The following is a 43,499-nucleotide window of genomic DNA, read 5'->3' on the forward strand; positions in this document are numbered from 1 at the left end:
TTAAACAGCGTGTGGTGCATTTGTTCGGTAATAATTACAACGAACGTTTAATTCCAGTTGAAGAGGAAACAACCATCATTAACCTAAAAGGATATATTGGCAAGCCGGAGTTTGCAAAGAAAACCCGTGGCGAACAGTTCTTTTTTGTGAACGATAGATTTATTAAGGATAATTATTTGAACCATGCCGTAAATAAAGCTTACGCTGAGTTATTGCCCGATGATAATTTTCCGCTGTACGTGTTGTTTATTGACATTGATCCTGCAAAGATTGATGTGAACGTACATCCAACCAAAACAGAAATCAAATACTTGGATGAAAAATCTATTTACGCCATTATCCATTCGGCGGTGAAGAGAAGCCTGGGTAGGTTCAATATTAGTCCAACCTTAGATTTTAACCAAGAAACGGCTTTTAGCAATATGATTACACCAAAAGCACATGAAGATATTGTGCCGCCAAGTATTGCCTTCAATCCAGATTTCAATCCTTTTGGTGCGCCTAAAACGGCAACTGCGCCTAGAGCGACGGCAGAAAGATCCACTTATTTCAAGGATAGTTATCAGCCCAAGGAAGTGACGCAGAATTGGGGTTCGCTTTATGAAATTGCAAACTATCAGCAGCCAGAGCAAACAACTATTGCCCTTGGTGATGAGAAGGAAGAAGAAGCACCTGCGGTAATGAACAAGCAGTACATGCAAATTCATAACCGCTATATTGTTTCGCAGATCAAATCGGGCGTAATGGTGATTGACCAACAAGCGGCTCACGAACGTATTTTGTACGAGCGTTTCCTCCTGCATTTGGAAGATAGAAAAGGTGCATCGCAGCAAAGTCTGTTCCCGCAAACGGTAAGTTTAAGTCCGGGTGATTTTGAGTTGGCCAAAAGTTTGTTGGATGATATTAAAAGCTTAGGATTTGATGTACGTGAGTTTGGCAAAAATACTTTGGTGATAGAGGGCATCCCGGTTGATCTGGGCAGTACGAATATCAACGAAACACAACTTTTTGAGCATTTAATAGAGGGTTTCAAAAACTCTCAACAAGAATTGAAGTTAACTAAGCGTGATGCGCTAGCACGAAGTATGGCACGTAACAGTGCAATAAAAGCAGGTACGGCGTTAAGTCAACACGAAATGAACACCCTTATTGACGAGCTATTTGCCTGCAAAACACCTAATTTTAGTATTAACGGAAAGCCAGCTATACAAACCATTACTTTGGCAGAGTTGGCGCAAAAATTTGAAAAATAATGATGAACGGAATCAACATACCTCCAGTAGTTAAGAATCTGTTAATTATCAATGCAATATTCTTTTTCGCAACTTGGATGTTCGAACAACAGGGTTTAAGGTTGTCAGAATATTTAGGGGCTCATTATTTCGATTCCCCTAAGTTTCGCATTTGGCAGCCTATTACCTACATGTTTATGCATGGCAGTTTCATGCATTTGTTCTTCAATATGTTTGGGTTGTTTATGTTTGGCGGTATTTTAGAGCACAAATGGGGACCGAAGAGATTTATCAATTTCTACTTAATTACTGGCTTGGGTGCGTTAGCTTTGCAATGGTTGGTTCAGGGCATCGAGATTTATCAAATTACGGGGTCGTTTTTAAATAAAAATTCCTCTTTAATGGATATGCTTGTCGATGGTCAGTACGATACTAGACTTTATTCTTCAAGTCAGGCAGCAACATTGTACGGAAATTACATGGCTCCAATGGTTGGTGCATCTGGTGCTGTTTTCGGTATTATGACTGCATTTGCAGTGCTCTATCCAAATATGGAATTGATGTTGATGTTTATTCCTTTTCCGGTGAAAGCGAAATATTTTATTCCTATTTACATCGTTATAGAATTGTTTTTAGGTGTTGCCCGCATACCGGGAGATTCTATTGCACACTTTGCACATTTGGGTGGAGCATTAATAGGTTTTATTTTGGTGAAGATTTGGAAAGATAAAGACAGATTTTACGATTACTATGAATAACAGCAGTTTCAAAGATATCATCCATAGGGTTTTCAAGTCTGGAAATCCGGCAATGCTTTACTTGGGCATTAATATCATTGTATTTTTGGTGGTGTTAATTGCTGGCGTTGTTGTTAATGGAAGCTTGGGTAATTTTATCAATGGTTATGTTAGGCCATACCTTGGCTTTCCTGCCGATGTGATGCAATGGCCAACACGTTTCTATACCTTGGTAACTTATGCTTTTTTGCATCAGGATGTTTTTCATATCCTTTTTAATATGCTTTGGTTGTATTGGATGGGGAACTTATTTTTAGATTTCCTGAAACCAAGACAGTTCCAAGTAGTTTATTGGGGTGGAGCAATTATTGGAGCTTTAGCTTTCGCGCTGATTTTTAACCTAAGCCCCAATTTAAATGCTGGTGGCGCAACAGTAATAGGTGCAAGTGCCGCTGTTATGGCTGTATTTAGTGCTGTTGCTACTTTAATTCCAGATTACAGTATTAGATTGTTACTTTTTGGCAATGTTAGGCTCAAGTACCTCGTCTTGGTTTACATCGTAATTGATATCATTGGCGTTTCTAACGGAACTGGCAATATTGGCGGTAATTTTGCCCATTTAGGTGGTGCGCTATTTGGTTTTGCCTACATTAAACTGTTGCAAAATGGCACAGACTTAAGTAGCTTCTTAATCAAGAAGTCGAAACTTAAAGTGGTTAGAAATGAAGCTCCCAAAAAGAGAACAGTTCAAGCAAACCAAGCAGAAATTGATGCCATTTTAGATAAGATTTCTAAAAGTGGTTACGAGAAACTCACTACAAAAGAAAAGCAGATTTTATTCGACGCAAGTAAGAACTAATGAGCAAAAAAAAGAAGCTTCCTTTTTTAGATATATTCCTGCTTTTTTTTGCGGCCTTATTAGCCCTTGCTTTAGGTTTGGGCATGTTGGCTGGGCAATCAGATCCAAAGGCTAATATCTGGATAGCTTTTGCTGGTTTGGCTTATCCGTTTCTTTTAATTGGTAACATTGCTTTTGTAGTGTTTTGGTTGTTTCGTAAAAGGTTTGCATTTGCTTTAGTTACCTTGGTATTTGTTGCCTTAGGTTGGAAACCCTTGAATGCTACTTATCAGTTTTTTGGCGACGAAGGGACAGCGGTAAAAGATAGCGAGCACTATGTAAGGATGATGACTTATAATGTTCATCAATTTAAAAAATACGGTGAAAACAACGATGTTTCTACCAAAGACCAAATCATTAAGGTAATTGAAGATCAAAACCCAGATGTGATCTGCTTTCAAGAGTTTTTTACAAGACGTAAAGGCGAGTACGATCTTATCGATAGTATCAAGAAGCGTTTGAAGTTGAAACATTATTACTTTGTGCCATCTATAGACAACAATTACGAAGCTGCAGGTTTAGCAATTTTTTCTCGTTATCCGATTAAAGATAAAGGAACTGTTTCTTTTGGTGAACAGGCTGGGAACGGTAGTATTTATGCAGATCTTGACATGAAAGGACAGGTTTTTAGGGTGTACAATGTGCATCTGCAATCTATTTCGTTTCAAAAAGAAGACTATGATTACATAGACAAAGTGGCTAAAAAGATGGGGCCGGAAATGAAATCATCGAGAAGAATTGCAGGAATGTTGAAGGCTGCTTTTCAGCGAAGGAGCGAGCAAGTAAAAATAATGAGGAGCGAAATGGAATTCTGTAAATTGCCGTTTATTATTGCTGGAGATTTTAACGATACACCCGCCTCTTACTGTGTTACGCAAATCACAAGTTCGTTAAAAAATACGTTTAGAGAAAAAGGTAGCGGTTTCGGTAAAACTTACAATGGTGCTTTCCCGAATTTTCAGATTGATTATATTGCTACCACTAAGAATTTTGATGTGATCAATTACCATATATCCGAAGATAAATTATCAGACCACTTTCCTGTTAGGAGTGATTTGAGATTGAATTTTGCAGGAGAAAGTGATGAGGATTATTAGCTTTTCGCAGGTAGTTGAGGGAGAAACAAAAATACCCAAGTACTATTGAACCTCTTCACTTAACACATCATCGACTAAACCTCTGTCAGATGCTTTCTAGTTGCCTTTTTAGTTGTAATAAATACTTTTTCGCATCAATATTAGCTTTCCAAGAAATAATAAAACTTGGCAAGTTGAAACCTGTAGCTAGCTTTACAATACCTTTGTCAAATTCTAGTTTGTAGCTTATTTCTGTAGTGTTTTCGGATAGGACTTTCACTATTCGCTGACTTTTTAGATAAAACCTGCTGCTGTTAGTAGTTTCAAAAGTCGCAATCTTGTTTTTGTCGAATTGTACGCATTTCATTTCAATTAAATTGTTTGATGCTTTTTTCGATAAGTAGGAATATTCAGAAGCAGTTACACCTAGCTCCAATGCTCCATCTAAAATGCTTTTATTTATTTCTGCTCGCCACAGGTGGTCGTAACTTGGGTTAGCAAAAAAAACAAATACATTTTCCACATCTCTGCTTATCAGAATTGTTCTTGATATTTTTATGAGCTTTCTATTTTTCATTTAATTATCTTCTTTGCGTTGCTCTTTAGACTTTCTTTTTAGATTGATGTTACGTTATCTAGATAATAGTTCTATTCCGGAAACGTATTAGATTATGTAGTATACTTTTCAAAAAAGAAAAATCTCCATCTGTAGAACATTAAATTTAGACAGTATGTTAACATTTATTACAGTGTAAATATTTTACATTTGCAACATGATACAAAAGTTACAGTTATACAATACGCTTACCCGTAAAAAGGAAGTTTTTGAGCCACTAAATGCGCCAAATGTTGGTATGTATGTGTGCGGTCCAACCGTTTACAGTGATGTGCATTTGGGTAACTGTCGTACTTTTATATCTTTCGACTTAATTTTTCGTTACTTAAAATACAGCGATTACAAAGTGCGTTATGTGCGCAATATTACCGATGCAGGGCATTTGGAAGGCGATAGGGATGAGGGTGATGATAAGTTTGCAAAACGTGCCAAGTTGGAGCAATTAGAGCCGATGGAAATTGTGCAGAAATACACTTTGGGTTTCCATGATATGATGCGCATGTTTAACACTTTGCCGCCTAGTATTGAACCAACGGCTACTGGGCATATTATTGAGCAGATTGAAATGGTGAAGCAGATAATTGCCAACGGTTACGCTTATGAGATAGATGGCACGATTTATTTTGATGTAGAAAAGTACAGTAAGGAATATAATTACACGATTTTAACCAATCGTAAATTGGAAGATTTGTTGGAAAACACTCGTGAATTGAGTGGTCAGGATGATAAAAAAGGCCGGTTAGATTTCGCACTTTGGATTAAGGCTAAGCCAGAGACCTTGATGCAATGGCAATCGCCGTGGGGCATGGGTTTTCCGGGTTGGCACATTGAGTGTTCTGCAATGAGCGCTAAATATTTGGGCAACGAGTTTGATATTCACGGTGGTGGAATGGATTTGGCGGCAACGCACCACACCAACGAAATTGCACAATCGGAAGCTTGTTCAAGCCATCAACCGGCAAAGTATTGGATGCATACCAATATGCTAACGGTTAATGGTACACGTATGTCTAAATCTGCTGGTAATGGCTTTTTGCCGGGCGAATTGTTTACTGGAGATCATCCGCTGTTGCGTAAAGGTTATAGTCCAATGACAGTGAAGTTCTTTATGTTGCAGGCGCATTACCGTAGTACTCTAGATTTTAGTAACGATGCTTTAGATGCTTCGGAAAAAGGTTTTAGAAGGTTGATGAATGCCGTGGCCTTGTTGCCAAAGTTGGTGGCTTCTGCTGATGGAAATATTTTTATAGAACCTATCAGAGAGAACTGTGTAAACGCAATGAACGACGATTTTAACAGTCCGGTAACTATTGCAGAACTATTTGAAGCAGCTAGAATAATCAATACGGTTTACAATGGTTCGGCTAAAATTACAGCAGAAGAACTGGAGAAGCTTAAAACTTTAATCAACGATTTTGTATTCGATATTTTTGGTTTGAAGGATGAAGAAAGTTCTAACCTAGAGCTAAACGAGATTTTAGAAATGGTGATCGATCTTCGTAAAGAAGCAAAAGAAAATAAAGATTATGCTACTTCGGATTCTATCCGTTTAGGTTTGCAGAAAATAGGTATTCAGTTAAAAGATAGTAAAGAGGGTACAACTTGGAGTAAGGTGTAGGAGCATTTTCGTCATTGCGAGGAGTTACGACGAAGCAATCTTACAATGAAGGGGACACAAATAGCCGAAAATTATGAACAAGAAATATTTAATAGCTGTATTAATTGCATTGGCAGCTCTACAATCTTGCCAACAAAACAAACCGGCAGAAACAGAAACTACTTTAGAAAGTAAGCTGCAATCGCCAGATTTTAATGCAGACAGCGCTTATGCCTACACCAAGGCTCAGGTAGATTTTGGTCCGCGTATTCCATCAACGCCTGCGCATGCAAAAACTGCAGATTATCTGGTAGCAAAGCTTAAATCGTTTGGCGGAGAAGTGTCTGTACAGCAAACACCGATGAAAACCTACGATGGTAAAACTCACCAGCTGAAGAACATTATTGCTGCTTTTTATCCAGAGAAGAAACAGCGAGTTCTAATTACTGCACATTGGGATGCCCGTCCGTTTTCTGATGAAGACCCTAACATGGGAATGAGAAATAAGCCTTTTGATGCAGCTAACGACGGTGCTAGTGGTGTAGCGGTAATTTTAGAAATAGCTCGCCAAATTCAGCAAAAGGCGCCAGAGGTTGGTGTAGATTTCATTTTATGGGATTTAGAAGATTATGGCAGTGCAAATGACGAAACCACGCATGAGACTACTTGGTGCTTAGGATCGCAGTATTGGGCTAAAAATCCAACAATAAAAAATAGCAAGCCATTGTATGCTATTAATTTAGATATGGTAGGTGGTGCAAATGCACAATTTACCCAAGACGCGGTATCTAGACAATATGCACCGAGTGTGGTCAGCAAAGTTTGGAGCATTGCCAGCGAAATTGGCTATGGCAATTATTTTATCAATGTAACTTCTGGTGAGCTTATTGATGATCATTATTGGATTAACCAAGCAGGTATTCCGGCAATTGATGTAATTCATTATTCGGACGCTGCGGGCTTCTATAGCAACTGGCATACGCAGCTAGATAACCTCAATAATATCGACAGAAATACACTTAAAGCTGTTGGCCAAACCGTATTGGAAACGATATACAGAGAAAAGCCAACGCAGTAATATTGCGTGGATAATAGGTTAGTCGATGGACGAATAGTTTGCACCCATCAAAATCAACGAAATACAAAGCAAATGTGCAATTGTTGAATACTTTTTTGTGGCGAAAGCAGTTCAAGCATTAAATTCGCAACTTACACCTAGAAAAACGAAACGGGTTTGTAGCCCATTAAAAACAAATTTTACAAATGAAAAAGATATATCTTTCAATATTAGCTTTAGCAATTGGTGCCAATGTACATGCTCAAAAATCGGATGGCACTGTAAAATCATTAGTTGGTGCAGAAAAAGCATTTTCTCAAAAAGCTGCAAAAGATGGCGTTAATGCTGCATTTACGGAGTTTTCAGCGCCAGATGGTATTGTTTTTAGACCTAACCCTATTAATGCTAAAAAATTCTTTTCTACAGCAAACGACACTAAAGAGTTGAGCTGGGAGCCGAACTATGCACGTCTTTCTAAAAGCAGAGATTGGGGATTTACATCAGGGAGCTATGTTGCTGGTAGCGATAAAAAGACGTTCGGTCATTACCTTTCTATTTGGAGAGCTAAAGATGGCGAATGGCAGTATATCATTGATTTAGGTGCTGAGGCCATTAAACCAATTAAAGGCAAGGAACCTAAAGCAACTTTTGTTGAGCCTAACGGAACTTACAGTCCAAAATTTGCCTCTGCAAAGGATTTAAAAGCAGCTACTGAAATTATTTACAGTACCGAAAAAACCTTGAATACTATGCTCAAAACTCATGGCGTACAGGCTTTTGCGGGTTTCATTAATCCAGATGCTCGCTTGTTGTTTCCCGGAACGGAGGCAATTATAGGTAAAGATGGAATTTTAGCATTTAACAATAGAGTGATCGATAAAATCAACCTTAAAACTACACAAGCAGATAAAGCTTTGGGAGGAGATTTCGCCTACACTTACGGTTTAGCTACCATAGATTACAAAGCTGATTTGCGTGAGAGCTTTAATTATGTATTTGTTTGGGAACGCCAAGCAGATGCGAATTGGAATATCATAGCTCAAGTGTTTACTGTTGCCGAAAGATAAGCGGCAAAGCCATTTACTAGAAACCAATTATCAAATATAAATTAAGGATTTCGACAGCTGTTGAAGTCCTTTTTTAGTTTTTAACGATATCAATCTTAATAATTTTTGATGAAAACCGTTATACTTGCAAATAAGCTTAATCCTTCAAGAAATTAAATGATAACTAAAAATATTCTTTACTTCTTCTTGCTAACTATTATTTGTTCGCAGTCGTTTGCTCAAAAAAAAACTGCTGTTACTTTCGAAGTGCAGGGAAACCGGGGTGCAAGAGGTTTAATGCCGGAAAACACGATCCCTGGAATGATTAAAGCTTTGGAAAATGGTGCAACTACGTTAAAAATGGAGGTAGTGATTTCTAAAGATAAAAAGGTGGTGGTTTCTCAGGAGCCTTATTTTAATCATACAATCAGCTTATCGCCCAATGGCGATGAAATTACCTTGAAGAACGAAAAGAAGTTCAATATCTACAAAATGAACTACGAGGAGATTAAACAATTCGATGTGGGTTCCAAGCCTAATCCTCGTTTTCCTTACCAAGAAAAATTTAGAATTGAAAAGCCATTATTGGAGAATTTGATAGATAAAGTTGAGTTTTTTGTTTCGAAGAAGAAGAAAATGGCTAAGCCACATTACAATATAGAAACTAAATTGATCCGAAAGGGCGATGGCGAATTTCAACCTAGTCCGGCAGAATATGTAGAGCTAATTATGGAAATTGTGAGGGCGAAGAAGATAGAAGATCGGGTAACCATTCATTCATTCGATATCCGCAGTTTACAATACCTGCATGATAAATATCCTAATATTCAAACTTCTTTGGGAATTGATGAAAAGGAAGATTTTGAAAATAACATTAAAGCCTTAGGATTTAAACCTACGATATACAGCCCTTACTTTCCTTTGGTTGGTAAAGGTTTGGTAGATAAATGCCACGCTGCGGGTATCAAGATTATTCCTTGGACAGTTAATACCGCAAAAGATATCATCTACGCTAAAAATTTAGGCGTTGATGGTATTGTAACCGATTACCCTAATTTAATGGCGGAGATAAAGTAAACTGATTTGTCATTCCGAGTTTACGAGGAATCTCTATATTCGTTAGATTCTTCGCTATGCTCAGAATGACAAAGATGTTCCTAAATTCTCTCAGCTTTGTAGCCAATTTTCGATAAAGATTTTACTAAATCCGCTTCGTCAATATTTTCTCCTTCTACAGTTAACACCTTATCGGGATTTTCTGTATCTACCGACCAACTATTTACGTTTTCTTGCTCGTTAAGTACTGGCGTAACTTTGGCAACACATGCGCCACAGTTTATTGTTGTTTTAAATCTTAATGTATCCATTTTAAATAATTATTGAATTTTGATCCGATAGTTATCGGATGAGTAAATATTTTCTAGCAATTAGCCTATAATCAATTAACCGATTTATACAATTAACCACTTAACCTTTTAAGCCTTCCATTTCAATCTCAAGCTATTGCTCACTACGCTTACTGAGCTTAATGCCATTGCTGCGCCTGCCCACATTGGGTCTAGTAGAAATCCGTTGATTGGGTAAAGTAGCCCGGCTGCAATTGGGATGCCGATAACGTTATAGATAAACGCCCAAAATAAGTTTTGTTTAATGGCTTGTACAGTGTTTTTTGACAAATGTATAGCCTCTTGAATTTTAGCTAAATCGGATGAAATGATGGTCATCTTAGCCACATCCATTGCGATATCACTTCCTTTTCCCATTGCAATACTTACGTCAGCTTGCGCAAGTGCTGTACTGTCATTAATGCCATCGCCCACCATTGCCACCACCTTACCTTTTTCTTGCAATTGTTTAACGAAAGCCGCTTTGTCAGCAGGTAATACATTTGCGCTGTAGCTGTCAATTTCAAGTTGATCGGCAACGGCTTTGGCAGTTTGTTCATTGTCGCCAGTAAGCATATAAACTGTGATGCCATCTTTTTGAAGTTGTTGTACAGCTTGCTTTGATGTGGGTTTAATTTGATCGGCAATCGCAATAGCTGCTAAAATTCTTTTTTCGTTGCAGAAAAGAACCACCGTTTCTGCTGCTGCTAGTTGTTGGTCAACCCAGTTTTTAGCTGCTGCCGAAATTTCAATGTTTCGTTCTTTGGCCAACAGTTCGTTTCCAATAATGTAAGTGTGTTGCTCAAACTTGCCTTCAATGCCTTGCCCGCTGATGTTTTCTATAGTGATACCATTTAGAAATTGTGAACTATCTTTTAAGTGTGCCGTAATCGCATCTGCCAAAGGATGCTCCGAAGATTTTTCGATGCTGTAAAGGATGTTTTGATTTTGCTCGTTAGATTCTTCGAACCATTCAATAGCAGTCACTTTCGGCTTGCCTTCGGTAATCGTTCCCGTTTTGTCTAGAATAATTGCGTTTACTTTCTTTGCTAGCTCTAAACTTTCAGCATCCTTAATTAAAATACCTTTTTCGGCACCTTTGCCTACGCCAACCATAATTGCAGTAGGCGTTGCTAAGCCTAAAGCACAAGGGCAGGCAATTACCAATACCGTTACAAAAGCTACAATGCCTTGGCTTAAGCCATTTTCTCCACCTAAAACTACCCAAAGTATCAAGCTTAAAATCGCAATACCCATTACCACAGGGACAAAAACAGCCGCAATTTTGTCCACTAATTTCTGCACGGGAGCTTTACTGCCTTGCGCATCTTCCACCATTTTAATAATATGTGCTAGAATAGTGTCGCTGCCTACTTTTTCCGCTTTAAGCTGGAAACTTCCTTTTTGATTAATGGTTCCCGCAAATACTTTAGCACCTTCAGTTTTCGAAACAGGAATTGGCTCGCCGCTAATCATACTTTCGTCGATGTAAGAGCTGCCGCTAGTTACCGATCCGTCGACAGCAACGCGTTCGCCAGGTTTTACTAAAACGATATCGCCAACCTTAACCGAACTAATGGCAGCCTGCATTTGGTGGCCATTTTCATACACAATGGTAACGTGCTTTGGTTGTAGGCCAATCAATTTTTTAATGGCTGAAGAAGTGTTTCCTTTTGCTTTTTCTTCCAAAAGCTTTCCTAAAAGGATAAACGCGATGACAATTCCAGCAGCCTCAAAATACACATGAGAATGAATGCCCATTCGATGCATAAAGTCTGGAAAGAGCGTGATGAATACACTGTAGACGTAAGCTGTCCCCGTACTAATTGCAACCAAGGTGTCCATATTCGCAGAGCGATGTTTGGCCTGTTTCCAAGCACCTATAAAAAACTGCCTGCCATAAACGAAAACCATAGGCGTAGATAAAACCCACATGATGTAATTTCCGTAGGGCATATCCATGAAGAACATCCCGATTATAAAAAGCGGAACTGCTAAGGCTAGGGCGCCAATAGCTCGTTTTCTTAATGCTTGGTATTGATTTGCTTTAATGTCAGCTAATGATTGCTTGGCTTCGTTGCTGTCGTTAATCAACAAATCGTAACCGGCCGCTTGTACAGCTTCTTTCAATTGCTGTGCCGTAACCAGACTTGGAATGTACTCTACTTTCGCTGAAGTATTGGCATAATTTACTTCAGCTTTTACTACACCAACCTGATTATTCAATGTAGCTTCTGTGTTTGCCGCACAAGAAGCACAAGACATATTGGTTACTGGAAATGTTTGCTTAACAGTAGTAACGTTGTAACCTAAATCTCTAATCTGCTTCACGGCCGCTTGTACTGCTTCTTCCGGATATTTTTTTGCTGTAACAATGGCTCTTTGGTTATTCAATTCCACTTTGTGAGAACTGATTTCCTTGATTTCTGCCAAACCTTCGTCAACGATAAGCGCACAATGTTCGCTATCTACATTTTCTAAAGGAATATATATTGGATTTTCAGCTTTCATGGTTGTTATTTGATAACACAAAATTAGCGCTAGATGTTACTAGATTTGTTATATCATTCCTCAGAACATTTACATGTTTTTAGCCACAGATGCACAGATAATTTTTTATAGAAGTATAAAATTCAAGAAAATCTGTGCATCTGTGGCTAAAATATAATTAACATAAAAGTAACATTATACCGATTTGGTTTTTGGTTCAAATTCATTAAATTTGTAATAATAGCATTATAATTATGAGTCAAGAAGTGTTAGAAATTTCTGTAAGGATAGATGAACAGTTTGACGTAAATTTTAATCTTGCTGATGGTGTTTTGGGATTAATTCTAAGCATTTTTGAAGGTTAATTTATATAGCTGATTTCCCGTTTAAGTTTCAGGTTTCTTGCCTGCCTGTTACTCCTTTGCCTAAACTTTTCATTTTGCTCATAGCTATTTACTCATTTAATCATCCGATAGCTATCGGATCAAAACTCAATCATTAAATAAACGTCGTATATTTGCGGCAATGAGTAGAAGAAGAAAAAATACTGAGCCCATTAGAATTTCTGGCTTGAGTATTATCGACATAGCCGAAGAGGGCAAAGGAGTAGGCAAAGCCGATGAATTAGTGATTTTCGTTGATAAAGCCGTTCCTGGTGATGTAGTTGATGTGCGTTTAGTAAAGAAAAAGAAAAACTTTGCAGAAGCGGTGATAGAAACTTTGCATACACCATCCGCTTTGCGACAAGATGCTTTTTGTAGTCATTTTGGTACTTGCGGAGGTTGCAAGTGGCAGCACATGAAGTACAGCGCACAATTAACTTACAAGCAAAAAAGTGTTGAGTCTGCTTTGCAACGTTTAGGCAAAGTAGATGTGAGCAATATAGAGCCGATTTTAGGTTCAGATCAAAATAGATACTACCGTAATAAGTTAGAATATACTTTTTCGAATAAGCGTTGGTTAGATGCTGCGGATATGGCTGAAGAAGCTGAAGGCAGAGAAATGAATGCTTTGGGCTTTCACGTACCTGGCAGATTTGACAAAATTTTAGGAGTGGCGCATTGTTATTTGCAGGCCGATCCAAGTAATCAAATACGTTTAAAGGTTAGAGATTACGCATTGCAGCACAATCTTAGTTTTTATGATTTGCGTAACCACGAAGGTGAAATGCGTAACCTGATCATCCGTACTTCGAGTACTGGAGAAATTATGGTGGGCGTTGTTTTTGCTTATGCGCAACAAGAGCAGATAGATGGCTTAATGGAGTTCTTGAAAACTACTTTCCCTGAAATCACTTCGTTGCAGTATATCGTAAACCACAAAAAGAACGATACCATTTTTGACCAAGAGGTGATTACCTATGCTGGTCGTGATCATATTTTTGAGGAAATGCCTTTGGGTAATGGCAAAACGGTGAAGTATAAAATCGGCATCAAGTCGTTTTATCAAACTAATTCTGAGCAGGCTTACGAGTTATATCGCATCACCAAAGAGTTTGCTGATTTAAAAGGAGATGAATTGGTGTACGATCTATATACTGGAGCCGGTACTATTGCCAATTTCGTGGCTCATAGTGCCAAACAGGTTGTTGGAGTAGAGTATGTGCCATCTGCTATTGAAGATGCGAAATTCAATTCAAAGTTAAACGGAATTGATAACACTATTTTTTATGCTGGTGATATGAAAGATATCCTGACCAGAGAATTTATTGCCGAGCACGGGAAACCAGATGTGGTAATTACCGACCCGCCAAGAGCTGGAATGCACCAAGACGTAGTAGATAGATTGCTTGAAATGGAAGCGGAGAAAATTGTTTACGTAAGTTGTAATGCAGCTACGCAGGCAAGAGATTTAGCTTTGTTAACAGATAAATATGAAGTTGCTCGCATTAAGCCAGTAGACATGTTCCCGCATACACAGCACGTAGAAAATGTGGTTTTGCTAAAACTTAAATAATTTGACGCTGTTAGAAATTGAATATCAATAGCTTTAATATGCAGATGAAGAAATATTGTTTTTTACTGTTATTGGCAAGCGTCATCTTCGCCTGTAGAAACAAGCAAACGAAAGAAGTAGAGGTAAACACTAAAACTTTTATGGTTGATGCTGATACAACCGTGGTGGACACGATATTGCTTAGTAAGAAAGATACTGCGTTTGTGATTAAGCCAAAAGTAGTTGAAGATCCCACGGTTCAGCAGAAAAAAGTATTCGAAATCAATATTCTATTTAGCAATAAAAAATGGCCTACACTAAACTTTAAGCAGGCTATTGGTGCAGATTTGTTTCTATTGGAGGATTTAAATAGTGATAGTAAGCCAGAATTGTTGCTTCGGCCCGAATGGTTTAGCAGTTGCTGGGCAAGTATTAACCTTTTTAGCATTAAAGAAAATGCTTGGCAGTTGGTTAAAAATGGAAGTATGTATTTCTGCGCTGATGAATATCCGTTGTCTAAGCGTGTAGAAAAAAAAGACGATAGATTTTATCTGCTCACAGATAGTTTATCAGACGATAAGTTTGTAATTAATAAGAAAGAAATTAAGTTTTAAGATATGGAATCGGAAGAGTTGTTGGGCGGAGTAAATCCTAACGGAGGCGAGCAAAAGGAAGAAAAAAAGAAAAGTCCCTTACTTAGTTTAGAGAAAGATTTAGAATTCTATGCCGAGTCGATTAAAGAAGTTGCTGTAGAGATTATGGTAGAAGGAATTTCTGCCACGCCAATTTTTATAGCACACCAACATGAGGTGAAGTTGGGAGAAATGATTTTAAACAGAGAAGAACTAAACACGAACTGGACAATTCAAGCCTCTACGTTAGAAGAATTTATAGAGAAAGGCATTATCAAGCCAGAAAAAAGGGAACATTTCTTAAAGAACTATAAAAAGCCTGAAGAGTTTATGTGCGTTTTTGTAATTGTTCCTGAGGGGGCAAACTTCATTTATTATCCTTACTCTAAAAAGTAAAAACGTAATAGTTTAAAATGAAAAGCCAATATCGCATCCACGGTATTGGCTTTAACTATTAACTAAACTAAATTCTACGTATTAATTTACATGGGTAATATCAGCACTTTTTGAATTGGAAACTTTCTTCAATGCTGCATTTCCTTTGTAATGTATGTCGCTCCCGCCTGTTGCACTTGCTGTCAATCCTTTGTTTACATAAACATTCGCATCAGAACCACCGCTGGTGTTAACCTGTGCGTAATTTACCTTAAATTCGAAAGCATCTACGTCGCTACCACCACTGGTGTTTAAAACCATGTTTTCGGCCGAACCTCTTAAGTTCACGTCGCTACCACCGCTAGAAGAAATTGTAATGTCTTTACAAACAATGTTTAAGTCCAAATCTGCACCTCCAGAAGATCTAATACTCATTTTATCAGTATTGATGGTATTCTTAGTTTCTACATCACTTCCGCCAGAAGCAGAAATCCCGTTTAATTTTTTAACCGTAACATGAACATGTATTTCGGTGTTTCTAAATATGCGACTCCAATTAACTCCATCTTTATATTTAATGGTAAGGTTGTTGCCTTGTTGCTCAACTACTACATCTTTAATTACATCTTCTCTTCCTTGGATAGTTACACTTTCGGCATTTCCTTGAGTTAAGAACAAGTCTATACCACTACTAACGGCAATATTTGTAAAGTTTTTGGCGCTTACAGTTCTAGAGCTTTGCGCTGCCACGTTTAAAGTGATTAGGCAAGCTACCACTATACCGCTGATTTGTAGAAGGAATGAATTTCTCATGATATTTCGAATATTGGTTTAATCATTAGACGCTTGCCACTAGCAAAACGTTGCATCGTCAACTAAAAAAAAATCGATGTTTGATTTTGAGGCTTAAAGTCGTTCTTTTGTATAATAAATCTCAGAAAGATGCCGCAAAATCAAGTACTTATTTTAAACAAGAAACAGATCCAGCAAAAGATAAACAGAATTGCCTATCAAATACTGGAAGATAATATCGATGAGAAAGAGATTGTAATTGCTGGTATTTGGGATAGAGGCTACAAATTAGCTGTGCGTTTAGAAAAAACATTACAGGAAATTTCGGGGCTTAAAATTACAATGCTGCGTGTAGATATTGAAAAGCAAAGCAGCAAACTTGTAGCTAAAACCGACTTGCCAGAAAACAACTGGAAAAATAAGGTAATCATCTTAGTAGATGATGTTTTAAATAGTGGTAAGACACTTGCTTATGGCTTAGGTGTTTTCTTAAATACGCCTCATAAGAAAATTAGAACAGTTGTTTTGGTAGATAGAAGTCATAAAATTTTCCCAATCGCTACAGATTTTGTTGGCCTAGAGTTAGCCACAGTCCTTAAAGAGCACGTAGATGTGATAATGGATGTAGAAGGAGAGGAAGACCGAGTTTATTTGAGCTAGTAAAAAAGTCATACAGAAAAGGTAGGTTTGTTAAGTCTACCTTTTTCTTTTCCTGTTAACAACGTATTCTTCTACTGCCTCTTTGGTAGTAAGCCAGTTTTTGCCTTCTTTGTAAGCATCAATTTTGCCCTGCCTAGCTAACAAACTAATGTATTCTTGCCCATAGGGGAAATCTGGCTCTGCAACTATACTAGATATTGGCTCGTAATCATCGTAACTATTGCCCGGCATTGCATTAATATACATGTTTAACGAACGTTCGGTAGCCTGTAACATCAATAAACAAAGCTTTTGGTAATTGCCATTGTTAGCTTGGTTAAGTGCATCGTAGTATTTCTTCCTATCATTTTTAAGGATAATCGCTGGCGGAAAACCTTTTCGCATTAACAATAAATTCATTGCCAAACGAACCGTACGACCATTGCCATCAAAAAATGGGTGTATCCAAACGAGCTTATGATGAAATAACGTAGCCAATACCAAATCATTTGCATTTATTGGGTTTTCATTAACAAAAGAAACAAGTTCATCTACAAGATCAGGCACTTTTTTAGCGCTTGGCGGCGTAAAGTTAGCACCAACAATACGAACACCACCGCTCCTTAACCTGCCAGCGTACTCATCTTCAATATTTTTTAAGATATAACTATGCAAATTTAAAATATCAATGCTTCTCAGAGTATAATCAGTATTTACCAAGCTGTACAAATAATCTATCGCTTTTTCATGGTTTACCACTTCGAAATGTTCTCTTAAAGATTTTCCTCCAACGGTAATGCCTTCTTCTAAAATAAGCTGTGTTTCTCTAAGGTTAAGTGTGTTTCCTTCAATACTATTAGAGTTATAAGTCCATTCTAAATTTAGCTGTTCCTTAATTTTATGCAATACAGAATTAGGCAAAGGTCTTGATTGGTCAATCTTTGCTTTTTTTTCGTACAGTCTGTCTATGTGCGACTGTAACTCTGCTAAGTCTTCTAAATTAAAATCCCACATCTTCTTTAATATCGTTATCAAATTTAATGATATTATCCGATATTAAAAATTTTTCTCAAATTAAACTCTTTCTGTGTACCTTTGTTGTGTATTCATCATGAGCTATAATTTAAAGGTTACTATAGATAAATCATCTGGTTTTTGTTTCGGGGTAGTTTACGCCATCGATATGGCCGAAGACATCTTAGATCAGGACGACTATTTGTATTGTCTTGGTGATATTGTGCATAACGATGAAGAAGTAGAACGCTTAAGAGTGAAAGGCCTAAGGATTATCGATCATGAAAAACTTAAGGAGCTGCACAATGAAAAGGTGCTAATAAGGGCACATGGCGAGGCGCCTTCTACTTACGAATTAGCAATGGCTAATAACTTAACGCTCATAGACGCTTCTTGTCCTGTAGTGTTGAAATTGCAAAATCGCATTAAAAATACTCATGACGATGGCGAACATATCCTAATTTTTGGTAAACATGGACACGCCGAAGTAATTGGCTTGCAGGGCCAAACTGATGGTAAAGCGACGGTTTTTATGGACATCACCGAGCTAGATAATGTAGAACTTCCCAATAAGTTCACGCTGTATAGCCAAACTACCAAAAGCGTAGATAAGTTCTATCAAATTAAAGAAGGATTAATTAATAGAGGTTATGAAGTAAAAGCAAACGACACCATTTGCAGGCAAGTATCTAACCGTTATGAAGATTTAGAGAAGTTTGTGAAAGATTTTGATAAAATTGTCTTTGTATCTGGAAAGAAATCGTCTAATGGTAAAGTGCTTTACGATGTATGTAAAAAATACAACGATAACTCTTACTTCATTTCTAACGTAGAAGAACTAGACCAAAACTGGTTTCATCCTAATGACAAAATCGGTATTTGCGGTGCAACATCTACACCTATGTGGTTAATGGAACAAGTGAAAACTCAATTAGAGAGTTTTTAATTGTTTTTTTAGTTGTGATTGAAAACTGCCAACTGAAAACCGATTAATGTCTCTTCTTTGTCTAAAATTCTAAAATCGTACCTCTAAAATCGTAAATCGAGTATATTTGCGGCAAACAAAATTTAATGGCTAAAAAAGGTATACTGCTAGTTAATCTGGGTACTCCAGATAGTCCCGAAGTTAAAGACGTAAGAAAATATCTAGATCAGTTTTTGATGGATGAACGTGTAATCGACATCCCGAAGCTAAACAGAACCTTATTGGTAAAAGGTGTTATCGTTCCATTCCGTAGTCCAAAAACCTCAAAGCTTTACAAAGAAATTTGGGATGAAAAAGGCTCGCCATTATTGTATTATAGCGAATTACAGGCGCAAATGCTACAAGACAAACTGGGCAAAGAATATCAGGTAGAATTAGCAATGCGTTACCAAAATCCGTCAGTAGAAAATGCCTTAGAAAAACTGAAAAAAGGATTGGTAAGCAGTATAAAAGTTATACCACTTTTTCCTCAATACGCATCTGCAAGTACTGGTTCGGTTTTGCAGTTGGTAATGGAATTAATTAGTAAATGGCCAACAATACCACCAGTGTCGTTCGTTAATTCTTTTCATGATAACGATTTGATGTTGGAGATTTTTGCAGATAATGCCAGAAAACACGGATTGGAAAATTTTGACCATGTGCTCTTCAGCTTCCACGGATTGCCGCAAAGACAGATGACAAAATCTGATCATACAGGAAAATACTGCCTAAAAGTAAAGAACTGCTGTGATAATTATAACGACGCTAACAAATTTTGCTACTCGGCACAATGCCATAATACCGCAAAACTACTGGCTGCAAAACTTGGCATTACCAGAGAAAATTACTCGGTTTGCTATCAATCTCGTTTAGGTAAAGAACCTTGGATACAACCATATACTACAGATACACTAAAAAAATTAGCTTCAGAAGGTAAAAAACGTTTACTGGTTTTTAGTCCAGCTTTTGTTGCCGACTGCCTTGAAACTTTGTACGAAATTACAGTAGAGTACCACGAAGAATTTAAAGAGCTAGGAGGGGAACACGTACAGTTGGTAGAAAGTTTAAATGACGACCCTAGATTTATAGATGCACTAGCCGAAATGTCTGTATAAACATGGAAAATCACTTAGAAAAATTAGAGCTTTTAACAAAAAGGACTGCCGGCGACTATGAGGCCTTTTTATACGATTGCGATGGCACACTAGCCGATAACATGATGGCGCACAAGCTAGCTTATGAAGAAGTTGCTGCCAATTACGGAGTTGGTTTAGATTTAAATATGATTGATGAATTTGCGGGTATGCCAACTGCAATTTTCGCAAAGGAGATCACTAAAAGATACGGCGTTCCACTACCTGATACGTTCGCTAGTGAAAAATCTCAAATCTTCATCGATAAGTATATTGAGAAAACGCAACCTATAGCTTACGTTGCTGATCATTTAAAAAATCACGTTGGCAAGATTAAAATAGCAGTTGTTTCTGGCGGAAGTAGAAAAACCGTAACTAAAACTTTAACTGTTTTAGGTTTAATAGATTTAATTGATGTAATGGTTTGTGCTGGCGAAACCCCGAAAGGAAAACCTGCTCCAGATCCTTTTTTAGCTGCCGCTGCAGCTTTAGGCGTGAACCCGGCAAAGTGCATCGTGTTTGAAGATGCAGATTTAGGTGTACAAGGCGCTATTGCTGCGGGTATGGATTGGGTGAGGATAGATAAGATTTAAGCCAGAAAAATTAGTCTTTATTAGTTTCGTCAATGTCATTAAGGTCGAGCCAGTTAAAATAACCCATATCGCGTTGTTCTAAAGCTCTAGCACGGCCACGTGCACGTTTTTGTAAGAATTCTTCATAAGATTTTACCGCATAATGGTTAATTCGAATAATGTCATGCTGTGGTTCTCTATCGCGAAAATGTTTCTCCACAATATTACCATGCGAATCAGCAGTTTTTCCACTCAATCTAGCCACTTCATGACACCCAATGAATGAAAATACTCTACGAGGGTTAATAATGCTTTTTACATGTCTATTTGCACCGTGATTTGCCAAGGAATGTTTTCTAAAACGTTCCATTACTCCGCCATTTTCTTTTGTTTTAGCACCACCACTTCCATAAACTAGCCAATTTATTTCTACTGCAGAGAAATTTTCAAATCGTTTTAGAAAGTCAGGGATTGACTTATCTCTTACTGGTTTAATAAATTCGTCAAGGTCAATTACCGAAATCCAATGAGCGTCTAATCGATGCTTTTCTAAACAATTGTCATATGCCGGGAGCTGTTGTTTCATTCCTGGCCAAAATGTATATTCAACAATGCCATTTTCTATATACGGCGTTAAAATTTCTTTAGTGTTGTCAGTGCTTTCATTGTCGTAGATATAGAATTTTTCTACTCCAACGCTGCGGTGCCATTCTATCCACTCTTTAAAATACGGTCCTTCGTTTTTTGCTATCGCACAAACCGCTAAGTAGTGCTGCGGAGCAACATCTTTATTGCGACGCATTTTGGTTTTTAGGCTCACAGCATTAATAGGACCATAGCGCAAAATTCCACGCCATCTATTCCTAGTCATTTTATGCGGAATAAGTCCTGCAACTACCTCGGCTAAACCTTTTTTGGTAACATCGGCTAAATTGATTTTTGTTAAAATCTGCTGCCACTTTTCCTTTTTGGCTTTATTGGGAATGAATGATGTTAGGAGGCTTACAATTGTCTTATTCATTTATTTGCACTTTCAGTTGTAGATGTTTACGCTAATTTTAATGATTATCATTTGCATACACTTCCTAGAACTCGTTACAAAGATAGGAAAACAGCTCAAGAATTTGTTCCATTTAGCTGATAGTAAGTAACAGTTTGCTGAGGTTACCTTCAATAAATTAATAGCGGAAGACGTGTTTACAAGCCATTATTAATGAATTTATCTATCTTTACACGCTATAAATTTGACTAATCAAGGCAAGGTATATATGGAAATAGATTTTGTAGTTACTTGGGTAGATATGAATGATCCAAAATGGCAACAGGATTTCGCTAAATATTCGGGTAAAATAGATAATACTAAGAATGAGGTCTCACAGGCCCGTTTCCGTGATCATGGTTTGCTTAAATATTGGTTTAGGGGAATTGAAAAGTTTGCGCCTTGGGTAAGAAACATCCATTTCGTAACTTGCGGTCAGCATCCCGAATGGATGAATGTCAACCATCCGAAGTTGCGTTTAGTAAACCATGAAGACTACATTCCAAAAGAGTATTTACCTGTTTTCAATTCTAGTCTAATTGAAATTTACCTTCATAAAATTCCAAATCTTTCCGAGCACTTTGTTTATTTTAACGATGACTTTTTCATTACTAATCACATTACGCCAGAACGATTTTTTAAAAATGGATTGCCAAATGATATTGCCGCTTTTAGGTTGAATTTTGGTTTGTCTTTGTGGAGTAAATGCTTGAAGAACAACATTCGCATTATCAACAAACATTTTGATAAAAAGGAAGTGTTGAAACGTGATAGAGATAAATGGTATGATGAAAGCTATGGCAGCAGGGGTAGGTTAACCAAACAGCTATCATTTTATGATAAGTTTATTACTTTGAGAACTCCGCATAATGCGCAGCCGTATCTGAAAGCTACATTTGAAGAAGTTTGGGAAAAGGAAGGTGAGGAACTAAGAAAGATGTCGCATAACAGATTTCGTAGCCCCAATGATTATACGCAAGAGCTTTTTAGAACTTGGCAAATTTGTAAGTCTAATTTCAACTCTTACAATACTTATCAAAATACTAAAATGTTTCCACTGTTGTTTAAAGCAGAAAAAGCGATGAAAGCCATAAGGGAGCAAAGTTATTCGTTAGTGTGTATTAACGATAACGAACATATGAGGAATTACGAGCAAACAATGTCGAAGGTAGAGCAGGCGTTTGATAGCATTTTGCCAGAAAAGTCTAATTTTGAGCTTTAAAAAACGTCTTTAAAATGAAAGAAGGGCCTTTGGTTTCTGTAATAATTCCAGTGTATAACGGTGAGCAATATGTAAAGCCTTGTCTGGATATGATGATGAAGCAGTCTTACAAAAATCTGGAAATAATTGTTGTTAACGATGGTTCTGCAGATAATTCTGCTGCCATGACACAAGGTTATCAGGTACAATTGATTAATCATGAACAAAACCACGGTTTATCCGCTGCACGAAATACCGGAATAGATGCTGCAAAAGGTGAGTTTATTCATTTTATGGATGTGGATGATGAAATCAATTTAGACTATTACAAAGCGTTGGTTGAAGCAATTTCCGAGACTGGATCGGACATCGCCTGCGGCGGAATGATAAACGAGAAGAAAAGTTATAAAACTTGGTTGTTTAAAAAGCGTGAGGTATTCACCTCTACTAATGATAAATTGAAAGCAACTTTTGTAGGTAAATGGGGTTACGTTTGGCGTTATTTGTTCAAATTGGATTTTCTAAAACAGCATAACCTTCGGTTTGAGGAAGGTCGTTTTATTGAGGATTTGATGTTTTCTTTACCTGCTGTTTTTTATGCTGAAAAAGTAGTGGTGGTTCCAGGTGCAGAATACTTGTATTACCAACGTGAGAACTCTATCATGACTAGAAAAGACGAAGCGCACCGTAAAAAACGTCGTGAAGATCATAATCATGCAAAAGCTTATCGAAAAGCATTTGCTGAAAAACATCATATTCAAATACCAGGTTTGGATACTGGTCGTACAGCCTATGTTTTACGGAAAATCGTAAAATTGATATGGAAGTAAGTGACGAACCTTTAGTATCAGTTATTGTTCCTGTATACAACGGGGAGCAATATGTGAAATCTTGTTTAGAGATGCTATTGGGCCAGTCTTACAAGAAACTCGAAATTATAGTAGTGGATGATGGGTCTAACGATCAATCAGGAGCTATTGCCGAAAAATATCCGATTAAACTTATCCATTTAGAGCAAAATAGAGGTCTTTCTGCAGCTCGAAATGTAGGCATTAGAGCGGCTACGGGAAAGTATATCCATTTTATGGATGTAGATGACACAATAAATACCGATTACTATAAGAATATGTCCGAGGCATTGGTGCTAACTGGTGCCGACCTAGCTTGCGGAGGTATGGTTAATCAAAAGTTTCGTCATAAAACTATTCGATTTAAACAACATAAAGTCTATTCTGATACAGAAGAAAAACTAAAGGTTACTTACGTTGGAAGGTGGGGTTATGTTTGGCGGTATCTGTTTCGTGTTGAATTTTTGCAAAAGCATAATTTGCATTTCGAAGAGGGGCGTTTTATAGAAGATTTAGTGTTTTCTTTACCAGCGGTTTACTTTGCAGAAAAAATGGTAGTAGTACCAAATGCTGATTACACTTATTACGAGCGTGAAAATTCCATTATGACTAAAGCTAATAGGGCGCATCGCGAAAAGGTACATCAAGATTGGCTCCATGCAAAGGCAAGTATGCTAGATTTTGCTCGTAAGCACAATTTCACCATACCGGGAGTAAATTCAGGTATGTTAGTTTATAAGTTGTGGAAAGTTAAAAATATTTGGACTAATCGTTAACATTTTGCATATATAGTAGCTCACCCAACCAAGAGTACTTTTTGTAAAACTTCCGTTCAATATAGTAATCTAAGCGTCGTCTGTCAAAACGGATCAATTTGATAAGATTTGGAAGAAGCTCGGCTTTTTTATTGAATAATAGCACGTCTGCCATAGCAACCTCATCCCACTTTTTCTTAAAGCCTAATCCATAACTAAAGGCATCGTCTTCTGCTCTGAGCAAACTAAGTCTATATTGTTGGCTTTTGCGCATTACAATTTGTCCCGCCATGTACGATGCATAATATGTAGCATCTAAAGGGAAATTGGTTAGTGGTAATATGTCGTTGTTCTCGTAGTACGTGTCTGAATTAGCACTTAGCATACAGTTCTGATATTCTTCCCGCCATGCCTTAATAAATGCTGATTGCGGCAATGCGGCAATAAACCAAGTTTCTACCATAGGAAATTTTTCATCGAGAGTATTCTCATCTGCATAATATAACACCGCTTCAGAACAGTCCTTTTGTTGAAGTTGTAAAGCCCAGTTAAGCGGTTTGGAAAGTAGTACAGTAGCATCAAGGTAGATTCCGCCGTGTTGTTCCAGGAGCATCAATCGAACCATGTCTGAGACGAAATTCGACGGTTTTTTTAATAGTTCTGTTGGAAAGTTGGGAAGGTATGCTGCAAGGGTAGGCCTATGAATAAAATGAACTTCATAGTCTGCATGTAGGTTTTTGATAATATCTAAACACAATTGAACAGTTGCCGAGTTTATGATCTCATCATTCCAATAAAGCCAAATGACTTTAGGTATGCGATCAATTACATTAGATTTTTCTCCAGATCCCCAAACAAAATTCTTTACCTTTCCATCAAAACGTGGAGTGCTTTGTCTTAAGAAGTCAAAGTAAAGCCTTAGTCGATGGTTAAGTTTAAATTTCATTATTTAAAATGTCTTTGATATCAGTTTTATAGCTGTTCAGGGAAGTTTATAGGTATGTAAGGTTTAACATCCATCACATATTTTAACCAGTTTGTAAAACTGTATTTCTCGTAAATCTCTTCTGGTAAATCTTTGTACGGCGTGGATATAAATTGTTCTAAGCCATTCAGGTTATTATCTTCTATAATAAAGATGTTCTCTGATCTATAAAAATCGTATTTTTTAATCAAGGCATTATTGGTAATAAGCTTTTTCTTGTAGCCCAAGGCCTCAAAAGGTCTCATCGAAAGTCCAGAATGTACATTATTTGCGAAATCGATAACTATTTTAGATTGAGAAACATTCTGCACATTTTCCGAAAAGGTGAGTTCATTACTCAATATATTTATCGGCTCATTTCTCACTTGACTAGCTTGCTCTTGGGAATAGACATATAGATTAATGGATGTTTTGAATCCTAAATCTTTTAGTTTCCTAGATATACTTAGTAGCAGTTCTATTCTATCTGCTTTATAATTTCCTACAAAATAAGCGTCATTTTTATTTTCTTTCGGATTAATGTCGTCGAAATAAAAATTTGTAAGAGGTAACAACTTTTCATTTTTCAAATCGTTAAAATCGAACACAAAAAATCTCTCGAAAAACTGTATCTTTTTGTAGGCCTCAGGATAAACATTCATGCCGTCCCACTGATAGGCAACTAACTTAGAAGAATGTCCTCTCACAGTTTCTATTAGCTTATCAGAAAAATTATCGGGACGGATGAAAAGCGTAAAATCAAATTGGTTGATATTTTGCTGTTTTAGTTTTTCTAATTGGTTAAAAAAATCTAATAATTGTTTTCTTTCTCTTTTGTAAGTTTTTATTCCAAAAACTATTTTTTTATAAAGATGAATCAGGTTGTTTTTTAAGCCGATTTTTAAATTTACATCACTTGAAATATTGAAAACGTCAAAGCCCAATGCCTCTAGGTTTTTTCTAAATCTATCAGGAAGTCCAATGTAGTCTGGAACCGCGACGAGAATAGTTTTGCCCTTAAATTCGTTTCTTAACATGAAGTAGTATCTCTCTTATTTCTGCTTTTTACAGCGATAAAACTACATAAATACCTACTGTTTCGGTACAAATAAAAGAAAATTATCTACGTTTGTGACAACATGACCGTCGTTTAGATGGTATGGCGCAGTTGGCGCAATGTTAGTAACAAAGGAAAACATGAGTAAACAGCAACGCTATTTCGATCTTAAATCAATACCTAATAAAGTTTGGGGGTTGGTTCGCAATCAAATAGTAGCCCGTAAGCATGGTCGGGTTGTTAAGTTTTGGCAACCCATTATATCTGATTACTTTGAAGGTAAAATAGAAAAGAATTCCTTAAAAGCTAAGCAACAAATTAGTGAAAAAGTCATTTGGCAATATTGGGGGCAATTAAACGACGGTTCTCCGCTACCAGCTGTTGTGCAGCGGTGCTTTGATTCTGTAGATAAATATAAAGGCGATTATCAGGTTATTCGCTTGAACGACGATAACATTAGAGAGTATCTAGATTTTCCTGACTTTGTTTGGGAAACAGAAAATAAAACCAAGTTTTCGAAAGTGTTTTTTTCAGATTTACTTAGGCTGTCACTGCTTCACGTTTATGGAGGTGTATGGCTAGATGCAACTATTTTGCTCACTGCTCCACTTTCGAAAGAATTTAGCAATCAAGACTATTTCGTTTTTCAGCGTAGTGATGACGAGCCGAATAAATCGTTCTGGGCTGGGCCTCATACCAGTTACTGGAGTTGGGATCCGAGATACAGAGTTAAAATGTTAAATAGTATCATTTTTGCAAAAAAGGGCAGTGTGGTAATCGCTACAATGGTCGATCTAATTCTGCATTATTGGAAAACACAAGATAAAATCATCAATTACTTCTTCTTTCAAATTCTATATGATGAATTGGTGAACGGTAAATTGAAAGGCTTAAAATGTTCGATTGTATCAGATACTTTGCCCCATGTTTTACGAGTATTGGTAGATGGCAACGATTACATGTCTTTAACAGCACTTTTGGAGATGGTTAATATGCACAAGCTTACTTATTTCGAAGACAAGCGTATTGCCGAATTAGATAAATTGTTAGCGCAAATAGACCTAACGGTTCAATATTAAATTTACAGAAGTAGGTTCTCAACAGCCACATCTTATTACTAAGTTTTAGTATATTCGCTGCTATTAAATCTAGAATTAATTTATGAAGATAGCAGTAATTGGTACTGGTTACGTAGGTTTGGTAACAGGTACTTGTTTAGCCGAAACAGGAAACAATGTAATTTGCGTAGATATTGTTGAAGAAAAAGTAAATAAAATGAAAGCAGGGCAATTGCCAATTTACGAGCCCGGCTTAGATGTACTTTTCCATCGCAATATTGCACAAGGTCGTTTGTCGTTTACAACTAATTTGGCAGAGGGCATAAAAGAAGCGCAAATTATTTTTATGGCATTACCTACTCCTCCAGGTGGTGACGGTGCTGCTGATCTATCTTATATTCTTGGAGCGGCAAAAGATATTTCAAAACTAATTACAGAATATAAAGTAATCGTAAATAAATCTACAGTTCCAGTTGGTACAGCCGATAAAGTTGCTGCCGTTTTTGCAGCGCATACCAGTATTGAGGTTGATGTTGTTTCCAATCCAGAGTTTTTACGCGAAGGTGTGGCGGTTGATGATTTCATGAAGCCAGACCGTGTAGTTATTGGCACAAGAAGCGAAAAAGCAAAGAAATTGATGGGTGAACTTTATGCGCCTTATGTGCGTCAGGGAAATCCAATCTACTATATGGACGAGCGTTCTTCGGAGCTCACAAAATATGCGGCCAATTCTTTCTTGGCTACCAAAATAACTTTCATGAACGAAATAGCCAACCTTTGTGAAATTGTTAGCGCTGATGTTGATGCAGTGCGTAAGGGGATTGGTTCTGATGACAGGATTGGCAAGAGATTTTTGTTTCCAGGCATTGGCTACGGCGGAAGCTGTTTCCCGAAAGATGTACAGGCACTAGAAAAAGCTGCGGTAGAGCATAAATACGATTTCAAGATTTTGAAAGCTGTAATGGATGTGAACGAAAAACAAAAAGTTGTTTTAACCGACAAAGTTTTGAAGTATTACAAAGATGACATTAAAGGCAAGAAATTTGCGCTTTGGGGTTTGGCCTTTAAACCAGAAACCGATGACATCAGAGAGGCGCCAGCATTGTACATCATTAAAGATTTGTTAGCTGCGGGGGCTCAGGTTACGGTGTTCGATCCAGAGGCGATGGAAAATGTTAAAGCATTGCTGGGAGATAAAATCAGCTATGCTAAAGACCAATATGAAGCTTTGGAAGGAGCAGATGCCTTGTTAATTGCAACAGAATGGCCGGTTTTCCGTAACCCTGATTTTGAGAAAATGGAAGAGGTGCTAAAAAACAAAGTTGTTTTTGATGGTCGTAATCTTTTCGATCTACAGAAAATGATTGACTTGGGTTATTATTACAACAGTATCGGTCGTAAAATTGTAAGCTAGATGGAACGTAAAAGAGTATTAATAACAGGTGCAGCCGGATTTTTAGGTTCGCACCTTTGCGATAGATTTATCAAGGAAGGATACCATGTTATTGGTATGGATAACCTGATTACAGGTGATTTGGCAAATATTGAACATCTTTTTAGGTTGGAGAACTTCGAGTTTTACAATCATGATGTTTCTAAGTTTGTTCACGTTCCAGGAAAATTGGATTATATCCTACACTTCGCTTCACCTGCAAGTCCAATTGATTATCTGAAAATTCCTATCCAAACCTTAAAAGTAGGTTCTTTGGGTACACATAATTTATTGGGCTTGGCAAAAGCTAAAGGAGCTAGAATGCTCATTGCGTCAACTTCCGAGGTATATGGCGATCCAAATATCAATCCACAGCCTGAAGAATATTGGGGCAATGTAAATCCAGTTGGGCCGCGTGGAGTTTATGATGAAGCAAAACGTTTTCAGGAAGCAATAACAATGGCTTATCATACTTTCCACGGAGTGGAAACCCGAATTGTGCGTATTTTCAATACTTACGGTCCGCGTATGCGACTAAATGATGGAAGAGTGTTGCCCGCATTTATTGGGCAGGCGTTAAGAGGCGAAGACCTAACTGTTTTTGGTGATGGCAGCCAAACGCGTTCGTTCTGCTATGTAGATGATTTGATTGAAGGTATTTATCGTTTGCTACACTCAGATTATGCTAGTCCAGTGAACATCGGTAATCCGGATGAAATTACGATTAAGCAGTTCTGTGAGGAGATCATCAAGTTGACGGGCACAGACCAAAAAATTGTGTACAAACCACTACCTCAAGATGATCCGAAGCAAAGAAGACCAGATATCACCAAAGCGAAAGAACTTTTGAGCTGGGAACCAAAAGTAAATAGAGCAGAGGGATTGAAGATCACCTACGAATATTTTAAGTCGCTATCGGCAGAAGCCTTAGCGAAAATAGACCATAAAGATTTTACTACCTACAATAAATAAAATGTCAAAAATTTTAGTTACAGGCGGAACCGGGTATATTGGTTCGCACACCGTTGTAGAATTGCATAACGCAGGCTACGAAGTGATTATTGTTGATAACCTTTCAAATTCCAACATCAAGGTTTTAGATCAACTGGAAAAAATTACTGGAAAGCGCTTTCAGTTTTTAGAACTTGATTTACAAGACACCAATGCTGTAGACAAATTTGCTGCGGATAACAAAGATATCACCGGTATTATTCATTTTGCAGCGTACAAAGCCGTAGGCGAATCGGTAGAACAACCGTTAAAATACTACAAAAATAACTTTTATACGCTCATTAACCTGTTGGCGGCCTATCCGAAAACCAACTTCGTGTTTTCTTCTTCTTGTACCGTTTATGGTCAGCCAGATCAATTGCCGGTAACGGAAGATAGCCCAGTGAAAAAAGCGGAATCTCCTTACGGCAACACTAAACAAATTGCTGAAGAAATTTTAGTGGAAACTGCTAAAGCTACTCCAGGTTTAAATGTGATCGCCTTGCGTTATTTTAATCCAGTAGGTGCGCACAAAACAGCTTTAATTGGCGAATTGCCAAATGGTGTTCCTCAAAATTTAGTGCCATTTATAACTCAATCGGCTATTGGTAAAAGAGGCGCAATTCAGGTTTTTGGTGATGATTACGATACAACAGATGGCTCTGCTATTCGAGATTATATACACGTAGTGGATTTGGCAAAGGCCCATGTTGCTGCGGTAAAGAGATTGGAAGATGGTAAGGTTGATGGTTATGATGTTTTCAACTTAGGAACTGGAAAAGGTTCTTCGGTTTTAGAAATTATCAATGCTTTTGAGCAGTCTACTGGTGAAAAATTAGATTACAAAATTGCACCAAGAAGAGAAGGTGATATCGAAAAAATTTATGGTGATGTTACAAAGTCTAAAAATGTATTGGGCTGGCAGACAGAACTAGATTTAAACGAGATGATGCGTTCTGCTTGGGAATGGGAAAAATATATCAAAGACAATCCTTTGTAGATGAAGTTAAGTGAGCACAAAGACCTGAAAAAGGAAATTTTGGCGCTGCCGATAAAAGAAAAGGATAAACTGCTTTTGCGCTTGGTAGCTAAAGATAAAGTGCTTACCGAACATTTACATTTCTTATTACTTGAAGATGAAAGCAACCTTAGAGATAGGGTTGCTTTTATTAAAAATGAGATAGAGACGGTTTTGGAAGATTTGCATGCCACTCCAAAAACCAGTGCGAAAGATACATTGTTGGTGCTTAGGAAGCTTACGAAGCAAATTAATCACTTTTATAAAGTGACAAAGGCAGATTTTGAAGAGATAGAATTAAAACTCTTGTTGTTCAATGCCTCACCTATGAAATTTAGATACAAAGTATATTCTCTTTCAAAAAATCACGAACAATTATTGGCAAATTATGTGGTTAAATCCATACAAATTGTGCTACGTAAATTTCAAAAACTTCATGAAGATTTACAGTTCGATTTAAAAGATCTAGTGAACGAATTGCTGAGTAAAGTTCATGAAAGTTATATCGGTAAAACTGCTGTAGATTTAGGTTTGGCGAAAAAATATTGATTGATTTCGGTTCTACATTTATATAACTTTTGATTTTAAACTTTTAACTTCACCAAGTGTTCGGTCTATTCAAAAAACGCAGTAAAGAACCTAATATCGATTTTTCTTCGATAGGTACTGACATGCATTCGCATATTATTCCTGGTATTGATGACGGTGCACCGAATTTGGAAGCCTCTTTAGCAATGGCAAGAAAATTTGTGTCGCTTGGCTTTAAAAAACTGATTGCTACACCACACGTGATGGCAGATTTTTATAGAAACACGCCAGATACTATCCATAATGGTTTAGATATTTTACGAGAAGGCTTGCTAAAAAATGAGATTAACCTAGAAGTTGAAGCAGCAGCTGAATATTATTTCGACGAAACTTTCATTAATAAATTGGATAGGAAGGAAGTGCTTGGTTTTGGCAATAAATACCTGCTATTTGAACTTTCCTATATAAACCAGCCACCAAATTTATTGGATGTGTTATTTAAAATACAAGATGCGGGCTTTTATCCAGTGCTGGCACATCCAGAACGTTATCCATATTATCATGGTAGTATCGAAAACTATCTGCAAATTAAAGAATACGGGTGCTTCTTGCAGTTGAACACGATATCGCTTACTGGCTATTATGGCAAAGGCGTTAAAAGTGCTGCTGAAAGCTTGGTAGATCACAATTGCATTTCTTTTTTAGGTAGTGATATGCACCACTTGCGCCATGCACAGGCGCTAAAAGACAGTTTAAATACATCGAGGGTAGAAAAACTGATCACACAAGGACAGTTGAATAATTTGTTGTTGTAACGTTTAGCCATAGGCACTAAACTTATAACCATTAAACCTTATTATAGCGGAAATACTTTTTGATGCGTCATTTCGAACGTAGAGAGAAATCTGTTGCATAAGGATTTCAAACTTTGAGATTTCTCTCTACGTTCGAAATGACGGTGGGCCTGGCGCAAAAAGATTTTAGCGGAAAGAAGGGCTACACAAGCCAAGCATTACTAACGCCTGTTTTCCAAAAAAGAAAAACTTCTACTTCGTTTACTCGTAACGCAATGCCTCTACCGGGTCTAATTTCGATGCTTTTTGTGCTGGATAATAACCAGAAAGAATGCCTACGATAATACAAAGTGCCAAACCGCCGGCAATAAATGCCCACGGAATTAGAAATCCACCACCCATCATCATAGATACAACATTGCCTAACGCTATCCCGAGTAAAATACCCATGATACCACCTAAAAGACAAATTACAATAGCTTCGATAAGGAATTGTTTCCTGATGACCACTGGATTTGCCCCGATGGCTTTTCTAATACCTATTTCGCGGGTACGCTCGGTTACTGATACCAGCATAATATTCATCAAAGCAATAGATGCACCCAACAAAGTGATGATACCAATAGCGATACCGCCCCACCTTACTAATTTTAAATTCTCGAAAAGTGTTTGGGCTACCGCATCACTTTTGGTGATTTCGAAGTTGTTGGCCTCACCAATTTTCAACTTGCGTATAGCTCTAAACGTAGAAGTAGATTCGCCGATAATATTCTCTACCAGATCTTGACTTGGTACAATTACAGTGATGGTATAAGATGGATTTGCGTTTGAGTTTATAAGTTTCGCCTTGAATAAAGGTACATAAACTGCACGGTCTATACTTGCTCCCATGCTAGAGCCTTTGGCCACCAGCACACCTATTACTCTTAAGCGGTTATTACCGGCAGTGATCACTTTATCGAGCGGGTCTGCGCCTTTAAATAGCGTTTTAGCGATCTCAGAGCCGATAATGCAAATATTTGGCCCGCCTAAGGACTCCGAATTATTGAAACTTCTGCCTTGGGCTAGCTCTAAACCCTGCGCAGCCAAGCCATTTTCGTCTATACCGCGTATATTAATGTTAGGGTTAGTTTTTTCTTGAGCATATTTAACTGTAGAACCACCGCTAGCAAAAACACTTATAGACACACCTGCCGGTGAATTTAATCTCTCTTTAAATTTAAGCGCATCTTCATATCTAATGGGCTTAAAGCTTTTAGGGCGTTCGCCAGATCCACCAATTCTAATACCAGTGCCTCTGTTTCTAATGGTAAAAGAGTTGGCGCCCATACTAGAGAAAGCATCGGTCATTTTATACTCGATGGCATCTATGGTTGTCAAAATTCCCACTAGTGCAGAAATACCGATAGCAATAATGAGGGCTGTAAGAAAAGTACGCAAACGGTTACTTTTAATAGATTGCATCGCTAATCGTACGTTTTCTCTATAGTTCATTGCTGGTAATTGGATGTTAAATAGGCAGGAAAGCTACACTTTCTTTTTAAAATACACCTATGTAAAAATAAAAAGTCTCGCTGTTAAGACAACGAGACATCGGGAAATGTTACAAAGTATTAGCTTTTAAACCGAGAAACTTGTGCCACAACCGCATGTGCTAGCCGCATTTGGGTTGCTAAAGGTAAAGCCTCTCGAGTTTAGGCCGTTTTGCCAGTCAATTTGCATACCCATCAAATACATCTGATGAGCTTTGTGCATAAACACCTTTATGCCATCAATTACAAATTCTTGATCGCCTTCTTTCTTTTGATCAAAACCTAAAACGTAGTTCATGCCAGAACAGCCACCACCTTCAACGCCAACACGTAGACCAAAGTCTTCAGCAATTTCTTGTTGGTCTTTAAGCTTATTTAATTCGGCAACTGCACCTAAAGTAAAGGTTACAGGTGCAAAAGTTGTTTCAACAGGATTACTCATCTTTATTTTAAAATTATGATAAACAAATATAAATATTTATGTACATTTTTGCCTGTCGTTATGGCTAATATTACGATGTATAAACAAAACTAAAATGGATTTAAGTAAATTTCTTTGGAACTCGGCAACACTAGCATTGGGTGGTACTATCATTGTGGTTGTAGCATACTACATGGTGAGAAACGATATAATGTCGTTTTTGCAGCGTAGAAAAGAACCAGCACAGCCTGATAGCAAAGCAGATTTTTTAAGTCTTCGTTTGCAGGCGCATGAGCGGATGATCATTTTTGTAGATCGGATAAATCCATCGAACTTGCTGTTGCGTTTGCATCAATCTGGAATAGAAACTGCAGCGTTGCAAATCGTAGCGGTAAACGAAATTAAAACCGAATTTCAGCATAATATTACACAACAACTTTATTTGGAGGCGGGTACGTGGACGGTTATCCAAAAGTTGAAAGATGATACCATTGCAATGATTAATAATGCAGTAAAGAACCTGCCTGCAGACAGTTCGGGGGTTGAGTTAAGTAAGAAAGTGCTGAACCATATGAGCGAAATTGCCGAAAATCCATACGAACTTACCATCGGCTTAATTAAACAAGATATACATAAACTATTTTGAGGTTAATCGTTTTCATTGCGGTTAATCGTTTAAACCGTTTAATCGAACCAGCTTTTAATTAACAGTTGGTGGGTTGTCAGTTAACCGATTAATCAATTTCAACTCCCGATAGCTATCGGGATAACCAAATCAATAAACCAAGTATACCATGGACAAAAAACATACAACCACTTCCGGGATTGAGATCAAGCCTGTTTATCCGGCCAATTCCAAACAAAAGGAGTTGCCAGGAGAGTTTCCTTTTACCAGAGGCATACAAAAAGATATGTATCGTGGTAGATTGTGGACCATGCGCCAGTATGCAGGTTTTTCTACCGCTGAAGAATCTAATAAGCGTTACCATTATTTATTAGCTCAAGGTACTATGGGTTTATCGGTAGCTTTCGATTTACCTACACAAATTGGCTACGATTCTGATGATGATATGGCCGAAGGGGAAGTTGGGAAAGTTGGTGTAGCGATAGATTCTTTGAAGGATATCGAAATTTTGTTTGACGGCATAGAGTTGCAGAAAATTACTACATCTATGACCATCAATGCTACTGCTTCTATTTTATTAGCGATGTATATTGCGTTGGCAAAGAAACAAGGTGCAGATTTGTCACAAATTTCGGGAACAATTCAGAACGACATTTTAAAGGAGTATGCAGCTAGGGGTACTTACATTTATCCGCCGAAACCTTCCATGCGTATCATTACCGATATTTTCGAATATTGCAGTAAAGAATTACCAAAGTGGAATACGATTTCCATTTCTGGTTATCATATTCGCGAAGCCGGTTCTACTGCAGTGCAGGAATTGGCCTTTACACTATCCAACGGGAAAGCTTATTTAAATGCGGCGCTACAAAAAGGCTTGGATATTAACGTATTTGCCAAAAGACTATCGTTTTTCTTCAATTGCCATAATAATTTTTTTGAAGAAATTGCCAAATTTAGGGCTGCAAGGCGGATGTGGGCAAACATCGTTAAAAATTTGGGTGCAACGGATGAAAAGGCGATGATTCTTCGTTTCCATACACAAACAGGTGGCTCTACTTTAACTGCACAACAACCCTTAAATAACGTGATGCGGGTATCGAACCAGGCCCTTGCTGCGGTATTGGGCGGTACACAGTCGTTACATACCAATGGTTACGACGAGGCCTTATCGTTACCCACAGAGGCTGCGGCCAAAATCGCTCTGCGTACACAACAGATTATTGCGTTTGAAAGCGGTGTTACTGATACGGTTGACCCGTTGGCTGGTTCGTATTTTATTGAAGCATTAACGGATGAGATTGAAGCTGCTGCTATTATATATATAGATAAGATAGAAGCAATGGGTGGTTCGGTGAATGCGATAGAGAATGGTTACATCCAACAGGAGATTGCTGATGCCGCATACCAATATCAAAAGGAAGTAGAGAGTGGTGATCGAATTATTGTAGGGGTGAACAAATTCACTCAAAATGAAGGTAGTTTTGATGAGGTGTTTAATATAGATGAGTCTATTAGAACGATACAAATTAACAAGCTTAAGAAGTTAAAAGCCGAAAGAAATAACCAAGCTGTTGAAGCTGCGCTTTTAAATTTGAAAAACGCAGCAAATGGAACTGAAAATTTAATGCCATTTATATTGCTTGCTGTAGAAGAATATGCTACCTTAGGAGAAATAGCAAACTGCTTACGTGAGGTGTTCGGCGAGTACTAAAAATACTCCTAAAAGTGATGTGGAAAAATAGTTATTAACATCAATTATTTAGGTGGGCTCATTTATGCTGTTGCTGATTAAGTAGTTACAAAATAATTCAAAAAAATATTCGGAATGTTGATAATTTTTTGAATATTCGAAGTCCCAAATGTGCGGTATCTAATCGCACCTTTTAGAACTGAAAACCAATAGATTATAGAAAACGATATGGAAAAAACTTGTACCGAAGTGTGGAATAGCTGTCTTCAAATCATTAAGGATAATATTCCGAATCAAAGTTTCAAAACTTGGTTCGAACCAATATCTGCCCTTAAGCTAGAAGGCAAAGTTTTAACCATACAGGTGCCTAGTTTATTTTTTTACGAATGGCTTGAAGAACACTATGTTGGTTTGCTTAGAAAAACGGTAAAAAAGCAGTTAGGAGACGAAGGTAGATTGGAATATAATATAGTGGTAGATAAGTCGTCTAGCACAGGGTCTCCATATACTACAAATATGCCATCTAACGGTAATGGTGCAGAGGCTAAAACGCAGTCTATGCCTATACCTGTTGCTATTAATAAAGACATTAAAAATCCGTTCATTATTCCGGGTTTAAAAAAGCTAAATGTAGACCCTCAATTAAATCCTAATTATACTTTTGATAATTATATAGAAGGAGATTGTAACCGTTTAGCTCGCTCTGCAGGTTATGCAGTAGCTGCAAAGCCGGGAGGAACTTCTTTTAATCCGTTAATGATATATGGTGGAGTAGGTTTAGGTAAGACTCACTTAGCCCAAGCTATTGGTAACGAAATTAAACGCAATATGCCAGACAAACTGGTGATTTATGTGTCTTGCGAAAAATTCTGCCAACAATTTGTAGACTCGTTAAAGAACAATACCATTAACGATTTCGTGAACTTCTACCAAGCAATGGATGTAATCATCATGGATGATGTGCACAACTTTGCCGGTAAAGAAAAAACTCAGGATATCTTCTTCCACATTTTTAACCACCTACATCAATCAGGTAAGCAAGTGATTTTAACATCAGATAAAGCACCTAAAGATTTAGCAGGTTTAGAAGAAAGATTGTTAAGCCGTTTCAAATGGGGCTTATCTGCAGATTTGCAGGTGCCAGATTTAGAGACTCGTGTAGCTATCCTTAAAAAGAAAATGTATGCTGATGGTATTGAGTTGCCAGGTGAGGTAGTTGAGTATGTAGCACACAACATTGATAATAACGTTCGTGAGCTGGAAGGAGCAATGGTTTCATTACTTGCGCAATCTACTTTGAATAAGAAAGACATCGATTTAGCGTTAGCTAAACAGATGTTAAAGAACTTTATCAAAAATACTTCGAAAGAAATTTCGATGGAATATATACAGAAATTGGTTTGTGAATATTTCGAGGTGCCAGTAGACATGGTAAAATCACAAACACGTAAACGTGAAATTGTGCAAGCTCGTCAAATCTCAATGTATTTGTCTAAGAGCCATACCAAATCTTCATTAAAAACCATTGGTGCATTCTTTGGCGGTAGAGATCACTCGACCGTAATTTATGCTTGCCAAACAGTAGAAGATTTGATTGAGACGGACAAGAAGTTTAAAGCTTACGTAAACGATATTCAGAAAAAGCTGAAAATGAGTTAATACTCGTATAACGCATAAAAAAGGCTGAGCAAATTTGCTCAGCCTTTTTTATGTTAACCAATTCGTCATTGCGAGGCACGAAGCAATGACATAACTTAATATCTACAAATTTGCCAACCCATAAAACAGACCAGCTACATGCAAAGCCTGATCAATCTTGTTATCCTTTAACAACTGCTTCACTTCATCAATACTGTATAGCTCTACGTTTAAAATTTCATGTTCATCTAAATGTTGCTCGTGAGTTTTCACACCACCTTTCAGTAAATAAGTAAAGGTTTGGTTAGTTGCCGTTGCGGGATTTGGGTATAAAGTCGCAATCAGCTCGCAGCTATCAAAGCTGTATCCGGTTTCTTCCAATAATTCTCTTTTAACAGCAACTTCAGGAGCTTCATCGCCATCAATTACACCTCCCGGAATTTCTAATGAAATGATATCTCCCGCAAAGCGATATTGACGCACCATAATAATTTGATTGTCTTTAGTTAAGGCAACTGCGTTTACCCAATTTGGATATTCCAGTACGTAATAATCATCCTTAACGGTTCCATTTTGTAGTTTGCAAGTATCAACTCTTAAAGTTGCCCATTTTTCTTGTACTAAATATTTAGAGGCAAGTTTCTGCCATTTTTTTATTTCCATGTAGATTGTTGTAAAGTTGTATGCTTTCGAGTATTTTGCTGATACTCCCTTTACGGAGCAGGGGGTAAATATTGCTGTATAATTTCCTGTCTGTGAAAGTTTGTCAAATGCACAATTTTATGCTTCTCTGCTAAAACTTTGTAGATAAGATTCAGTCTTGGAGCAATCAAAGTATTTCGTTCTGGACTAATACCTAGCTCGTAATACAAAAACTCACTTAACGTGTCCAGTTTTTCAGCTGGAATATCAGTTTCGTTCAGCCAACTCTCAAAAACTGATAAGTCAGTGTTTTCCAAAACAGAAGGTGGTAAATTGAAAGAAGTCTGTAAAGTTTCGTTTAAGAGTAAATTAGCTTGTGCTAAATCTCCTTCTAATTTTAATCCCATAATTCTAGCTAACACCTGGGCCAGCCGTTCAATTTCTGCTGTAAGTAAGTCTCTTCTGTACATTTTTATGGTTTTGCGTTTAGCGTCGGGCGTTTGTTTCTAAATCGTAATTCAAGTTACCAACTTCCACTACTTCCACCACCGCCAAAGCTACCGCCGCCAAATCCACCGAAACCACCGCCACCGCTTCCTCCACCGAAGCCGCCACCAAAACCACCGCCAGAATTACGGCCGCTACCAAATAGCATTCCCCAGAAAATAGCATCAGAAACACCACGGCCGCCAATAATTTCGCCACCGTTGCCGCCACCACCACGTTTCATCAGAATGATAATCACAATAATGATAACCAATATAATGATACCAGAACCAGCACCACCAACACTCTTCTTTGTTCTAGGTTTATCATTTTTGTATTCGCCTTTTACTAACGAAATGATAGAATTAGTTCCAGCATCAATGCCAGCATAATAATTTCCTTCCTTAAAAAATGGCTTAATGTCGTTTTCGATAATTCTTTTAGTGTAGATATCAGGTAATGCACCTTCTAAACCATATCCAGTTTGTATCGATAGTTTGCGGTCGCCAAGTGCCACCAACAAAACTACGCCATTGTTCTTTTCCTTACCGCCAACTCCCCAATTTCTTCCCAGCTTGTAGGCATATTCATTAATATCGTAATCTTCAACAGATTTAATGATCACTACAGCAATCTGGTTCGACGTCGAATCATCAAAAGCTACAAGCTTACGTTCTAAGTTGGCTACTTGATCGGCAGATAAAGTATTGGTAAAATCATTTACGAGCCTATTAGATTTCTTCGGAAAATCTTGAGAAAATCCGAAAGTGAAAGTAAGTAGCAAGGTAAATAGCAGAAATATTTTTTTCATCCGTATATATGTAATAAGTGATGATTAGTAAATAGCAATAATTGAATTAGCTTTTGTGTTGATCTATAAAATAGATGTCATTCGGAAGTTCGTTCACATCATCATTTTTATTTGGGAAAAATGTCGATAGTTTTTCTCCAGCTAAAGCGATGCCGGCAATAACCCCTTCGCATAAATTTCCAGCCATAAAATGAGCTCTCATTGCCGTTTTGGTTGTTTCCCAAAAATCAGACGGAACCAATTTGTTAATGCCTCTATCACCAATAATTGCAAACTTATGGTCTTCGGTTGCTAAATAAATCAATACGCCGTTATGTTGTGAAGTCTGGTCCATCCCTAATTCATGGAAATAAACCGCTGCTCTTTCATAAGCATCTCCCTTGCAATATTTCTCAACAGCAATCCTAATTTCTCCAGAAGTCGCTTTTTCAGCTTCAGTAATAGTATGGGCAATTTGCTCCTGTTCTTGGGTAGTGAAAATAGACATAAGTATAAATTAAAAAGTAAAGGGTAATGTATAATTCAAAAGCGAACTTATACATTACCCTGTAAAAAAGGTTTTTTATAACTAAAATTCTACCTTAGGAGCATTTTGAGAACCAGCGTCCGCTTTAAATGCCGCCTTTTGTGAAAAGCCGAACATTCCAGCAGTAAGGTTGTTAGGGAACGATCTGACCTTAGTGTTGTAAGTTTGTACAGAGCTGTTATAATCAGTACGAGCAACAGTAATTCTGTTTTCGGTTCCTTCTAACTGTGCCGATAAATCTCTGAACTGATCTGTAGCCTTTAACTGCGGATAGTTTTCTGTCAATACCATCAAACGACCCAAAGCTTGTGTAATCTGTCCCTGAGCTTGTTGGTACTTCTGCATATTTTCTTCAGTAAGCTTATCTGGATCTACAGTAATCTGGCTTGCTTTGCTACGAGCTTCAATCACAGCGGTCAATGTCGACTCCTCAAATTTTGCAGCACCTTTTACTGTACTTACTAAATTTGGTATTAAATCCGCTCTACGTTGGTATTGTGCTTCAACAGCACCCCATTTTGTTTTAACATCTTCATCTAGCTTTACTAAACTGTTATATCCACAGCCACTAAACAAAGCTACTATTGCAACAATCGCAACAATTCCAATTAAAACTTTTTTCATGTTATTTCTTTTTAGGTTTTTTATTTTGATGATTAGATATCAATATCCGTTCCTTGTTACTAAAACAGATAAAAAACTGACAACTTGCCATATTTAACCACAAGATAAGTAAATAAAATAAGAGCATCTAATATCTGTTTGTACAACAATCAGACAATTTAACAATAAAACAATCCAACAATAATCCTAATTTTGCAATGTTCGAGATAAAAACTCGACTATTGATATGCAAAAAGACATCGAAATTACCATTGTTCCTCACAATGTAGATAATCAGGCCGCAATTACAGAAAGCCTTGCCAAAGCATTAAATGTAAGCGCCCAAAAAATCACAAGTTTCAAGATATTAAAACGTTCTATCGATGCTCGTTCGAGAAAGGTTGTTTATCGGATGCAGGTTCGAGCCTTTATAGACGAAGATTACATCTCCGAAGAACAAATATTTAAGTATCCCAAAGTAAGCGATGACAAAAAAGTAATCATTGTAGGCGCTGGCCCCGCTGGATTATTTGCCGCATTGCAATGTTTAGAAAATGGTTTAAAGCCAATAGTGGTAGAACGAGGAAAAGATGTAAAGCAACGTCGTAGAGATTTAGCTGCTATCAATAAGCAAGGTATCGTAAATACAGAATCTAACTATTGCTATGGCGAAGGCGGCGCCGGAACTTACTCTGATGGTAAATTGTATACCCGTTCTAACAAACGCGGCGATATTAATAAGGTACTGCAAATTTTTGTGCAACACGGTGCCGATGAAGACATCACAATCGATGCTCGACCCCACATCGGAACCAATAAACTACCGCATATCATTACTGCCATTCGCGAAACCATTCTCGAAGCGGGGGGAGAGGTACTTTTCGACTCAAAACTCACAGATCTGATTATCAAAGATGGAAGCGTTCAGGGGATTATCATAAACCACGAGCAGGAAATCCCTGCTAAATCAGTTATCTTAGCAACCGGTCATTCTGCTAGAGATATCTACGAACTTTTACATCGCAAAAATATTTTAATCGAGGCTAAACCTTTCGCCCTAGGAGTAAGAATAGAACATCCTCAAGACATCATCGACCAAGCACAATACCACTGCGATATCAGGAGCGAATATCTTCCGCCCGCATATTATAGTTTGGTAGAGCAAGTTAAAAGTCGCGGTGTGTTTTCATTTTGTATGTGTCCGGGAGGTATCATTGCTCCCTGTGCTACAGGTTTAGACGAAATTGTGGTCAACGGATGGTCACCATCAAAGCGAAACAATCCCTACGCAAATTCAGGTACTGTAGTTCAAGTCACTTTAGATGATGTTCAAGGTTACGATCCGCTGCGGATGTTACATTTTCAAGCCGAAATAGAGCAAAAGGCATTTGAAGCAGGTGGCGGCAACCTGGTTGCGCCCGCACAACGTATGATTGACTTTGCAGAAAACCGTCTATCGCTCGATTTGCCAAAGAACTCTTACCTGCCGGGTACAAAAAGTGCAATGCTAGATAATATACTTCCCGAGTTTGTTTCGGAGAGTTTACGTGGCGCACTTCCAGTCTTTGGAAGAAAAATGAAAGGTTACTACACTAACGAAGCAATTTTAGTCGGTGTCGAAAGTAGAACATCTTCTCCTGTGCGCATACCGAGAGATAAGGAAACTTTCCAGCACCCGCAAATCAAAGGGCTTTATCCTTGCGCCGAAGGTGCCGGTTACGCTGGCGGAATTGTATCTGCGGCAATAGATGGTATCAACTGTGCAAACGCAATTCTAAATCAGCATAAACATTAACCTCGTAAATTCGTTTTACTTAGTAAGTAACCAAACTGTGCAATCAAGAAAGTTGAAATGAAAAAGACATTAATCATAGGCGCAAGTCCAGATGCAAGTAGGTATTCCTATAAAGCGGCTCACATGTTAACCGGTCGTGGCCACCAAATTGTCAACGTAGGTATTAAAAAAGGAGAAGTTGCAGGTGCGCCTATAGAAAAACCGCAAACCATCCATCAAGATATAGATACCATAACACTTTATATTGGTCCCGCAACACAGCCAGAATACTTCGATTATATCATTGCCACCAAGCCACAACGCGTCATCTTTAATCCTGGTACCGAAAATAGAGAACTGCAACGAGTATTAGATGCAAACAATATAGAATATACGGAAGCTTGCACCTTGGTTATGTTGGCAACAGGCCAATATTAGTTTTAAAAGTTTTAGAAAATCAAAATTACAGCTGCTATGAAAAGATAGTCCCGCTGTACATTACAAGTCCGCACTCGTACCTCGCTTGCGGGCTTTTCATTTCCATCGGGTTTACTCTTCAAAGGCATTGCCATTGGTATTCCGCTTACCTGCATGTTGCCTATAGGTCAATCTTTGCGTCCTTTGCGGAGCTCTTGCTTTCTTTGCGATAATATAATGTAATGCGGAATGTCCCGGATTTTATAATAAACATAGTATTAAAGCTCATTTGCGGTGGACATATCTGTACATGTATCAGCATTTCGATAATAGCATATCATTTTTTCTCATTGTATTCCAGCTGGTTGTGCCTTGTGTCAAATAAAAAACGCTTCTTGTGTTGTGTGTGGATATATTTTTTCTACCTTTGCACTCCGCTTCGGAGGAAGAGGGG

The 43,499-nt window shown here is 37.7% G+C and carries 45 protein-coding genes (1 of these 45 cut by a window edge); 30 read left to right on the forward strand and 15 right to left on the reverse strand.

Annotated features, from left to right (window positions below; genetic code table 11):
• The 4 genes in view from mutL to AC23ME_RS19275 are tightly spaced (at most 2 nt apart) and all read left to right on the forward strand, a layout consistent with a single transcriptional unit that may run on beyond the window.
• Nucleotides 1-1,253, forward strand: partial view of a DNA mismatch repair endonuclease MutL gene (mutL, locus tag AC23ME_RS19260; protein ID WP_487729376.1) — the 3' portion only. Its footprint begins 613 nt before the window's first position; the window shows 1,253 of its 1,866 coding nt (coding positions 614-1,866); the start codon falls outside the window, past its left edge; its stop codon occupies nucleotides 1,251-1,253.
• A gap of 2 nt (nucleotides 1,254-1,255) precedes the next feature.
• Nucleotides 1,256-1,990: a rhomboid family intramembrane serine protease gene (locus AC23ME_RS19265; RefSeq protein WP_487729422.1), complete on the forward strand. Its 735-nt coding sequence runs from the start codon at nucleotides 1,256-1,258 to the stop codon at nucleotides 1,988-1,990.
• Complete coding sequence (locus tag AC23ME_RS19270) at nucleotides 1,983-2,828, forward strand: rhomboid family intramembrane serine protease (protein WP_487729377.1); 846 nt, start codon at nucleotides 1,983-1,985, stop codon at nucleotides 2,826-2,828. The genes AC23ME_RS19265 and AC23ME_RS19270 overlap by 8 nt, the downstream gene beginning before the upstream one ends.
• Nucleotides 2,828-3,964, forward strand: a complete 1,137-nt coding sequence (locus AC23ME_RS19275) for an endonuclease/exonuclease/phosphatase family protein (protein WP_487729378.1) — start codon at nucleotides 2,828-2,830, stop codon at nucleotides 3,962-3,964. Before AC23ME_RS19270 ends, AC23ME_RS19275 begins: the two co-directional genes overlap by 1 nt.
• Nucleotides 3,965-4,049: 85 nt before the next feature.
• On the opposite strand, the gene AC23ME_RS19280 is transcribed toward AC23ME_RS19275, so the two are convergent.
• Nucleotides 4,050-4,520 carry an SRPBCC family protein gene (locus AC23ME_RS19280; protein WP_487729379.1) on the reverse strand — a complete coding sequence of 157 codons (471 nt, stop codon included), beginning with the start codon at nucleotides 4,518-4,520 and terminating at the stop codon, nucleotides 4,050-4,052.
• Nucleotides 4,521-4,716: 196 nt separating this feature from the next.
• Between AC23ME_RS19280 and cysS the strand changes: the two genes are divergently transcribed.
• The 4 genes from cysS to AC23ME_RS19300 all read left to right on the forward strand — a co-directional run bounded on the left by cysS (nucleotide 4,717) and on the right by AC23ME_RS19300 (nucleotide 9,336).
• Nucleotides 4,717-6,177: a cysteine--tRNA ligase gene (gene cysS, locus AC23ME_RS19285; RefSeq protein WP_487729380.1), complete on the forward strand. Its 1,461-nt coding sequence runs from the start codon at nucleotides 4,717-4,719 to the stop codon at nucleotides 6,175-6,177.
• A 73-nt stretch (nucleotides 6,178-6,250) separates the two neighbouring features.
• A complete protein-coding gene (locus AC23ME_RS19290) occupies nucleotides 6,251-7,234 on the forward strand; it encodes a M28 family peptidase (RefSeq protein ID WP_487729381.1) in 984 nt (327 codons plus the stop codon).
• A gap of 185 nt (nucleotides 7,235-7,419) precedes the next feature.
• Nucleotides 7,420-8,280 carry a DUF4440 domain-containing protein gene (locus AC23ME_RS19295; RefSeq protein WP_487729382.1) on the forward strand — a complete coding sequence of 287 codons (861 nt, stop codon included), beginning with the start codon at nucleotides 7,420-7,422 and terminating at the stop codon, nucleotides 8,278-8,280.
• A gap of 156 nt (nucleotides 8,281-8,436) precedes the next feature.
• The gene (locus AC23ME_RS19300; RefSeq protein ID WP_487729383.1) at nucleotides 8,437-9,336 is read left to right on the forward strand and encodes a glycerophosphodiester phosphodiesterase family protein; all 900 of its coding nucleotides are present in this window, start codon (nucleotides 8,437-8,439) and stop codon (nucleotides 9,334-9,336) included.
• A gap of 80 nt (nucleotides 9,337-9,416) precedes the next feature.
• On the opposite strand, the gene AC23ME_RS19305 is transcribed toward AC23ME_RS19300, so the two are convergent.
• Both AC23ME_RS19305 and AC23ME_RS19310 read right to left on the reverse strand, forming a co-directional pair.
• Complete coding sequence (locus AC23ME_RS19305; RefSeq protein ID WP_487729384.1) at nucleotides 9,417-9,626, reverse strand: heavy-metal-associated domain-containing protein; 210 nt, start codon at nucleotides 9,624-9,626, stop codon at nucleotides 9,417-9,419.
• Between the two features lie 108 nt (nucleotides 9,627-9,734).
• On the reverse strand, nucleotides 9,735-12,155 hold the full coding sequence (locus tag AC23ME_RS19310) for a heavy metal translocating P-type ATPase (RefSeq protein ID WP_487729385.1): 2,421 nt from the start codon (nucleotides 12,153-12,155) through the stop codon (nucleotides 9,735-9,737).
• Between the two features lie 233 nt (nucleotides 12,156-12,388).
• Between AC23ME_RS19310 and AC23ME_RS19315 the strand changes: the two genes are divergently transcribed.
• The 4 genes from AC23ME_RS19315 to AC23ME_RS19330 all read left to right on the forward strand — a co-directional run bounded on the left by AC23ME_RS19315 (nucleotide 12,389) and on the right by AC23ME_RS19330 (nucleotide 15,097).
• Entirely contained in the window at nucleotides 12,389-12,499 is a 111-nt protein-coding gene (locus AC23ME_RS19315) for a phenylalanyl-tRNA synthetase subunit alpha (protein WP_487729386.1), read from the forward strand.
• A gap of 160 nt (nucleotides 12,500-12,659) precedes the next feature.
• Nucleotides 12,660-14,090: a 23S rRNA (uracil(1939)-C(5))-methyltransferase RlmD gene (rlmD, locus tag AC23ME_RS19320; protein WP_487729387.1), complete on the forward strand. Its 1,431-nt coding sequence runs from the start codon at nucleotides 12,660-12,662 to the stop codon at nucleotides 14,088-14,090.
• 44 nt (nucleotides 14,091-14,134) lie between these two features.
• Nucleotides 14,135-14,683 (forward strand): hypothetical protein, encoded by a 549-nt coding sequence (locus AC23ME_RS19325; RefSeq protein ID WP_487729388.1) that lies wholly within the window; start codon nucleotides 14,135-14,137, stop codon nucleotides 14,681-14,683.
• A gap of 3 nt (nucleotides 14,684-14,686) precedes the next feature.
• A complete protein-coding gene (locus AC23ME_RS19330; protein ID WP_487729389.1) occupies nucleotides 14,687-15,097 on the forward strand; it encodes a hypothetical protein in 411 nt (136 codons plus the stop codon).
• A gap of 81 nt (nucleotides 15,098-15,178) precedes the next feature.
• Here AC23ME_RS19330 and AC23ME_RS19335 read toward each other — a convergent pair whose 3' ends face one another.
• Nucleotides 15,179-15,889, reverse strand: a complete 711-nt coding sequence (locus AC23ME_RS19335; protein WP_487729390.1) for a head GIN domain-containing protein — start codon at nucleotides 15,887-15,889, stop codon at nucleotides 15,179-15,181.
• A 129-nt stretch (nucleotides 15,890-16,018) separates the two neighbouring features.
• On the opposite strand from AC23ME_RS19335, the gene AC23ME_RS19340 reads away from it, so the two are divergent.
• The gene (locus AC23ME_RS19340) at nucleotides 16,019-16,528 is read left to right on the forward strand and encodes a phosphoribosyltransferase family protein (protein ID WP_487729391.1); all 510 of its coding nucleotides are present in this window, start codon (nucleotides 16,019-16,021) and stop codon (nucleotides 16,526-16,528) included.
• A 36-nt stretch (nucleotides 16,529-16,564) separates the two neighbouring features.
• Here the strand turns inward: AC23ME_RS19340 and AC23ME_RS19345 are convergent, their stop codons facing one another.
• Complete coding sequence (locus AC23ME_RS19345) at nucleotides 16,565-17,542, reverse strand: Fic family protein (RefSeq protein ID WP_487729392.1); 978 nt, start codon at nucleotides 17,540-17,542, stop codon at nucleotides 16,565-16,567.
• Between the two features lie 76 nt (nucleotides 17,543-17,618).
• On the opposite strand from AC23ME_RS19345, the gene AC23ME_RS19350 reads away from it, so the two are divergent.
• From AC23ME_RS19350 to AC23ME_RS19360, 3 genes are all read left to right on the forward strand, one after another.
• A complete protein-coding gene (locus tag AC23ME_RS19350; protein ID WP_487729393.1) occupies nucleotides 17,619-18,467 on the forward strand; it encodes a 4-hydroxy-3-methylbut-2-enyl diphosphate reductase in 849 nt (282 codons plus the stop codon).
• Nucleotides 18,468-18,592: 125 nt separating this feature from the next.
• Entirely contained in the window at nucleotides 18,593-19,603 is a 1,011-nt protein-coding gene (hemH, locus tag AC23ME_RS19355) for a ferrochelatase (protein ID WP_487729394.1), read from the forward strand.
• 2 nt (nucleotides 19,604-19,605) lie between these two features.
• Entirely contained in the window at nucleotides 19,606-20,214 is a 609-nt protein-coding gene (locus AC23ME_RS19360) for an HAD family hydrolase (protein ID WP_487729395.1), read from the forward strand.
• A gap of 10 nt (nucleotides 20,215-20,224) precedes the next feature.
• On the opposite strand, the gene AC23ME_RS19365 is transcribed toward AC23ME_RS19360, so the two are convergent.
• Nucleotides 20,225-21,214, reverse strand: a complete 990-nt coding sequence (locus AC23ME_RS19365) for a glycosyltransferase family 92 protein (protein ID WP_487729396.1) — start codon at nucleotides 21,212-21,214, stop codon at nucleotides 20,225-20,227.
• Between the two features lie 247 nt (nucleotides 21,215-21,461).
• Between AC23ME_RS19365 and AC23ME_RS19370 the strand changes: the two genes are divergently transcribed.
• Genes AC23ME_RS19370 through AC23ME_RS19380 form a run of 3 tightly spaced genes read left to right on the forward strand, consistent with a single transcriptional unit; the run spans nucleotide 21,462 to nucleotide 24,057 of the window.
• Nucleotides 21,462-22,454 carry a stealth family protein gene (locus AC23ME_RS19370; protein ID WP_487729397.1) on the forward strand — a complete coding sequence of 331 codons (993 nt, stop codon included), beginning with the start codon at nucleotides 21,462-21,464 and terminating at the stop codon, nucleotides 22,452-22,454.
• A gap of 14 nt (nucleotides 22,455-22,468) precedes the next feature.
• Nucleotides 22,469-23,263, forward strand: coding sequence for a glycosyltransferase family 2 protein (locus tag AC23ME_RS19375; RefSeq protein ID WP_487729398.1), 795 nt, complete (start codon nucleotides 22,469-22,471; stop codon nucleotides 23,261-23,263).
• On the forward strand, nucleotides 23,254-24,057 hold the full coding sequence (locus tag AC23ME_RS19380) for a glycosyltransferase family 2 protein (protein ID WP_487729399.1): 804 nt from the start codon (nucleotides 23,254-23,256) through the stop codon (nucleotides 24,055-24,057). Before AC23ME_RS19375 ends, AC23ME_RS19380 begins: the two co-directional genes overlap by 10 nt.
• On the opposite strand, the gene AC23ME_RS19385 is transcribed toward AC23ME_RS19380, so the two are convergent.
• Both AC23ME_RS19385 and AC23ME_RS19390 read right to left on the reverse strand, forming a co-directional pair.
• A complete protein-coding gene (locus AC23ME_RS19385) occupies nucleotides 24,047-24,982 on the reverse strand; it encodes a glycosyltransferase family 32 protein (RefSeq protein ID WP_487729400.1) in 936 nt (311 codons plus the stop codon). The two genes, AC23ME_RS19380 and AC23ME_RS19385, sit on opposite strands and share 11 nt — an antisense overlap.
• 26 nt (nucleotides 24,983-25,008) lie before the next feature.
• Nucleotides 25,009-26,037, reverse strand: a complete 1,029-nt coding sequence (locus AC23ME_RS19390; RefSeq protein ID WP_487729401.1) for a WaaS/CpsH family glycosyltransferase — start codon at nucleotides 26,035-26,037, stop codon at nucleotides 25,009-25,011.
• Nucleotides 26,038-26,197: 160 nt separating this feature from the next.
• On the opposite strand from AC23ME_RS19390, the gene AC23ME_RS19395 reads away from it, so the two are divergent.
• From AC23ME_RS19395 to AC23ME_RS19420, 6 genes are all read left to right on the forward strand, one after another.
• A complete protein-coding gene (locus tag AC23ME_RS19395; RefSeq protein WP_487729402.1) occupies nucleotides 26,198-27,136 on the forward strand; it encodes a capsular polysaccharide synthesis protein in 939 nt (312 codons plus the stop codon).
• 82 nt (nucleotides 27,137-27,218) lie between these two features.
• Nucleotides 27,219-28,529 carry a UDP-glucose dehydrogenase family protein gene (locus AC23ME_RS19400; protein WP_487729403.1) on the forward strand — a complete coding sequence of 437 codons (1,311 nt, stop codon included), beginning with the start codon at nucleotides 27,219-27,221 and terminating at the stop codon, nucleotides 28,527-28,529.
• Nucleotides 28,530-29,519, forward strand: coding sequence for a UDP-glucuronic acid decarboxylase family protein (locus AC23ME_RS19405; protein WP_487729404.1), 990 nt, complete (start codon nucleotides 28,530-28,532; stop codon nucleotides 29,517-29,519).
• Nucleotide 29,520: 1 nt separating this feature from the next.
• The gene (gene galE / locus AC23ME_RS19410) at nucleotides 29,521-30,537 is read left to right on the forward strand and encodes a UDP-glucose 4-epimerase GalE (protein ID WP_487729405.1); all 1,017 of its coding nucleotides are present in this window, start codon (nucleotides 29,521-29,523) and stop codon (nucleotides 30,535-30,537) included.
• Nucleotides 30,538-31,104: a hypothetical protein gene (locus tag AC23ME_RS19415; protein ID WP_487729406.1), complete on the forward strand. Its 567-nt coding sequence runs from the start codon at nucleotides 30,538-30,540 to the stop codon at nucleotides 31,102-31,104.
• 56 nt (nucleotides 31,105-31,160) lie between these two features.
• A complete protein-coding gene (locus AC23ME_RS19420; protein ID WP_487729407.1) occupies nucleotides 31,161-31,898 on the forward strand; it encodes a tyrosine-protein phosphatase in 738 nt (245 codons plus the stop codon).
• 240 nt (nucleotides 31,899-32,138) lie between these two features.
• On the opposite strand, the gene AC23ME_RS19425 is transcribed toward AC23ME_RS19420, so the two are convergent.
• Together AC23ME_RS19425 and AC23ME_RS19430 are read right to left on the reverse strand one after the other, a co-directional pair.
• A complete protein-coding gene (locus AC23ME_RS19425; protein WP_487729408.1) occupies nucleotides 32,139-33,371 on the reverse strand; it encodes an ABC transporter permease in 1,233 nt (410 codons plus the stop codon).
• A gap of 126 nt (nucleotides 33,372-33,497) precedes the next feature.
• Nucleotides 33,498-33,851 carry a HesB/IscA family protein gene (locus AC23ME_RS19430; protein WP_487729409.1) on the reverse strand — a complete coding sequence of 118 codons (354 nt, stop codon included), beginning with the start codon at nucleotides 33,849-33,851 and terminating at the stop codon, nucleotides 33,498-33,500.
• Between the two features lie 94 nt (nucleotides 33,852-33,945).
• Here AC23ME_RS19430 and AC23ME_RS19435 point away from each other — a divergent pair, with 94 nt between their 5' ends.
• The 3 genes from AC23ME_RS19435 (at nucleotide 33,946) to dnaA (ending at nucleotide 37,807) form a co-directional block, all read left to right on the forward strand.
• The gene (locus tag AC23ME_RS19435; RefSeq protein ID WP_487729410.1) at nucleotides 33,946-34,476 is read left to right on the forward strand and encodes a DUF7935 family protein; all 531 of its coding nucleotides are present in this window, start codon (nucleotides 33,946-33,948) and stop codon (nucleotides 34,474-34,476) included.
• 148 nt (nucleotides 34,477-34,624) lie between these two features.
• A complete protein-coding gene (locus AC23ME_RS19440) occupies nucleotides 34,625-36,169 on the forward strand; it encodes an acyl-CoA mutase large subunit family protein (protein WP_487729411.1) in 1,545 nt (514 codons plus the stop codon).
• 207 nt (nucleotides 36,170-36,376) lie between these two features.
• Entirely contained in the window at nucleotides 36,377-37,807 is a 1,431-nt protein-coding gene (gene dnaA, locus AC23ME_RS19445; protein ID WP_487729412.1) for a chromosomal replication initiator protein DnaA, read from the forward strand.
• A gap of 102 nt (nucleotides 37,808-37,909) precedes the next feature.
• Here dnaA and AC23ME_RS19450 read toward each other — a convergent pair whose 3' ends face one another.
• The 5 genes from AC23ME_RS19450 to AC23ME_RS19470 all read right to left on the reverse strand — a co-directional run bounded on the left by AC23ME_RS19450 (nucleotide 37,910) and on the right by AC23ME_RS19470 (nucleotide 40,875).
• On the reverse strand, nucleotides 37,910-38,449 hold the full coding sequence (locus AC23ME_RS19450) for an NUDIX hydrolase (protein WP_487729413.1): 540 nt from the start codon (nucleotides 38,447-38,449) through the stop codon (nucleotides 37,910-37,912).
• Nucleotides 38,450-38,499: 50 nt separating this feature from the next.
• The gene (locus AC23ME_RS19455) at nucleotides 38,500-38,898 is read right to left on the reverse strand and encodes a hypothetical protein (RefSeq protein WP_487729414.1); all 399 of its coding nucleotides are present in this window, start codon (nucleotides 38,896-38,898) and stop codon (nucleotides 38,500-38,502) included.
• Between the two features lie 53 nt (nucleotides 38,899-38,951).
• Nucleotides 38,952-39,725 carry a TPM domain-containing protein gene (locus AC23ME_RS19460; protein ID WP_487729415.1) on the reverse strand — a complete coding sequence of 258 codons (774 nt, stop codon included), beginning with the start codon at nucleotides 39,723-39,725 and terminating at the stop codon, nucleotides 38,952-38,954.
• A gap of 46 nt (nucleotides 39,726-39,771) precedes the next feature.
• Entirely contained in the window at nucleotides 39,772-40,212 is a 441-nt protein-coding gene (locus AC23ME_RS19465) for a TPM domain-containing protein (protein ID WP_487729416.1), read from the reverse strand.
• 81 nt (nucleotides 40,213-40,293) lie between these two features.
• Complete coding sequence (locus tag AC23ME_RS19470) at nucleotides 40,294-40,875, reverse strand: LemA family protein (RefSeq protein WP_487729417.1); 582 nt, start codon at nucleotides 40,873-40,875, stop codon at nucleotides 40,294-40,296.
• Between the two features lie 226 nt (nucleotides 40,876-41,101).
• On the opposite strand from AC23ME_RS19470, the gene AC23ME_RS19475 reads away from it, so the two are divergent.
• Nucleotides 41,102-42,649, forward strand: a complete 1,548-nt coding sequence (locus AC23ME_RS19475) for an NAD(P)/FAD-dependent oxidoreductase (protein WP_487729418.1) — start codon at nucleotides 41,102-41,104, stop codon at nucleotides 42,647-42,649.
• Between the two features lie 57 nt (nucleotides 42,650-42,706).
• Nucleotides 42,707-43,066 carry a CoA-binding protein gene (locus AC23ME_RS19480; RefSeq protein ID WP_487729419.1) on the forward strand — a complete coding sequence of 120 codons (360 nt, stop codon included), beginning with the start codon at nucleotides 42,707-42,709 and terminating at the stop codon, nucleotides 43,064-43,066.
• The last annotated feature ends 433 nt before the right edge of the window (nucleotides 43,067-43,499 follow it).

This window comes from Pedobacter sp. T50_32 (assembly GCF_057652195.1).

Excerpts from the sequence above, each read along its gene's own strand:
- AC23ME_RS19265 (WP_487729422.1), top strand. The coding sequence starts at position 1,256 with ATGAACGGAATCAACATACCTCCAGTAGTTAAGAATCTGTTAATTATC.
- AC23ME_RS19270 (WP_487729377.1), top strand. The coding sequence starts at position 1,983 with ATGAATAACAGCAGTTTCAAAGATATCATCCATAGGGTTTTCAAGTCT.
- AC23ME_RS19275 (WP_487729378.1), top strand. The coding sequence starts at position 2,828 with ATGAGCAAAAAAAAGAAGCTTCCTTTTTTAGATATATTCCTGCTTTTT.
- AC23ME_RS19280 (WP_487729379.1), bottom strand. The coding sequence starts at position 4,520 with ATGAAAAATAGAAAGCTCATAAAAATATCAAGAACAATTCTGATAAGC.
- cysS (WP_487729380.1), top strand. The coding sequence starts at position 4,717 with ATGATACAAAAGTTACAGTTATACAATACGCTTACCCGTAAAAAGGAA.
- AC23ME_RS19290 (WP_487729381.1), top strand. The coding sequence starts at position 6,251 with ATGAACAAGAAATATTTAATAGCTGTATTAATTGCATTGGCAGCTCTA.
- AC23ME_RS19295 (WP_487729382.1), top strand. The coding sequence starts at position 7,420 with ATGAAAAAGATATATCTTTCAATATTAGCTTTAGCAATTGGTGCCAAT.
- AC23ME_RS19300 (WP_487729383.1), top strand. The coding sequence starts at position 8,437 with ATGATAACTAAAAATATTCTTTACTTCTTCTTGCTAACTATTATTTGT.
- AC23ME_RS19305 (WP_487729384.1), bottom strand. The coding sequence starts at position 9,626 with ATGGATACATTAAGATTTAAAACAACAATAAACTGTGGCGCATGTGTT.
- AC23ME_RS19310 (WP_487729385.1), bottom strand. The coding sequence starts at position 12,155 with ATGAAAGCTGAAAATCCAATATATATTCCTTTAGAAAATGTAGATAGC.
- AC23ME_RS19315 (WP_487729386.1), top strand. The coding sequence starts at position 12,389 with ATGAGTCAAGAAGTGTTAGAAATTTCTGTAAGGATAGATGAACAGTTT.
- rlmD (WP_487729387.1), top strand. The coding sequence starts at position 12,660 with ATGAGTAGAAGAAGAAAAAATACTGAGCCCATTAGAATTTCTGGCTTG.
- AC23ME_RS19325 (WP_487729388.1), top strand. The coding sequence starts at position 14,135 with ATGAAGAAATATTGTTTTTTACTGTTATTGGCAAGCGTCATCTTCGCC.
- AC23ME_RS19330 (WP_487729389.1), top strand. The coding sequence starts at position 14,687 with ATGGAATCGGAAGAGTTGTTGGGCGGAGTAAATCCTAACGGAGGCGAG.
- AC23ME_RS19335 (WP_487729390.1), bottom strand. The coding sequence starts at position 15,889 with ATGAGAAATTCATTCCTTCTACAAATCAGCGGTATAGTGGTAGCTTGC.
- AC23ME_RS19340 (WP_487729391.1), top strand. The coding sequence starts at position 16,019 with ATGCCGCAAAATCAAGTACTTATTTTAAACAAGAAACAGATCCAGCAA.
- AC23ME_RS19350 (WP_487729393.1), top strand. The coding sequence starts at position 17,619 with ATGAGCTATAATTTAAAGGTTACTATAGATAAATCATCTGGTTTTTGT.
- hemH (WP_487729394.1), top strand. The coding sequence starts at position 18,593 with ATGGCTAAAAAAGGTATACTGCTAGTTAATCTGGGTACTCCAGATAGT.
- AC23ME_RS19360 (WP_487729395.1), top strand. The coding sequence starts at position 19,606 with ATGGAAAATCACTTAGAAAAATTAGAGCTTTTAACAAAAAGGACTGCC.
- AC23ME_RS19365 (WP_487729396.1), bottom strand. The coding sequence starts at position 21,214 with ATGAATAAGACAATTGTAAGCCTCCTAACATCATTCATTCCCAATAAA.
- AC23ME_RS19370 (WP_487729397.1), top strand. The coding sequence starts at position 21,462 with ATGGAAATAGATTTTGTAGTTACTTGGGTAGATATGAATGATCCAAAA.
- AC23ME_RS19375 (WP_487729398.1), top strand. The coding sequence starts at position 22,469 with ATGAAAGAAGGGCCTTTGGTTTCTGTAATAATTCCAGTGTATAACGGT.
- AC23ME_RS19380 (WP_487729399.1), top strand. The coding sequence starts at position 23,254 with ATGGAAGTAAGTGACGAACCTTTAGTATCAGTTATTGTTCCTGTATAC.
- AC23ME_RS19385 (WP_487729400.1), bottom strand. The coding sequence starts at position 24,982 with ATGAAATTTAAACTTAACCATCGACTAAGGCTTTACTTTGACTTCTTA.
- AC23ME_RS19390 (WP_487729401.1), bottom strand. The coding sequence starts at position 26,037 with ATGTTAAGAAACGAATTTAAGGGCAAAACTATTCTCGTCGCGGTTCCA.
- AC23ME_RS19395 (WP_487729402.1), top strand. The coding sequence starts at position 26,198 with ATGAGTAAACAGCAACGCTATTTCGATCTTAAATCAATACCTAATAAA.
- AC23ME_RS19400 (WP_487729403.1), top strand. The coding sequence starts at position 27,219 with ATGAAGATAGCAGTAATTGGTACTGGTTACGTAGGTTTGGTAACAGGT.
- AC23ME_RS19405 (WP_487729404.1), top strand. The coding sequence starts at position 28,530 with ATGGAACGTAAAAGAGTATTAATAACAGGTGCAGCCGGATTTTTAGGT.
- galE (WP_487729405.1), top strand. The coding sequence starts at position 29,521 with ATGTCAAAAATTTTAGTTACAGGCGGAACCGGGTATATTGGTTCGCAC.
- AC23ME_RS19415 (WP_487729406.1), top strand. The coding sequence starts at position 30,538 with ATGAAGTTAAGTGAGCACAAAGACCTGAAAAAGGAAATTTTGGCGCTG.
- AC23ME_RS19425 (WP_487729408.1), bottom strand. The coding sequence starts at position 33,371 with ATGAACTATAGAGAAAACGTACGATTAGCGATGCAATCTATTAAAAGT.
- AC23ME_RS19430 (WP_487729409.1), bottom strand. The coding sequence starts at position 33,851 with ATGAGTAATCCTGTTGAAACAACTTTTGCACCTGTAACCTTTACTTTA.
- AC23ME_RS19435 (WP_487729410.1), top strand. The coding sequence starts at position 33,946 with ATGGATTTAAGTAAATTTCTTTGGAACTCGGCAACACTAGCATTGGGT.
- AC23ME_RS19440 (WP_487729411.1), top strand. The coding sequence starts at position 34,625 with ATGGACAAAAAACATACAACCACTTCCGGGATTGAGATCAAGCCTGTT.
- dnaA (WP_487729412.1), top strand. The coding sequence starts at position 36,377 with ATGGAAAAAACTTGTACCGAAGTGTGGAATAGCTGTCTTCAAATCATT.
- AC23ME_RS19450 (WP_487729413.1), bottom strand. The coding sequence starts at position 38,449 with ATGGAAATAAAAAAATGGCAGAAACTTGCCTCTAAATATTTAGTACAA.
- AC23ME_RS19455 (WP_487729414.1), bottom strand. The coding sequence starts at position 38,898 with ATGTACAGAAGAGACTTACTTACAGCAGAAATTGAACGGCTGGCCCAG.
- AC23ME_RS19460 (WP_487729415.1), bottom strand. The coding sequence starts at position 39,725 with ATGAAAAAAATATTTCTGCTATTTACCTTGCTACTTACTTTCACTTTC.
- AC23ME_RS19465 (WP_487729416.1), bottom strand. The coding sequence starts at position 40,212 with ATGTCTATTTTCACTACCCAAGAACAGGAGCAAATTGCCCATACTATT.
- AC23ME_RS19470 (WP_487729417.1), bottom strand. The coding sequence starts at position 40,875 with ATGAAAAAAGTTTTAATTGGAATTGTTGCGATTGTTGCAATAGTAGCT.
- AC23ME_RS19475 (WP_487729418.1), top strand. The coding sequence starts at position 41,102 with ATGCAAAAAGACATCGAAATTACCATTGTTCCTCACAATGTAGATAAT.
- AC23ME_RS19480 (WP_487729419.1), top strand. The coding sequence starts at position 42,707 with ATGAAAAAGACATTAATCATAGGCGCAAGTCCAGATGCAAGTAGGTAT.